At 72.1% G+C, this 57,671-nt stretch carries 43 protein-coding genes and 1 pseudogene (1 of these 44 cut by a window edge); 27 read left to right on the forward strand and 17 right to left on the reverse strand.

Annotation, left to right across the window (positions count from 1 at the left end):
• The first annotated feature begins 93 nt into the window (after nucleotides 1-93).
• Nucleotides 94-1,038 carry a LysR family transcriptional regulator gene (locus AB0L45_RS22875; protein WP_365842685.1) on the forward strand — a complete coding sequence of 315 codons (945 nt, stop codon included), beginning with the start codon at nucleotides 94-96 and terminating at the stop codon, nucleotides 1,036-1,038.
• Between the two features lie 101 nt (nucleotides 1,039-1,139).
• Here the strand turns inward: AB0L45_RS22875 and AB0L45_RS22880 are convergent, their stop codons facing one another.
• Nucleotides 1,140-1,847, reverse strand: coding sequence for a nuclease-related domain-containing protein (locus AB0L45_RS22880; RefSeq protein ID WP_365842687.1), 708 nt, complete (start codon nucleotides 1,845-1,847; stop codon nucleotides 1,140-1,142).
• 128 nt (nucleotides 1,848-1,975) lie between these two features.
• On the opposite strand from AB0L45_RS22880, the gene AB0L45_RS22885 reads away from it, so the two are divergent.
• The 6 genes from AB0L45_RS22885 to AB0L45_RS22910 all read left to right on the forward strand — a co-directional run bounded on the left by AB0L45_RS22885 (nucleotide 1,976) and on the right by AB0L45_RS22910 (nucleotide 9,372).
• Nucleotides 1,976-2,683, forward strand: coding sequence for a LysE family translocator (locus tag AB0L45_RS22885; protein WP_365842689.1), 708 nt, complete (start codon nucleotides 1,976-1,978; stop codon nucleotides 2,681-2,683).
• Nucleotides 2,684-2,833: 150 nt separating this feature from the next.
• A complete protein-coding gene (locus AB0L45_RS22890; RefSeq protein WP_365842691.1) occupies nucleotides 2,834-4,219 on the forward strand; it encodes a DUF692 domain-containing protein in 1,386 nt (461 codons plus the stop codon).
• 5 nt (nucleotides 4,220-4,224) lie between these two features.
• Nucleotides 4,225-5,259, forward strand: coding sequence for a TIGR04222 domain-containing membrane protein (locus tag AB0L45_RS22895; protein WP_365842693.1), 1,035 nt, complete (start codon nucleotides 4,225-4,227; stop codon nucleotides 5,257-5,259).
• Between the two features lie 141 nt (nucleotides 5,260-5,400).
• On the forward strand, nucleotides 5,401-6,189 hold the full coding sequence (locus AB0L45_RS22900; RefSeq protein ID WP_365842695.1) for a DUF4142 domain-containing protein: 789 nt from the start codon (nucleotides 5,401-5,403) through the stop codon (nucleotides 6,187-6,189).
• 24 nt (nucleotides 6,190-6,213) lie between these two features.
• Nucleotides 6,214-7,521, forward strand: coding sequence for a DUF1996 domain-containing protein (locus AB0L45_RS22905; RefSeq protein WP_365842697.1), 1,308 nt, complete (start codon nucleotides 6,214-6,216; stop codon nucleotides 7,519-7,521).
• A gap of 213 nt (nucleotides 7,522-7,734) precedes the next feature.
• Nucleotides 7,735-9,372: an alpha/beta hydrolase gene (locus AB0L45_RS22910; protein ID WP_365842700.1), complete on the forward strand. Its 1,638-nt coding sequence runs from the start codon at nucleotides 7,735-7,737 to the stop codon at nucleotides 9,370-9,372.
• A gap of 81 nt (nucleotides 9,373-9,453) precedes the next feature.
• Here the strand turns inward: AB0L45_RS22910 and hemQ are convergent, their stop codons facing one another.
• Together hemQ and hemG are read right to left on the reverse strand one after the other, a co-directional pair.
• The gene (hemQ, locus tag AB0L45_RS22915) at nucleotides 9,454-10,200 is read right to left on the reverse strand and encodes a hydrogen peroxide-dependent heme synthase (RefSeq protein ID WP_365842702.1); all 747 of its coding nucleotides are present in this window, start codon (nucleotides 10,198-10,200) and stop codon (nucleotides 9,454-9,456) included.
• Nucleotides 10,193-11,677: a protoporphyrinogen oxidase gene (hemG, locus tag AB0L45_RS22920; RefSeq protein ID WP_365842704.1), complete on the reverse strand. Its 1,485-nt coding sequence runs from the start codon at nucleotides 11,675-11,677 to the stop codon at nucleotides 10,193-10,195. Before hemG ends, hemQ begins: the two co-directional genes overlap by 8 nt.
• 128 nt (nucleotides 11,678-11,805) lie before the next feature.
• Here hemG and AB0L45_RS22925 point away from each other — a divergent pair, with 128 nt between their 5' ends.
• The 4 genes from AB0L45_RS22925 (at nucleotide 11,806) to AB0L45_RS22940 (ending at nucleotide 17,125) form a co-directional block, all read left to right on the forward strand.
• Complete coding sequence (locus AB0L45_RS22925; protein WP_365842706.1) at nucleotides 11,806-12,792, forward strand: DUF4349 domain-containing protein; 987 nt, start codon at nucleotides 11,806-11,808, stop codon at nucleotides 12,790-12,792.
• A gap of 84 nt (nucleotides 12,793-12,876) precedes the next feature.
• Nucleotides 12,877-14,094 (forward strand): thiolase family protein, encoded by a 1,218-nt coding sequence (locus AB0L45_RS22930; protein ID WP_365842708.1) that lies wholly within the window; start codon nucleotides 12,877-12,879, stop codon nucleotides 14,092-14,094.
• A 121-nt stretch (nucleotides 14,095-14,215) separates the two neighbouring features.
• The gene (locus tag AB0L45_RS22935; protein WP_365842710.1) at nucleotides 14,216-15,646 is read left to right on the forward strand and encodes an aldehyde dehydrogenase family protein; all 1,431 of its coding nucleotides are present in this window, start codon (nucleotides 14,216-14,218) and stop codon (nucleotides 15,644-15,646) included.
• Nucleotides 15,647-15,742: 96 nt separating this feature from the next.
• Complete coding sequence (locus AB0L45_RS22940; protein WP_365842712.1) at nucleotides 15,743-17,125, forward strand: FAD-dependent oxidoreductase; 1,383 nt, start codon at nucleotides 15,743-15,745, stop codon at nucleotides 17,123-17,125.
• A 43-nt stretch (nucleotides 17,126-17,168) separates the two neighbouring features.
• Here AB0L45_RS22940 and hemE read toward each other — a convergent pair whose 3' ends face one another.
• Nucleotides 17,169-18,236, reverse strand: a complete 1,068-nt coding sequence (hemE, locus tag AB0L45_RS22945) for a uroporphyrinogen decarboxylase (protein ID WP_365842714.1) — start codon at nucleotides 18,234-18,236, stop codon at nucleotides 17,169-17,171.
• A gap of 102 nt (nucleotides 18,237-18,338) precedes the next feature.
• On the opposite strand from hemE, the gene AB0L45_RS22950 reads away from it, so the two are divergent.
• From AB0L45_RS22950 to AB0L45_RS22960, 3 genes are all read left to right on the forward strand, one after another.
• Nucleotides 18,339-18,995 carry a DUF3000 domain-containing protein gene (locus tag AB0L45_RS22950; protein WP_365842716.1) on the forward strand — a complete coding sequence of 219 codons (657 nt, stop codon included), beginning with the start codon at nucleotides 18,339-18,341 and terminating at the stop codon, nucleotides 18,993-18,995.
• A gap of 416 nt (nucleotides 18,996-19,411) precedes the next feature.
• Nucleotides 19,412-20,074, forward strand: a complete 663-nt coding sequence (locus AB0L45_RS22955; protein WP_003985651.1) for a response regulator transcription factor — start codon at nucleotides 19,412-19,414, stop codon at nucleotides 20,072-20,074.
• Between the two features lie 83 nt (nucleotides 20,075-20,157).
• On the forward strand, nucleotides 20,158-21,435 hold the full coding sequence (locus AB0L45_RS22960) for a ribonuclease D (protein WP_365842719.1): 1,278 nt from the start codon (nucleotides 20,158-20,160) through the stop codon (nucleotides 21,433-21,435).
• A gap of 43 nt (nucleotides 21,436-21,478) precedes the next feature.
• On the opposite strand, the gene AB0L45_RS22965 is transcribed toward AB0L45_RS22960, so the two are convergent.
• The gene (locus AB0L45_RS22965) at nucleotides 21,479-22,144 is read right to left on the reverse strand and encodes a PepSY domain-containing protein (protein WP_365842721.1); all 666 of its coding nucleotides are present in this window, start codon (nucleotides 22,142-22,144) and stop codon (nucleotides 21,479-21,481) included.
• Between the two features lie 315 nt (nucleotides 22,145-22,459).
• Here AB0L45_RS22965 and AB0L45_RS22970 point away from each other — a divergent pair, with 315 nt between their 5' ends.
• Nucleotides 22,460-23,680, forward strand: coding sequence for an acetyl-CoA C-acyltransferase (locus AB0L45_RS22970; RefSeq protein WP_365842723.1), 1,221 nt, complete (start codon nucleotides 22,460-22,462; stop codon nucleotides 23,678-23,680).
• Complete coding sequence (locus tag AB0L45_RS22975; RefSeq protein WP_365842725.1) at nucleotides 23,677-25,803, forward strand: 3-hydroxyacyl-CoA dehydrogenase NAD-binding domain-containing protein; 2,127 nt, start codon at nucleotides 23,677-23,679, stop codon at nucleotides 25,801-25,803. Before AB0L45_RS22970 ends, AB0L45_RS22975 begins: the two co-directional genes overlap by 4 nt.
• An 88-nt stretch (nucleotides 25,804-25,891) precedes the next feature.
• Here the strand turns inward: AB0L45_RS22975 and AB0L45_RS22980 are convergent, their stop codons facing one another.
• The 3 genes from AB0L45_RS22980 to dxs all read right to left on the reverse strand — a co-directional run bounded on the left by AB0L45_RS22980 (nucleotide 25,892) and on the right by dxs (nucleotide 30,375).
• The gene (locus AB0L45_RS22980) at nucleotides 25,892-26,407 is read right to left on the reverse strand and encodes an NUDIX domain-containing protein (RefSeq protein ID WP_365842727.1); all 516 of its coding nucleotides are present in this window, start codon (nucleotides 26,405-26,407) and stop codon (nucleotides 25,892-25,894) included.
• Nucleotides 26,408-26,451: 44 nt separating this feature from the next.
• Entirely contained in the window at nucleotides 26,452-28,020 is a 1,569-nt protein-coding gene (locus AB0L45_RS22985; RefSeq protein ID WP_365842729.1) for an amino acid permease, read from the reverse strand.
• Between the two features lie 369 nt (nucleotides 28,021-28,389).
• A complete protein-coding gene (gene dxs, locus AB0L45_RS22990; protein ID WP_365842731.1) occupies nucleotides 28,390-30,375 on the reverse strand; it encodes a 1-deoxy-D-xylulose-5-phosphate synthase in 1,986 nt (661 codons plus the stop codon).
• A gap of 371 nt (nucleotides 30,376-30,746) precedes the next feature.
• Between dxs and AB0L45_RS22995 the strand changes: the two genes are divergently transcribed.
• The 4 genes from AB0L45_RS22995 to AB0L45_RS23010 all read left to right on the forward strand — a co-directional run bounded on the left by AB0L45_RS22995 (nucleotide 30,747) and on the right by AB0L45_RS23010 (nucleotide 36,154).
• On the forward strand, nucleotides 30,747-31,529 hold the full coding sequence (locus AB0L45_RS22995) for an ABC transporter ATP-binding protein (RefSeq protein WP_365842733.1): 783 nt from the start codon (nucleotides 30,747-30,749) through the stop codon (nucleotides 31,527-31,529).
• Between the two features lie 3 nt (nucleotides 31,530-31,532).
• Nucleotides 31,533-34,154, forward strand: a complete 2,622-nt coding sequence (locus AB0L45_RS23000) for an FtsX-like permease family protein (protein WP_365842735.1) — start codon at nucleotides 31,533-31,535, stop codon at nucleotides 34,152-34,154.
• Nucleotides 34,155-34,226: 72 nt separating this feature from the next.
• Entirely contained in the window at nucleotides 34,227-35,600 is a 1,374-nt protein-coding gene (locus AB0L45_RS23005) for a sensor histidine kinase (RefSeq protein ID WP_365842737.1), read from the forward strand.
• A complete protein-coding gene (locus AB0L45_RS23010; RefSeq protein WP_365842914.1) occupies nucleotides 35,495-36,154 on the forward strand; it encodes a response regulator transcription factor in 660 nt (219 codons plus the stop codon). The genes AB0L45_RS23005 and AB0L45_RS23010 overlap by 106 nt, the downstream gene beginning before the upstream one ends.
• Nucleotides 36,155-36,216: 62 nt before the next feature.
• Here the strand turns inward: AB0L45_RS23010 and AB0L45_RS23015 are convergent, their stop codons facing one another.
• From AB0L45_RS23015 to ngcE, 7 genes are all read right to left on the reverse strand, one after another.
• On the reverse strand, nucleotides 36,217-37,503 hold the full coding sequence (locus AB0L45_RS23015) for a sugar ABC transporter permease (RefSeq protein WP_365842738.1): 1,287 nt from the start codon (nucleotides 37,501-37,503) through the stop codon (nucleotides 36,217-36,219).
• Entirely contained in the window at nucleotides 37,500-38,288 is a 789-nt protein-coding gene (locus AB0L45_RS23020; protein WP_365842740.1) for an ATP-binding cassette domain-containing protein, read from the reverse strand. Before AB0L45_RS23020 ends, AB0L45_RS23015 begins: the two co-directional genes overlap by 4 nt.
• Nucleotides 38,289-38,395: 107 nt before the next feature.
• A complete protein-coding gene (locus AB0L45_RS23025; protein ID WP_365842742.1) occupies nucleotides 38,396-39,505 on the reverse strand; it encodes a substrate-binding domain-containing protein in 1,110 nt (369 codons plus the stop codon).
• A gap of 169 nt (nucleotides 39,506-39,674) precedes the next feature.
• A complete protein-coding gene (locus AB0L45_RS23030) occupies nucleotides 39,675-40,955 on the reverse strand; it encodes an ROK family transcriptional regulator (protein ID WP_365842744.1) in 1,281 nt (426 codons plus the stop codon).
• 264 nt (nucleotides 40,956-41,219) lie between these two features.
• Nucleotides 41,220-42,128 (reverse strand): carbohydrate ABC transporter permease, encoded by a 909-nt coding sequence (locus AB0L45_RS23035; RefSeq protein WP_365842745.1) that lies wholly within the window; start codon nucleotides 42,126-42,128, stop codon nucleotides 41,220-41,222.
• Nucleotides 42,128-43,051 (reverse strand): sugar ABC transporter permease, encoded by a 924-nt coding sequence (locus tag AB0L45_RS23040; RefSeq protein WP_365842747.1) that lies wholly within the window; start codon nucleotides 43,049-43,051, stop codon nucleotides 42,128-42,130. The genes AB0L45_RS23035 and AB0L45_RS23040 overlap by 1 nt, the downstream gene beginning before the upstream one ends.
• A gap of 70 nt (nucleotides 43,052-43,121) precedes the next feature.
• Nucleotides 43,122-44,564 (reverse strand): N-acetylglucosamine/diacetylchitobiose ABC transporter substrate-binding protein, encoded by a 1,443-nt coding sequence (gene ngcE / locus AB0L45_RS23045; RefSeq protein WP_365842749.1) that lies wholly within the window; start codon nucleotides 44,562-44,564, stop codon nucleotides 43,122-43,124.
• Between the two features lie 522 nt (nucleotides 44,565-45,086).
• Between ngcE and AB0L45_RS23050 the strand changes: the two genes are divergently transcribed.
• On the forward strand, nucleotides 45,087-48,410 hold the full coding sequence (locus tag AB0L45_RS23050; protein ID WP_365842751.1) for a GH92 family glycosyl hydrolase: 3,324 nt from the start codon (nucleotides 45,087-45,089) through the stop codon (nucleotides 48,408-48,410).
• Nucleotides 48,411-48,525: 115 nt separating this feature from the next.
• Entirely contained in the window at nucleotides 48,526-49,482 is a 957-nt protein-coding gene (locus AB0L45_RS23055) for a VCBS repeat-containing protein (RefSeq protein WP_365842753.1), read from the forward strand.
• 204 nt (nucleotides 49,483-49,686) lie between these two features.
• Here AB0L45_RS23055 and acnA read toward each other — a convergent pair whose 3' ends face one another.
• Nucleotides 49,687-52,404, reverse strand: a complete 2,718-nt coding sequence (gene acnA / locus AB0L45_RS23060; protein WP_365842755.1) for an aconitate hydratase AcnA — start codon at nucleotides 52,402-52,404, stop codon at nucleotides 49,687-49,689.
• Nucleotides 52,405-53,045: 641 nt separating this feature from the next.
• Here acnA and AB0L45_RS23065 point away from each other — a divergent pair.
• Both AB0L45_RS23065 and AB0L45_RS23070 read left to right on the forward strand, forming a co-directional pair.
• Nucleotides 53,046-53,303 (forward strand): annotated as a pseudogene (locus AB0L45_RS23065) (TniB family NTP-binding protein); the annotation flags it as partial.
• Between the two features lie 269 nt (nucleotides 53,304-53,572).
• Complete coding sequence (locus tag AB0L45_RS23070) at nucleotides 53,573-54,496, forward strand: GNAT family N-acetyltransferase (protein ID WP_365842916.1); 924 nt, start codon at nucleotides 53,573-53,575, stop codon at nucleotides 54,494-54,496.
• Between the two features lie 13 nt (nucleotides 54,497-54,509).
• Here AB0L45_RS23070 and AB0L45_RS23075 read toward each other — a convergent pair whose 3' ends face one another.
• Entirely contained in the window at nucleotides 54,510-55,256 is a 747-nt protein-coding gene (locus AB0L45_RS23075) for an SDR family oxidoreductase (protein ID WP_365842757.1), read from the reverse strand.
• A gap of 92 nt (nucleotides 55,257-55,348) precedes the next feature.
• Between AB0L45_RS23075 and AB0L45_RS23080 the strand changes: the two genes are divergently transcribed.
• The 3 genes from AB0L45_RS23080 to AB0L45_RS23090 form a co-directional block, all read left to right on the forward strand.
• A complete protein-coding gene (locus AB0L45_RS23080; protein ID WP_365842759.1) occupies nucleotides 55,349-55,957 on the forward strand; it encodes a TetR/AcrR family transcriptional regulator in 609 nt (202 codons plus the stop codon).
• A gap of 189 nt (nucleotides 55,958-56,146) precedes the next feature.
• Nucleotides 56,147-57,100: an ABC transporter ATP-binding protein gene (locus AB0L45_RS23085; RefSeq protein ID WP_365842761.1), complete on the forward strand. Its 954-nt coding sequence runs from the start codon at nucleotides 56,147-56,149 to the stop codon at nucleotides 57,098-57,100.
• Nucleotides 57,097-57,671, forward strand: the 5' portion of a protein-coding gene (locus tag AB0L45_RS23090; protein WP_365842763.1) for an iron-siderophore ABC transporter substrate-binding protein. 403 nt of this gene lie beyond the right edge of the window; 575 of the gene's 978 nt are visible here — the first part of the coding sequence; the start codon lies at nucleotides 57,097-57,099; its stop codon lies off the right edge, out of view. The genes AB0L45_RS23085 and AB0L45_RS23090 overlap by 4 nt, the downstream gene beginning before the upstream one ends.

Below are 57,671 nucleotides of genomic sequence, written 5' to 3' on the forward strand. Positions count from 1 at the left end.
ACCGGACCGGTACGTCCTCATCCTGGACACGCGCAGGCGTTGCCACAATGGGAAGGTCAGCAAGGGATCATTGCCTGAAATGGAACAACGCTGGTGAACAGTCCGGACCCGGCCATCGACGCCAACCTCGCCGTCGCGCTGAACGCCCTGCTGGCCGAGCAGAGCGTCACCCGCGCCGCCGCGCGCCTGCACACCTCACCCGCCGCCATGAGCCGCACCCTCGCCCGGCTGCGCCGCATCCTCCAGGACCCGCTGCTGGTCCGGGCCGGACAGGCCATGGTCCCCACGCCCCGCGCCCAGGCCCTGCGCGACGAGGCCGCCTCCGTGGTGCGCAGCCTCGGCGCGCTGCTCACCCCCGGCACCGGCGTCGACCCCGCCACCCTGCGCACCACCTTCACCCTCCAGTCCGCCGACCTGGTGGCCGCGGCACTGGCCCCCGGGCTGCTGCGGCTGGCCCGGCAGGAGGCGCCGGAGGTCTCGCTGCGGTTCCGGGCCGAGGAGCTGGAGGCCGGGCCGGCCCTCCGCGACGGCCGCATCGACCTGGAGATCGGGGTCATCGACCACATCGATCCCGAGACCCAGGTCGAGGAGCTGGTCACGCTGCGGATGCTGGCCGCCGTCCGGCCCGGCCACCCCCTCACCGAGGGGGAGCTGACTCCGGCGCGGCTCGCTGCCGCCGAACACGTCACGGTCAGCCGCCGCGGCCGGTTCACCGGCCCCCTGGACACCGCGCTGGCCGAACGGAACCTGCACCGGCGGGTCGCCGCCGTGCTGCCCAGCCATGTGGCCGCGATGGCGCTCACCGCCCGCAGCGACGTGGTCTGCCTCGTCCCCAGCGCGCCGCCCGGCGCCGCCCCCTCGCCCTTCACCGACGCCGCCGTCGCCCTCGGCCTGCGCCTCCTGGACATCCCCCTGCCGCTGCCGCCGGTGACCATCGGCATGGCCTGGCACCCGCGCCACGCCGCGGACGGGGCCCACCACTGGCTCCGGAGCGCCGTGCGCCGGGCCGTGCAAGCACCCGGGGGCTCGGCGGGCTGACGCGGCCGATGTGGCCGGAGCGGCCTCGGGTACGGCGGCGGGTGGCGCGGAGGCCGGGGCTGAGGGCTGAGGGCTGTGGGCTGTGGGCTGTGGGCCGCCCGTCAGGCCCGTAGCCAGGTGCGGCGGTTGCGGGCGACCGTGTAGACGCGTTCGACGCGTTCCGGGGCGAGCACCCCGCCGAGCCGTCCGAGCAGGGGTACGTCCCGCTCGTCGCGGATCACCCGTACGTCCCGCAGGGCCGGGTCCAGCTCCACGTGCGCCGCGCCGACGAACGCCAGCACCGGCCGGGTCTCGACACGGAACCGGCAGCCGCGGGTCAGCACGTACGCGGCGCGCCGGGCGTGCTGCCGGCTCTCGCGGACGTACGGCCGCGACTCGTGCCCGCGGCCGACGTGCACGACGTCCGCCCCCACCCGCACCCGGTCCCCGCGTACGGAGTGGGTGGCGACGCACAGCACCCCGCCGGGCCCGATGAGCAGATGCCCGATGACGGCCGCGGGCGGCAGCGGAACGGAGTGGATCACATACCAGCCGCCCGCCGTCAGCTGGTCCAGGGCCGTGCCGACGGCCTGTTCGCCGAGCAGCTGCCGGTGCCAGGCGTCCTGGGGCGGGCGCCGGCCGAGCAGGCGGGCGCACCACAGGGCCGCCCTGGCGCGCGGCTGCTCGGCGAGGCGCACCCGCAGGGCCTCGCCCGGGCGGTTCGGGGCGAGGTCGTCGTCCGGCGGCAGGAACAGCCGGTCCGGGTCGCTCGCGTAGCGCGTCTCCTGCTTTCCCTCGTCCGCTCCGGGCCCGGGACGCATGTCGCTCATACCCATCACCCCCCGATGGCCATGGGAGCAGGCGCCCGGCCCCCGGGCAAGAGGTACGCAGCAGTGCGCGGGCGGAAGAAGGGATGCCGGAGAAACGTTGGCCGGAGCACGACGTACGGTTACCTCCTGTGTTCTCCTCACTTCTCGGTTTCACCGCGGTGGCCGTCCTGCTGACCGTCTCGCCGGGGCCCGACTTCGCCGTGGTCCTGCGTACGTCCCTCGGTTCCGGGCGGCGCGCGGCCCTGTGCTCCGCGCTCGGCATCGCCGCGGGCTGTTTCGTGTGGGGCCTGGCCGGCGCGGCCGGGCTGACCGCCATGCTGTCGGCGTCCCGGACGGCGTACGACGCGCTGCGCATCGCCGGTGCGCTGTACCTGGTGTGGCTGGGCTTCCAGGCGCTCCGCAGCGCCCGCCGCCGCGCGACAGCCGCACGCGAAGTCCGGGATCCGGCCACGGCGGGCGGCTCCGCCGGCCACGGGCATGACCACCTCGCCGGAGACGGTGCGGCCGGCGCGGCCGATCCGGCCGGCCGGCAGTCGCCGCTCCAGGCGTTCCGCACCGGGCTGCTGACGAATGTCCTGAACCCCAAGGTCGGGGTCGTCTACATGTCCCTGCTGCCGCAGTTCATCCCGCACGACGCGCCGGTCGTGGCCACCACGCTGCTGCTGGTCGCCGTGCACGCCGCGCTGGGTGTCGTCTGGCTGAGCGGGATCGCCCTGGCGGTGCACCGGGCGCGCGCCTTCTTCCAGCGCCCCGGCGTCCGCCGGCGCATGGACCAGGCCACCGGCGGAGTCCTGTTCGCGCTGGGTGCCGCGGTCGGCGTGGAGACCGCCCGCTGAGCCGCCGGGCCCGCGCGGGCCGCCGCCGGGCCCGGCACGCCGCAAGCTCAAATCATGCTCTGAACCCGTGCCTTCCGGGGTTGGCCCGGCACCACGGTGGCGATGAGTAGCGAACACCACGGGGGTGCACGAGTGGGAGGGGGAACCACCATGGAACAGCTCGGTACGGGCATCGGCTGGCGGCCCGAGATCGCGGACGGGATCGCGGAGCTGCCCGGTGTGGACTGGGTGGAGGTCGTCGCCGAGAACATCTGTCCAGGTCATCTCCCACCCGCCTTGCAGGCACTGCGTGAACGCGGCACGACCGTGGTGCCGCACGGGGTGTCCCTCGGGCTCGGCGGCGCCGAGCGCCCGGACCCCGGCCGGCTGGCCGCGCTCGCCGAACGCGCCGAGGCGCTGGGCGCGCCGCTGGTCACCGAGCACATCGCGTTCGTACGGGCCGGGGGCCCGCTGACCGCGTCGCCCGCGATGGAGGCGGGGCACCTGCTGCCCGTGCCGCGCACCCGCGACGCGCTGGACGTGCTCTGCGAAAACGTCCGGATCGCGCAGGACGCGCTGCCCGTGCCGCTCGCCGTCGAGAACATCGCGGCGCTGGTCAACTGGCCCGGCGAGGAGATGACCGAGGGGCAGTTCCTCGCCGAACTGGTCGAGCGCACCGGCGTACGGCTGCTCATCGACGTCGCCAACCTCCACACCAATCACGTGAACCGGAACGAGGACCCGGCCACGGCACTGGACGAGCTGCCGGTCGAGGCCATCGCGTATGTGCATGTGGCGGGCGGGACCGAGCGGGACGGGGTCTGGCACGACACCCACGCCCACCCCGTGACCCGGCCCGTCCTGGACGTGCTGGCCGCCCTCTGCGCCCGCGTCACCCCGCCCGGCGTCCTGCTGGAGCGCGACGAGGACTTCCCGGAGACCGGCGAACTCGCCGCCGAACTCGACGCGATCCGCACCGTCCTGAAGGAGGCCCAGGCCCCGCCCGCCCCGGCCCCGGCCGCGCCGACTCCGGCCGCCCCGGCTCCGCCCGCACCCGCTCCGGCCCCGTCGGCACCGCGCCGGGCGCCCACGGCGACCGTGCCGCGCGGCGCGGCCGTCACCACCGCGCCCGCGGCCACCACCGACCCCGCCCGCCGGCGGCTGGCCGTCGCGCAGGCCGCGCTGCTCTCCGCGCTGGTCGCCGGGACGCCGGCGCCGGAGGGCTTCGACCGGCGGCGGCTGCTCGTGCAGAGCCGGGCCCTGGCCGCCAAGCGGGCCGCCGTCGTCGCCAAGGTCGCGCCGGAGCTGCCCGCGATCCTCGGCGCGGACTACCGGCCCGGCTTCCTCGGATACGCACGCCACCGGCCCCTACGCCACGGCTACCGCCAGGACGCCATGGACTTCGCCGTCCACCTGCTGGCCGAAGGCCGGCCCGCCGACCCGGACGCGCGCCGCCTGCTGACGCAGTGGTGGCGGGACCGGGCCCGGCCCGAACCGCCGGGCGGTCCACTGCACCGCCTGGCCCGTTCCGTACGACGCGCTCTGCACCGGAGGTGAGAGACATGCCCGCTCTTCTCGTGACCCTGGCCGTGGCCGCCTCCTCGCTGCTGCTGGTCGTGCGGACCGTCCGCATCGTCCGGGCGACGCCCCGGCCCAAGCCCCGCAGGGCGTCCACGTACCAGCTCTGGGAGATCGCCTTCCTCGCCGGCGGCCCGGCCCGAGTGGCGGACGCCGCGATAGCCGGTATGCACCAGGACGGCCGCATCGCCGTGGGCGGCCCCGGTGTGGTGTCCGTGCGGCAGGCGGTGGCGTACGACCCGGTCGAGACGGCCGTACTGGACTCCCTGGCGCGGATCCCGGACGGCGCGCTGGACACCCTGCGCCGCCACGTCATGCGGTCCCCGGCCGTGCAGGCCGTCGGCGACCGGCTGGCCGGGCTCGGTCTCCTGCGGAACCCCCGCACCAGCCGCCCCTGGCGTCGCTTCGCCGCCTGGCAGACCGGTGTCTGTGCGGCGGGCCTGCTGCTCGTCCTCCTCCTCACCCTCGCGGGAGCCCTCGACAACGGGCAAGGGGGAGTCCTCTTCGTCCTCCAGATCCTGCCCGCGGCCCTCCTCGGCACCGTGACCGGCCTGGTGTGCGGGAAGGCGCTGCGCCGGCGGATCACCAAGGCCGGCGTCTCGGCCGTACGGACGTACCGCACGGTGCACAAGAAGGACCTGGCCGACGCCCCGGACCGGTCCGCCGCACTGCTCGTGGCGCTCGGCAGCAGCGCGCTGCTGGCGGACGAGGCACTGCGCGACCACCTCGTCGAGGCACAGCGCTCGATGGCGGGCGCCTCCGCCGGAACGTACTCCGGGTCCTCCGGCACCTCGTCGACCGCTTCGTCGAACGCGGCCTGCGGCTGGAACGTGCCGGACGACAGCCCGGACACGTCCTGGTGCGGGTCGTCGTGCGGTGGCGGATCGCACTCGGGCTGCGGCGGTTCGTCCAGCGGCGGCTCCGGATCGAGCTGTGGCGGCGGATCGTCGTGCGGCAGCTCCGGGTCGAGCTGCAGCAGCAGTTCCTCCTCCTGCGGTGGCGGCGGCTGCGGCAGCTGACCTCCGGCGTCCCGTACACCTGATGCCCCTGGGCAACCGGTCAACGTACCAGCGGCCCGGGGCCGTTGACGGGGCTTCCCCGAACGGGGGACGGGATCAGCACAGGGCGCACTAGCGTGCGGTGCCGCACCAGGAGGCACCATGCGATCCGTAACCGGCACCGGCCTCGTCGTCGCCGCGCTCGCCGCGACACTCGCCGCGCTGCTCTTCCCGATCTGGTCGTTCGCGGGCCGGCCGGGCTCGGGCGGGGACGTCGACACCCAGACCGTCGCCACCTCGTTCGGCCCGCTGTCCGCGCTCGACCGGGACTTCGTCAACCGCGTCCGGCTGGCGGGCCTGTGGGAGCTGCCCGCGGGCCAGCAGGCCCAGCAGCGCGGGACCGTTCCGGCCGTACGCGAGGCCGGTGACCATCTCGTCGACGGCCACGCCGCGCTCGACCGGCACGTACGCGAGGTGGCCGCACAGCTCGGTCTCGCGCTGCCCGGCCGGCCCAACGCCCAGCAGCGGCAGTGGCTGACGGAGCTGAGCGCCGCGCGCGGGGCGGCGTACGACCGCAGGTTCGCGAACATCCTGCGGCTGGCGCACGGCAAGGTCTTCACCCTCGTCGCGCAGGTCCGCGCGACCACCCGCAACTCGCTCGTCCGCGGTCTGGCCGACGACGCCAACCGCACCGTCCTGGACCACATCTCCATGCTGGAGCGCACCGGGTTCGTCGACTTCGACGCGATCGCCGAGGACGCGGCCACCTCCTCCCCACCGCCGAGCCCTTCGGCCCCGCCGCCGTCCCTCGACGCGGCGCCCGCCACCTCACCGGCGCCGGTCACACCGTCACCGACGTATTCGCTGCCTCCGCCCGCGACGCCACCCGCCACCGCCACCGGGGCCCCGGAACCTGCCGAGTCCTCCGGCGACCGGCGTCAACACCCCTGAGAGAACGGGAAGAAGTGATCGCCCATGCCCGACCACCGTCGCACCGGACAGCCCGAGCCTCCGCAGCCACCCCGCCCCGCTCCGCCACCGCGGCCCTCGCCGCCCGTCCCGCAGCCCCCGCGGCACCGGCGCCGGCTCGGCACCAAGCACCTCGTGCTGATCGCCCTGCTCGCCGTGCTCGGCTCGGCCGGCACCTTCGTCTCCGTGACCGGAAATGCCTCGGCTCACAACGTCACTCCCCCGTCCGGGCCGCCACCCGCCGACTCGTCATCCGCACCATCGTCACCCAGCGTGACACAGCCCACTGACAACGCCTCCGCGAACACCCCCGCCGCAGGCTCCGCCGGGCCGTCGGGCACCCCCGCCGACGCCCCCGACGGACCCGACGGGCGCACCGGATCCAGCGCGCCCGCCGGCTCCGGCACCTCCCCCGGCACCGGCCAAAGCGTCCCCGCCGCCGGTGACTTCGCCGACATCCGCTCCGTACGCCCCGGCCCACAGCCCCCACGCGCCGGACGCGACGCCTCCACCGGCACCTTCACCAGCAACTGCGGCCGCAACGAGGAGCGGCACAACAACCCGGACAACTTCATCGTCACCCCGGGTGTCGCCAACGGCGCCCACCACCTCCACGACTACGTGGGCAACCGCTCCACCGACGCCTTCTCCACCGACGACTCCCTGCGCGCGGCCGGCACCACCTGCGACCGCGGCGACAAGTCGGCGTACTTCTGGCCCGTACTGCGCCGCCTGAGCGGGCAGGACGGCCCGAGCAGCGGCAACGGGCAGGATCCGGCGGACGGCAACGTCGGCCAGGTGCTGACGCCCCGCTCGGTCTCGCTGGCCTTCCGCGGCAGCCCGGCGGGCAAGGTCACCGCCATGCCGGAGGGCCTGCGCGCCATCACCGGCGACGCCAAGGCGTTCACCAACGGCACCGCCAACGCGCGGGCCCAGTGGACCTGCACCGGGTTCGAGAACCGGCGCCTGACCGACAAGTACCCGCTGTGCCCCGGCGGCAGCCAGGCCGTACGGCTGCTGGACTTCCCGAGCTGCTGGGACGGGACGAACAAGGACAGCGCCGACCACCGCACCCACCTCGTCTTCCCGGACCGGGCCACCGGCCGCTGCCCCACCGGCACGAAAGCCGTGCCGCAGCTCCAGATGCGGCTGACCTACGCCGTGCAGCCCCGGCCGCGCGCCTTCGCCCTCGACAGCTTCCCCGAACAGCTGCGCAAGCCGGTGACCGACCACGCCGACTTCGCCAACTTCATGCCGCGCGACCTGATGGCGCGCGCGGTGCAGTGCATCAACTCCGGCCGCCGCTGCCGGTGAGCACGGGGCGCCGGTGAGGAACACGGGGCCGCACGCACGCAAGGCTGTACGAGCCGAACGGCCGTGACGCCCGCACCGCGCTCCACTCGATGGGGGCATAGCTCCCGACACCGGAGCGCGGTGCTTTACAAGCCCAACCCTCGCCTCAACTATCCCTTTTGTATGCGCACCGGCGGTCCGCGCACCGGGCGCCTCCATACGAAGGGACGGCTTGTGAAAGCAGTAGCGCTGTACGGCACCCTCGGGTCGCTGGTCCTGACCGCACTCGTCGCCGTCCCCGCGGGCGGGGCGGCCCGGCCGGCCACGGCCGGTGCCCCGGCGCCCGCGCCGCCCCGGATCGTCTTCGGCTCCTGCGCCCCCGAGGAGCACCTGCCGGCGGGTGTGGAGTGCGGCCGGCTCGCCGTCCCGCTGGACTACGCCCACCCCGGCGGCAAGAAGATCACCCTCACCGTGAGCCGGGCCCGCGCCACCGGCTCCCCCGAGGAGCGCCAGGGCGCGCTCGTCTTCAACCCGGGCGGCCCCGGGGCGTCCAGCATGAACTTCCCGCTGTACGCCAAGGTGGAGCGCTGGCGGAAGACGGCCCGGGCGTACGACTTCGTCGGGTACGCGCCGCGCGGTGTGGGCCGCTCGGCGCCGCTGTCCTGCCAGGACCCGGCCGAGTTCGCCAAGATCCCGAGCGCGAGCCCGCGGCAGCCCTCGGAGGCCTTCAAGCGCAAGAAGTTCGCCGAGGCGAAGGCGTACGCGCAGGGCTGCGCCCGCGGCGCCGGGCCCGCGCTGCGCCACTACACCTCCGCCAACAACGCCCGTGACCTGGACATGCTGCGCGCCGGGCTGGGCGAGAAGAAGCTCACGTACATGGGCGCCTCGTACGGCACCTACTTCGGGGCGGTGTACGCGACGCTCTTCCCCGGCCACGTCCGCCGGATGGTCTTCGACAGCGTCGTCAACCCCGACCCGCGGCAGATCTGGTACCGCAACAACCTCGACCAGAACATCGGCTTCGAGCGCCGCTGGCAGGACTGGGGCCGCTGGGTGGCCAAGCACCACAAGGTGTACCGCCTGGGCACGACACCGCAGGCGGTGCTGCGCACGTACGACACCGTACGGGCGCGGCTGAGCCGCAAGCCCCTGGGCGGCAAGGTCGGGTCGGCGCAGTTGCAGGCGGCGTTCCTCAAGACGGGCTACAACGACGCGTACTGGCCGGTGCGGGCCGCGGCACTCGCCACGTACGTCAAGGGCGACCCCCGGCTGCTGCTCAAGCAGGCCGCACCGCAGCCGGGCGGCGAGAAGGCGGACGAGAACGGCAACGCGGTCTATACGGCCGTGGAGTGCAACGACGGGCTGTGGCCGCGTGACCTGCGGGTCTGGAACCGGGACAACACCGCGAGCGCACGCGTCGCGCCGTTCGAGACGTGGGACAACGCCTGGATGAACCTGCCGTGCGCCTTCTGGCCCCGCTACGCGCCGCGGGGCGCCGTCCAGGACCCGGTGCGTTATTCGCACGACGTGACCGATGTGGTCCTCCCGCAGGCGGGGACGCCGCACCGCCCGGTCGACGTGCGGACCGCGCCGGGCGCGCTGCCTCCGGTACTGCTGCTGGCCGCCGAGCGGGACGGCGCGACGCCGTACTCCGGCGCGGTCGAGCTGCGGCGCCGGCTGCCCGGCTCGGCGCTGGTCACCGAGCGCGGCGCGGGCACGCACGGCGTCTCGTTCGGGACGAACACCTGCGCCAACCAGCACGTGGAACGGTATCTGCTGACCGGGCGGACCCCGGCCCGGGACACGTTCTGCGGGCCGCGTGCGGAGCCGAAGCCGGTGCTGCCCGCCGCCAGGAAGCGCCCGGCGAAGTAGGACGGGCGCGCGGCACGGCGGGCCGCCTCATGACAGGCCGGGTGTCGCACCCGGCCTGTCACGCTGCCTGGGGCCGGCCTCTCAGGCCAGCCCGGCCACCAGCTCGGCGACCGGCTTGCGCCGCCCGGTGTAGAACGGCACCTCCTCGCGGACGTGCAGCCGCGCCTCGGAGCCGCGCAGGTGGCGCATGAGGTCGACGATGCGGTACAGCTCGTCGGCCTCGAAGGCGAGGATCCATTCGTAGTCGCCCAGCGAGAAGGACGGCACGGTGTTGGCGCGCACGTCCGGGAAGCCGCGGGCCATCTTGCCGTGGTCGGCGAGCATCCGGCGGCGGTCCTCGTCGGGGAGGAGGTACCAGTCGTAGGAGCGCACGAACGGGTAGACGCTCACGTAGTCGCGGGCGACCTCGTCGGCCAGGAAGGCCGGGATGTGCGACTTGTTGAACTCGGCCGGGCGGTGCAGCGCCATGTTCGACCAGACCGGCTCCAGCGCGCGCCCCAGCTTGGTGCGGCGGAAGAGGTTGTAGGCCTCCTGGAGCGCGTCCGAGCTCTCCGAGTGCCACCAGATCATCACGTCGGCGTCGGCGCGCAGACCGGAGACGTCGTAGGTGCCGCGTACCACGACGTCCTTGGCGGCGAGCTGCGCGAACAGCGTCTCGACCTCGTCGGCGTACCCGGCGCGGTCCTCGGGCAGCGCGTCGCGCAGCTTGAACACCGACCAGAGCGTGTAGCGGATGACCTCGTTCAGGTCCTTCGCCTTCTTGCCGGCGTTCGGGGTCTTCTCGGGAGCGGCCCCGGTGGGGGTGGCGGGGGCGGAAGCGTCAGTCATGGGTCCATTCTCGCGCGCCCGCCGTGGCGGCTTGCGGCAGGGTGTCCAGGATGTCGTCCGCGGCGGTGCGCGCGGACGCGATGCAGGCCGGGATGCCCACCCCGTCGTACAGCGCGCCGCAGACCCGCAGGCCGGGCAGCTTGCCGGCCTCGGCCCGGATGCGGGCCACCCGCTCCAGGTGGCCGACCGGGTACTGCGGCAGCCCGTCGTTCCAGCGCGTGACCCGCTGCGCGACGGGCCGGGCGGCCAGCCCGACCGCCTCGCCGAGGTCGCGCAGCGACAGCTCCACCAGGTCGGCGTCGTCGCGCGCCAGGTCGGCCTCGTCGTGGTACCGCCCGACGGAGGTGCGCAGCACGAACAGGTCCGGGTCGGCGTCCGCGATCCAGCCCCACTTGTTGCTCGCGAAGGTGGACGCCTTGATGCCGCGGCCGTCGACCGGGGGGACGAGGAAGCCGCTGCCGGACAGCGCCGCTTCCACCTCCGCGCGGCGGAAGGCCATGGTCATCAGGGCCATGGAGGCGTACTCGACGGCGGACAGCTCGGTGGCGGCGGCCGGCGCCTCGGCGGCCAGCAGCCGGGCGGCCGCGGACGCCGGCGTCGCCAGGACCACGGCGTCCGCGTCCAGCGCCGCCGGTCCTTCGCCGCCGTCCAGGACGACGCGCCAGCCGCCGGCGGTGCGGCGCAGCTCCCGGACCGGCGTGTGCGTGCGGATCTCGCCGCCGGCGGCCCGTACCGCGTCGGCGACGGCGACGGGCAGCGTGCCCACGCCGCCGGCGATGCCCATGAAGACCGGCGCCTGCGCCCGGCCGGGCTCGGCGGCCCGCGCCGCGGTGCGCGCCTGGATGCCCCGTACGCCTTCGATCAGCGAGCGTTCGGCGCGTGCGGCCTCGAAGAGCTGGGGGACGGCGGCGCGCATCGAGATGCGGTACGCGTCGCCCGCGTACACGCCGCCGAGCAGCGGCTCGACGAGCCGGTCGACGACCTCGCGGCCCAGCCGGGCGGCGACGTACTCGCCGACCGCCACGTCCGCGCCGACCTCCGTGCGCTCCAGCGCCTCGTCCTCGGCGATCCGCGCCATGCCCTCGGGGGAGATCACCCCGGAGGAGGCCAGCAGGTCCAGGTCGCCCGGTACGCCCATCACGTGCCCCTTGGGCATCGGCCGCAGCGCGCCGCGCGTCCACAGGGCGGCGGTGGCCGTGGTGGGCGGCTGCAGCCGGTCGCCGAGACCCGTCGCGCGCGCCAGCTCCACCGCCTCCGGCCGCCTGGCCAGCATCGACTCGGCTCCGAGATCGACCGGTACGCCCGCGATCTCCCCGGCGAGCAGCTTGCCGCCGAGCCGGCCGGACGCCTCCAGCACGGTCACCCGGGCCCCGCCGTCCAGCAGCCGGTGGGCCGCGGCCAGCCCCGAGATGCCCCCACCGATGACGACGACGTGACTTCCGGGCGCGCGGCCCGTACTGGTGTGCGCTGTGCTCATGCCCCCACTCTCTCAGAGTCCGCACGGAAGCCGGACCGTGACCGCATCGCGACGCACGGACGGCAACCCACGGCTCCTCCGCCACGTCGAACTGACACCAACGGCACACCACTTCGGGGGTACGGGACATGGGCACAGCGGGCAGGTCGTACGGGGCGCGGCGGGCGGCCGCCGCAGCGCTGCTCGCGGCGTCCCTCGCGGTCGCGGGGTGCGGGGCGGCCGGGGAGGGCGGCGGGAAGCCGGCGAGCGCGCCGCGGGCCGACCAGGGCGCCGCGCGGGGCGAGCAGGGCATGGCCGGGCCCAAGGCACCCGGTGGCGCGGCGTCGGCCGGCGGGCAGGCCGGGACAGGCAGCGGGACCGGGAAGCCCGCGCCGGTCTCGACGGCGCAGATCGTCCGTACGGCGACGCTCACCGTCGAGGCCGCGGACGTGCCCGGAGCACTGGCCGAGGCCCGTACGGCGGCCAAGGGCGCCGGCGGCTACGTCGGGGACGAGAGCACCGACCGGGACAGCGAGGGCCGCGAGCGCTCCCGGGTCACGCTGCGCGTGCCGCCCGAGGCGTACGACGGCCTGCTGGACCGGCTCTCCCGGCTGGGCACGCTCAAAAAGCGGCAGGTCTCGGCGAAGGACGTCACCGACCAGGTGGTGGACACCGGCAGCCGCATCAGGTCCCAGCAGGCCAGTGTGGCGCGGGTGCGGGCGCTGATGGACAAGGCCACCTCGATCGGCGACATCGTCACGCTGGAGTCCGAACTCAGCCGCCGCCAGACGGAACTGGAGTCCCTCCAGGCGCGGTTGAAGTCGCTCCAGGAGCAGACCGGCACGGCCACGGTGACGCTGGTGCTGCACGAGCCGGACGCGGCGGACGACGAGGAGACCTCCTTCGGGGACGCGCTCAGCGGCGGTTGGAACGCCTTTACGGAGGGCGTGCGGAGGCTGCTGGTCGCGGTCGGCGCGTCACTGCCCTTCCTCGCGGCGGGGGCGCTGCTGTACGTGCTGTGGCGGGTGCTGCGGGGCCGGCTGCCACGGCGTACGCGGCCGTCGCAAGCCGCCGCCGTGCCCCGGCAGTCCCCCACCGAGGCCGCACGGGAGGGTGACGGTCCGGGAGACCGTTGACAGCCGCGCGCGGCGGGCAAAGACTCGGGGCGGCAGCGCCGATCTTCGGGCGGACGGCTTCGAGCGGGCAGGGCGGACAGGCTGATGACCGAGCAGGGTGCACGAGGCGCGTGGGGCGCCCGGGACGTCTACATCGTCGACGCCGTACGGACCCCCGTCGGCAGGTACGGCGGCGCCCTCGCGGGCACCCGCCCCGACGACCTCGCCGCCCACGTCGTCAAGGCCCTGGTGGAGCGCACCCCGGACCTCGACCCGGCCCGTATCGACGACGTCGTCCTCGGCGACGCCAACGGGGCGGGTGAGGACAACCGCAACGTGGCGCGGATGGCCGTCCTGCTGGCCGGGCTGCCCGTCTCCGTACCCGGGGTGACCGTCAACCGCCTGTGCGGTTCCGGCCTGGAGGCCGTCATCCAGGCCGCCCGCTCCATCGCCCTCGGGGACGCGCATGTCGTGCTCGCGGGCGGCGTGGAGTCGATGAGCCGCGCGCCGTACGTCTTCCAGAAACCCGAACGGGCCTTCCCTGCCGGGCACCAGGAGATGTTCTCCTCGACGCTCGGCTGGCGGATGGTCAACCCGCGGATGGCGCCCGAGTGGACCGTCGCGCTGGGCGAGGGCGCGGAGCTGATCGCCGACAAGTACGGCATCGGGCGCGAGCAGCAGGACGCCTTCGCGCTCGCCAGTCACCGCAAGGCGGCGCGCGCCTGGGAGCAGGGCGCGTACGACGCCGAAGTCGTCCCGCTGCCGGACGTGGACCTCACGCAGGACGAATCGATCCGTGCCACGACCTCCGCGGAAGCGCTGGCCAAGCTCCGCCCGGCCTTCCGCAAGGAGAACGGCACGGTCACGGCGGGCAACTCCTCCCCGCTCAACGACGGCGCCGCGGCCCTCCTGCTCGTCGACGAGGAGGGGCTGCGGGCCACCGGCCGGGAGCCGCTGGCCCGGATCGGCGCGAGCGCGGTGACCGGCGTCGAGCCGCAGCTCTTCGGGCTGGGTCCGGTGGAGGCCGTACGGCGGGCCCTGGACAAGGCGGGGCGCGGCCTCACCGACCTGGCCGCCTTCGAACTGAACGAGGCGTTCGCCGCCCAGGCGCTGGGCTGCCTCGCCCAGTGGCCCGGTCTGGACCCGGACGTGGTCAACCCGCGCGGCGGCGCCATCGCCGTCGGGCACCCGCTGGGCGCGTCCGGCGCCCGGCTGGCGGGCGCGGTCGCCCACCAGCTCGCCGCCCGCGGCTCCGGTACGGGCCTGGCGGCGCTGTGCATCGGCGTGGGGCAGGGGCTGGCGCTCGTACTGGAACGCGAGTAGCGGTGCCGGGACGGCCGGGTCGCGCGGCCCGGGCCGGGCCCCGGCGTCCCCGTTGATCACCGGTGCGAGAGGATGAACCGAACTGGTTCACTCCTCAACCGTTCCGACCGGAGGCCGCCCGATGCCCCTGCTCGACCTGGACGACGCGCCCCTGCTGCACGGCGGCGGGACCACCGCGGTCGAACCGGCCACCGGCGCCGCCCTCGCCGCCTTCACCCTCGCCGCCCCCGCCGACGTGGAGAGCGCGGCCGCCGAGGCCGCGGCCGCCCAGCGCGCCTGGGCGCGCACGCCGTACACGGAGCGCGCCGCGGTGCTGCGCCGGGCCGGCGACCTGATCACCCGGCACGCCGACGAGCTGTCCGAGTGGCTCGTCCGGGAGGCCGGCAGCGTGCCCGGCAAGGCCGGCTTCGAGATACGGACCGCCGCGGAGGAGTGCTACGAGGCCGCCGCGCTCGCCCACCACCCGCTGGGCCAGGTGCTGCCCTCCGCCGCGCCCCGTCACTCGTACACGACCCGGGTGCCCGCCGGTGTCGTGGGCGTCATCGCGCCGTTCAACGTCCCGCTCGTGCTCGCGATGCGCTCCGTCGCCCCGGCCCTGGCGCTCGGCAACGCGGTCGTCCTCAAGCCCGACCCGCGCACCGCGGTGTGCGGCGGCCATGCCGTGGCGGCGGTCTTCGCGGCGGCCGGGCTGCCCGAAGGGCTGCTGCACGTGCTGCCGGGCGGCAGCGAGACCGGACAGGCCCTGGTCGGCGACCGGCACGTCCGGGTGATCTCCTTCACCGGCTCGACGGCCGCGGGCCGCAGCGTCGGCGCGCTCGCCGCCCGGCACCTCAAGCGGGCCCACCTGGAGCTGGGCGGCAACAGCGCCTTCCTCGTCCTGGAGGACGCGGACCTGGACGCCGCCATGTCCGCCGCGGCCTGGGCCTCCTTCTTCCACCAGGGCCAGATCTGCATGTCCACGGGGCGCCACCTGGTGCACGCCTCCCTGTACGACGAGTACGTGGAGCGGCTGGCGGCCACGGCCGACGCGCTCACCGTGGGCGATCCGTACCGCGAGGACGTCCAGCTCGGCCCGGTCATCGACGCCGGGCAGCGGGACCGCGTCCACGGCCTGGTGGGGGCGAGCACGGCGGCGGGCGCGCGGCTCGCGGCCGGCGGCACCCACCGGGACCTGTTCTACCGGCCCACCGTCCTGGCCGACGTGGACGACCGCTCCCCGGCGTACGCCGAGGAGGTCTTCGGGCCGGTCGCCCCCGTACGCGCGTTCCGCACCGTCGACGAGGCCGTGGCCCTGGCGAACGACACGCCGTACGGGCTGGCGCTCGGCGTCGTCACCCGCGACACCGCGCGCGCCCTGGAGCTGGCCGACCGCATCCCCACCGGTCTGCTGCACATCAACGACCAGACGGTCAACGACGAACCGGTCGCGCCGATGGGCGGCCTCGCCGACTCCGGCACCGGCGCGCACTTCGGCGGGACGGCCAACCTCGACGCCTTCACCGAGACCCGCTGGACCACGGTCCGCGCCACCCCGGCCGGCCATCCGTTCTGACCCGTAATCTGCCCGTACGGCCCACGGGACGTACCGGCGCCCGTCACGGGCGACCGTGACGCACGAGACCGGCACACGACGAAGGGAGCATCCGCGATGGCGGAGCGACTGGTGGTCATCGGCGGCGACGCGACAGGCATGTCCGCCGCCTCACAGGCCCGGCGGCTGAAGAAGCCCGGCGAACTGGAGATCGTCGCCTTCGAGCGCGGCCACTTCTCCTCGTACTCCGCCTGCGGCATCCCCTACTGGGTCGGCGGCACGGTCGACGGACCGGACGACCTGATCGCCCGGTCACCCGAGCAGCACCGCGAGCGCGACATCGACCTGCGGATGCGGACCGAGGTCACCGAACTGGACCTGGAGCGCGGCCGGGTCCGCACCCGCGACCTGGACGGCGGCGGCTCCGAGACCTGGACCGGCTACGACAAGCTGGTGATCGCCACCGGCGCGCGGCCGCTGCGCCCGCCGCTGCCGGGCATCGACGCGCCCGGCGTGCACGGTGTGCAGACCCTGGACGACGGGCAGGCGCTGCTGGACACCCTGAAGGCCACCGAGGGCACCAAGGCGGTCGTCGTCGGCGCGGGCTACATCGGCGTCGAGATGGCCGAGGCGCTGGTCACCCGCGGCTACGACGTCACCGTCCTGGACCGCGGCGAGCAGCCGATGTCCACGCTCGACCCCGACATGGGCGAACTGGTCCACGAGGCGATGTGCGGGCTGGGCATCGAGACGGTGCGCGGCGCGGCCGTCACCGGCATCCGCACCGACGGCTCCGGGCGGGCCTGCGCGGTGACCACCGAGGACGACGGCGAGTTCCCGGCCGACGTGGTCGTGCTGGGCCTGGGCGTACGGCCCGAGACCACCCTCGCCGAGCAGGCCGGGCTGCCGCTCGGCGACACCGGCGGGCTGCTCACCGACCTGTCGATGCGGGTGCGCGGCCACGACAACGTCTGGGCCGGCGGGGACTGTGTGGAGGTGCTGGACCTGGTCCTCGGCCGGACCCGGCACATCGCGCTGGGCACCCACGCCAACAAGCACGGCCAGATCATCGGCTCGAACGTGGCCGGTGACTACGCGACCTTCCCCGGCGTCGTCGGCACCGCCGTCTCCAAGGTCTGCGACCTGGAGATCGCCCGGACCGGGCTGCTGGAGGAACAGGCGCGGTCCGTGGGCCTGCAGTACGTGACGGTCACCATCGAGTCGACCAGCCGCGCCGGCTACTACCCGGGCGCCCGCCCGATGCGGGTGAAGATGATGGCCGAGCGGCGCACCGGCCGCCTCCTCGGCGTCCAGATCGTCGGCCGGGAGGGCGCGGGCAAGCGGGTGGACGTGGCGGCGGTGGCGCTCACGGCGCGGCTGACGGTCGAGGAGATGACCGCGCTCGACCTCGGCTACGCGCCGCCGTTCTCACCCGTCTGGGATCCGGTCCTGGTCGCAGCCCGCAAGGCGGCCGCCGCGGTACGGGCCGCGGGCGACTGAGGCGCGGTCGGGCCGCCGGGCGTCCGGCGGCCCGACCACCGGGTCAGCGCGCCGTCTGCTCGTGGACGTACTCGACGAGGCGGGTCAGCGCGGCCGGGTCGGTGTTCGGCAGCACGCCGTGGCCCAGGTTGAAGATGTGGCCCTCCAGGCCGGCGGCCGCGTCCAGCACCTCGCGCGCCTTGGTCTCGACCGCCTCGCGCGGCGCGAACAGCACGGCCGGGTCGATGTTGCCCTGGAGCGCCTTGCCGGGCCCGACGCGGCGGACCGCCTCGTCGAGCGGCACCCGCCAGTCGACGCCCACGACGTCCGCGCCCGCCTCGCCCATCAGGCCCAGCAGCTCACCGGTGCCGACGCCGAAGTGGATGCGCGGGACGCCGTACCCGGACACCGCCTCGAAGACCTTGGCGGAGGCCGGCATGACGGAGCGGCGGTAATCGGCGGGGGCCAGCGCGCCCACCCAGGAGTCGAACAGCTGCACGGCGCTCGCGCCCGCTTCGATCTGCACCTTCAGGAAGGCGGAGGTGATGCCGGCCAGGCGGTCGAGCAGGTCGGCCCACAGCTGCGGGTCGCCGTACATCATCGCCTTGGTGTGCTCGTGGTTGCGCGACGGGCCGCCCTCGACGAGGTAGCTGGCGAGGGTGAACGGCGCACCGGCGAAGCCGATCAGCGGCGTGCCGCCCAGCTCGCCGACGAGCATCCGCACGGCCTCGGCCACGTACGGGACGTCGTCCGGCTCCAGCGGGCGCAGCTGCTCCAGGTCGGCGCGCGTCCGGATGGGCTTCTCGACGACCGGGCCGACGCCCGGCTTGATGTCCAGGTCGATGCCGATCGCCTTCAGGGGCACGACGATGTCGCTGAAGTAGATCGCCGCGTCGACGCCGTGCCGGCGGACCGGCTGCAGGGTGATCTCGGTGACCAGCTCCGGCATCATGCAGGATTCCAGCATCGCGGTGCCCTCGCGGACCTTGCGGTACTCGGGCAGCGACCGTCCGGCCTGGCGCATGAACCACACCGGCGTGTGCGGCACCGGCTCCCGCCGGCAGGCCTTGAGGAAGGCCGAGTCGTACGTAGCGGTCTGCTGCTGGCCCGTCGGGCGGTCGTTGGCGCTCACGCACCAAATCTTCGCACGCGCGCGAGGGCGCCTCCGAATGGGCGACGCGCGCACCGGGTGTCCTCCCTCACCGAGCGGCTCCTTCCGCCTAACCTTCCGGGCATGGCTGCGGCTCACGAACACCTCGCGGACAGCGCGGACAACGTCCCCATCCCCTTCCGTCAGGCGATCGAGGCGCTCCGCACAGCACGGGTGCGTCCCGAGATCGAGATCGAGCCGACGCCCGCGCCCAAGCGCCTCGCGCCCTACGCGTACGCGCTGGAGGCGGCGGTCGTCGAGCCGGGCACCGGGCCCGACGGCGAGGACACGGACCTGGCCGACGGGAGACTGGTGCTGCTGCACGACCCGGCCGGGCACGAGGCCTGGCAGGGCACCTTCCGCGTGGTGACGCTGGCGCGCGCCGAGCTGGAGCCGGAGATGGGCTCCGACCCGCTGCTCCCCGAGGTCTCCTGGTCCTGGCTCACCGGGGCGCTGGACGCGCGCGGTGTGCGGTACGGGGAGCCCAGCGGCACGGTGACCCGGGCCAGTTCCCACTACTTCGGCGGGCTCGCGGAGCGGGCCCCGGCGACCCAGATCGAGATGCGCGCCTCGTGGACCCCGGAGGAGGGGCAGGGCGGGGTGCCGGATCTCGCGTCCCACCTCTGCGCGTGGTGCGACCTGCTGTGCCAGGTGGCGGGGCTGCCGCCGGTGGCTCCCGAGCCGTCGCCGCGCGGCGGGGTCGTCCCGCTGCCGCAGCGCCGGGGGCCGCAGGCGCGCTGACGCGCTGACGCGCCGGGCGTGTGGATGTTTCAGGGGGCGCGTGCGTCCGTCCGCCCTCCGGCGTGCGGGTGCGCCCGCCCGCGTACGGCTGCGCCGGGTGACGTACCGGAGCGCTACCCCGCGCGGCCGCGCGCCCGCAGGCGTATGCCCGCGCCCCCCGCCGCGCCACCTGACAGGACGACAGGTTCCGGCCTGCCCCACGACGCTCGAACGGGTTCTCGGCAACCTTCCGCCGCCGCATCACTCCAAAGTCGATCAAGCGACCGATTTGACCGAAATGAACCAACTAAGTTGAGATCAAACTCTAAAGTCGGGCCGGTTTGGTGCCGAAGAGGTCAGTGACCCTTCAAAGACGGAGCATTCCGACTCGCCCCCTTATGTCGGCACCCGTCCCGCCACTCCCCCCAGGAGGCCCGGTGTCAGTTCTCCTCGAGCAACCTTCGAGCCTGGTCGCCTACCGCCCGAACAAGCCGACGGCCATGGTCGTCGTGGCCGACCCTCGCGTCCGCTCCACCGTCACCCGCCACCTGTGGGCCCTCGGAGTACGTGACGTGATCGAGGCGTCGTCCATCGCGGAGGCCCGTCCCCGCGTCGGCAGCCCGCGCGACATCTGCGTTGCCGACGTCCACCTGCCCGACGGCTCCGGCCTGACCCTGCTGTCCGAGACCCGGGCCGCGGGGTGGCCCAACGGCCTCGCCCTGTCCGCCGCCGACGACATCGGCGCCGTACGCAACGCCCTGGCCGGCGGCGTCAAGGGCTACGTCGTCACCGGCACCCGTACCAACCTCGGCCTCCCCGGCCGCCCCGGCGCCGCGCCCATCGGCGCCAACGCCGCCCGCATGCACCGCCGCCCCCCGGGCGCCCCCGGCCACCCGGGCGGCTACCGCGAACTGTCCGGACGCGAGGTCGAGGTGCTGCGGCTGGTTGCGGAGGGCCAGTCCAACAAGGCCATCGGCGTCTCGATGGGCCTGTCGGCCCTGACCGTCAAGAGCCACCTCGCCCGCATCGCCCGCAAGCTGGGCACCGGAGACCGGGCCGGCATGGTCGCCGTCGCCCTGCGTACCGGCATCATCCACTGACTTCCGCCGCCGAATCCGCCGTCACGCCCGTCGAGGGAACGTTCCCTCGGCGGGCGCCGTGCATACACAGATACTCTTGACTGGTGACCGACGCCCAAAAGACCGCAGAAGACTCGACACTGCGAACATCCGGAGACTCCCCTCCGGACACCCGCCCGGCGCCGGTCCCCCTACTGGAACCGCGCGAGGGCACCCCCGCCGTGACGGCGACGGCCGACGGACTTGCCGAAGTCGTGTCGGCCTTCGCGGCCGGTACCGGCCCGGTGGCGGTGGACGCCGAGCGGGCCTCCGGCTACCGCTACGGCCAGCGCGCCTACCTCGTACAGCTGCGCCGCGAAGGTGCCGGCAGCGTCCTGATCGACCCCGTCGGCTGCCCCGACCTGTCCGCGCTGGGCGAGGCGATCTCCGACGCCGAGTGGGTGCTGCACGCCGCCACCCAGGACCTGCCGTGCCTGCGTGACATAGGCATGATCCCGTCCCGCCTCTTCGACACCGAGCTGGCCGGCCGCCTCGCCGGCTTCGCCCGGGTCGGCCTCGGCGCGATGGTGGAGAACGTCCTCGGCTACGCCCTGGAGAAGGGCCACTCGGCGGTCGACTGGTCCACCCGCCCCCTGCCGGAGCCCTGGCTGCGCTACGCCGCGCTCGACGTCGAGCTGCTGGTGGACCTGCGCGACGCCCTGGAGGAGGAGCTGGACCGGCAGGGCAAGCTCGAATGGGCCCGCCAGGAGTTCGCGGCCATCGCCGCCGCTCCCCCCGCGCCGCCCCGCAAGGACCCCTGGCGCCGCACGTCCGGCATGCACAAGGTGCGCCGCCGCCGGCAGATGGCCGTCGTACGGGAACTGTGGACCGCCCGGGACCAGGTCGCCCAGCGGCGCGACGTCTCACCGGGCAAGGTGCTCGGTGACGCCGCCATCATCGAAGCGGCACTGAACCTGCCCCCCAACGCGCACGCGCTCGCCGCCCTCACCGGCTTCGGCCACCGCATGGGCCGCCGCCAGCTCGAACAGTGGCAGGCCGCCGTCGACCGCGCCCGCGCCCTGCCGGACAGCGAGCTGCCGCAGCCCGGCCAGCCGCTGAACGGTCCGCCGCCGCCCCGCTCCTGGGCCGACAAGGACCCGGCGGCAGCAGCCCGGCTGTCCGCGGCCCGCGCCGCGGTGACCGCCCTGGCCGAGCACCTCAACCTGCCCCAGGAGAACCTGATCACGCCCGACACCGTGCGGCGCCTGTGCTGGGAGCCGCCCGCCGAGCCCACCGAGGAGACGGTCGCCGCCGTCCTGGCCGGTCACGGCGCCCGCCCCTGGCAGGTCGAACAGGTCGCCCCGATCCTCACCGAGGCCCTGACCACCACCACCGGAGCCTGACCCTCCGGGGGCGGACCGGAGATCCCGGCCCGCCCCCGCCGGTTCAGTCCCGGTCCACGTGTTCGCGCAGGATCTTCCGGTTCATCGCGTCCACGTCGAACGTGGTCTTGTTCCAGTCGTTCGTGGTCACCACGTCCACCGACCAGATCTCCTTCTTCTGGTCGTTGGTGTCCAGCTCCACGGCGGTGACCGTGCCGCTCTTGCGGGCGGTCGCCGTGGCCGCCGCCTGCTGCGGCGTCACACTGGCCCGGCTGAGCCGCTCGGCCAGTTCCTTCTTGTCGTCGCCGTCCTCGTTCTCGGTCTGCGGCTTGTCCGCCTTCCCGGACGCCGCGTCGACCCGTACGGTGCTCTCCGTACCGTCCGAGGCAGCCACCTTCGCGTGCCACTCGGCCTTCCCGCCGGCCCCGCGCTTCAGCTCCACCGCAACCGGCTTGGAGCCTTCCACGGCCCCCGTGGCCGCCTTGAGCGCCTGGTCGTAGGAGACCTTGGCCTCGGGGACGAGGGCCTTGCGGGAGCGCTGGTCCTCGGTCATCGCGCCCGACGACCCGCCGCTGCCGGGCGACTGCGACGGAGCCGCCGAGGAGGCGGGCGCCGAGGGCGAGGCCGACGAGCCGCCCCCGCCGCCGTCGTCGTCACCGCAGCCGGCCAGCAGACCGCCGGCCAGCGCGACAGCGCACACCGCCCCGGCAGCTCGAACACGCTTGGTCATACGCTCACTCCCATCCGTATCCATATCCGCACCATAAGGCCGCAATACGCTGCAAACCTCCCGGGTCGCGCAACCGGCCGACGCCCCGCGAGTGCCCTGCCCCCGCCCCTCCACACGACGAACCCCGGCCACGTCGGCGGCGGAACCGCCCACCGGCCCCACCCGCCGGGCGACACGGAACGCCCACCTCTGTGACCTTCACCGCTTACCCCGGAGGGACTGGGCAGCATGGTTACCCGCAAGTAGCATGAGGAGCGTGACGCGCCCGAGGGCGCGCCCGCAGCAGTGCCACCCCGCACCTGGAGGAGAGCCAACGTGCCTCGTACCGCTAGGGACGTCGTCTTCGTCGACGGCGTCCGCACCCCGTTCGGCAAGGCGGGCCCGAAGGGCATCTACCACGAGACCCGCGCCGACGACCTGGTCGTCAAGTGCATCCGGGAGCTGCTGCGCCGCAACCCGGACCTCGACCCGGCCCGTATCGACGAGGTCGCCCTCGCCGCCACGACCCAGATCGGCGACCAGGGCCTGACCCTCGGCCGTACCGCCGGCATCCTGGCCGGCCTCCCGCAGTCCGTCCCCGGCTTCTCCGTCGACCGGATGTGTGCCGGCGCCATGACCGCCGTGACGAGCATCGCCGGCGGCGTCTCCTTCGGTGCGTACGACATCGCCGTGGCCGGTGGCGTCGAGCACATGGGCCGCCACCCCATGGGTGAGGGCGTCGACCCCAACCCGCGCTTCGTCAGCGAGAAGCTGGTCGACCAGTCCGCCCTCTTCATGGGCATGACGGCGGAGAACCTGCACGACCGCCTCCCCCACCTCACCAAGCAGCGCGCCGACGCGTACGCGGTCCGCAGCCAGGAGAAGGCCGCCAAGGCGTACGCCGACGGCAAGATCCAGGCCGACCTGGTACCGATCTCGGTCCGCCGCACCAACGCCGAGGCGGGCGAGACCGGCTGGGGCCTGGCCACCGCCGACGAGCCGATGCGGCCCGGCACCACGCTGGAGAACCTGGCGAACCTCAAGACCCCGTTCCGCCCGCACGGCCGGGTGACGGCGGGCAACGCGGCGGGCCTGAACGACGGCGCCACCGCCTCGCTGATCGCCGCCGAGGACGTGGCCCGCGAGCTGGGCCTGCCGGTCAAGATGCGCCTGGTGGACTTCGCGTTCGCGGGCGTGGAGCCGGAGGTCATGGGCATCGGCCCGGTCCCGGCGACCGAGAAGGCGCTGGCCAAGGCCGGTCTGACGATCGACGACATCGGCCTCTTCGAGATCAATGAGGCGTTCGCCGTCCAGGTCCTGTCGCTGCTGGACCACTACGGCATCGCGGACGACGACCCGCGCGTCAACCAGTACGGCGGCGCGATCGCCTTCGGCCACCCGCTCGCCTCCTCCGGCGTGCGTCTGATGACGCAGCTGGCGCGGCAGTTCGAGGAGCAGCCGCAGGTGCGTTACGGCATCACGACCATGTGCGTCGGCTTCGGCATGGGCGGCACGGTCATCTGGGAGAACCCGCACTTCGAGGGAGCAGGCAAGTGAGCACCACTACCGAACTGCTGAAGGGCGCGGCCGAGCTGTTCCCGGACGAGGTCGTCACCCAGGCGCACGTACGCCACCTGGAGCTGCCCGGCGCCGGCACCTTCGCGCTGATCACGCTGGACAACGGCCTGGACCACACCAAGCCGACCACCTTCGGCCCGCAGTCGCTGGCGAACCTGGACACCGCGCTCGACCAGGTCGAGGCGGAGGCCAAGGACGGCAAGATCGTCGGCGTCGGCGTCACCGGCAAGCCGTTCATCTTCGCCGTCGGCGCCGACCTCAAGGGCGTCGAGCTGCTCAAGCGGCACGAGGACGCGCTGGCCATCGGCAAGGGCGGCCACGACGTCTTCAAGCGCCTGTCCGGCCTGGCCGTGCCGACCTTCGCGTACTACAACGGTGCCGCGATGGGCGGCGGCGTCGAGGTCGGTCTGCACTGCACGTACCGCACCGTCTCCAAGGCGCTGCCCGCCTTCTCGCTGCCCGAGGTCTTCCTCGGCCTGGTGCCCGGCTGGGGCGGCTGCGTCCTGCTGCCGAACCTGATCGGCGCCGACCGCGCGGTCTCGGTGATCATCGAGAACTCGCTCAACCAGAACAAGCAGCTCAAGGGGCAGCAGGTCTACGACCTGGGCATCGCCGACGCGATCTTCGAGGGCGCGGACTTCCTGGAGCAGTCGCTGCTGTGGACCGCCTCGGTCCTCAAGGGCGACACCGAGGTCGTACGGGCCGACGTCGACCGCGGCGAGGCGTGGGACCAGGCCGTGCAGCGCGGCAAGGCCATCGCGGACAGCAAGGTCCACGGCGCCGCCCCGGCCGCCTACCGCGCGCTGGACATCATCGCCGCCGCCAAGAACGGCGATCTGCGCCAGGGCTTCGACGCGGAGGACCAGGCCCTCGCGGACCTGATCATGGGCGGCGAGCTGCGCAGCGGCATCTACTCGTTCAACCTGGTGCAGAAGCGCGCCAAGCGCCCGGCCGGCGCCCCGGACAAGTCGCTCGCGCGCCCGGTGACCAAGGTCGGCGTGGTCGGCGCGGGCCTGATGGCCTCGCAGCTGGCGTTGCTGTTCGCCCGCCGTCTGGAGGTGCCGGTCGTGCTGACCGACATCGACCAGGCCCGGATCGACAAGGGCGTGGAGTACGTCCACGGCGAGATCGACAAGCTGCTCCTGAAGGGCCGCGTCAACCAGGACAAGGCCAACCGCCTGAAGGGCCTGGTCAGCGGCCACCTCGACAAGGCCGCCGCCTTCGGCGACGCGGACTTCGTCATCGAGGCCGTCTTCGAGGAGATGGGCGTCAAGCAGCAGGTGTTCGCCGAGGTCGAGGCGGTCGTGCCGGAGCACGCCATCCTGGCCACGAACACCTCGTCCCTCTCGGTCACCGAGATGGCGTCCAAGCTCAAGCACCCCGAGCGGGTCGTGGGCTTCCACTTCTTCAACCCGGTCGCGATCCTGCCGCTGCTGGAGATCGTGCGCGCCGAGAAGACCGACGACGCGTCGCTGGCCACCGCCTTCTCCGTCGCCAAGTCGCTGAAGAAGACGGCCGTGCTGGTCAAGGACGCCCCGGCGTTCGTGGTCAACCGCATCCTGACCCGCTTCATGGGCGAGATCCAGAACGTCATCGACGAGGGCACCCCCGTCGAGGTCGCCGAGAAGGCCGTCGAGCCGCTCGGCCTGCCGATGTCGCCGCTGGTACTGCTGGAGCTGGTCGGCCCGGCGATCGGCCTGCACGTCTCCGAGACGCTGCACGGCGCCTTCCCGGAGCGCTTCACCGTCTCGCCGAACCTGGCCGCCGTGGTCAAGGCCGGCAAGCGCGGCTTCTACGTGTACGACTCCGGCAAGCCGGAGCTGGACCCGGAGGTCAAGGCGCTCCTCAAGCAGGGCGACACCGTCCTGACCGAGGAGCAGGTCCGCGACCGCGTCCTGGACGCCGTCGCGCAGGAGATCGGCCTGATGCTGGACGAGGGCGTGGTCGCCGAGGCGCAGGACATCGACCTGTGCCTGATCACCGGCGCCGGCTGGCCCTTCCACCTGGGCGGCATCACGCCGTACCTGGACCGTGAGGGCGTCTCCGAGCGCGTCAACGGCAAGAAGTTCCTGGCCCAGGGCGTGGCGAGCGTGCCCGCCTGAGCCGGTACGGCAGCTGCGCCGCCTGCCCCGGTACCGCCGCACCCGGCGGTACCGGGGCAGGCGTGTGCTCAGCGCGGGCCGGCCGCCCTCAGTGGTGCCACGGCAGCCGTACGGGCTCGGCCGGCACCCGGCCGCCGCACAGGTCCGCGAGCAGCGGCGGCAGCCCGTACGGGAAGACCGTCTCCGCCGTCGTCGCCAGCTCGTCCGCGGCCCACCACCGGTGTTCCACCATCGCGGTGCGCTCGTGCGCCTCGAAGCCCGTGGTGTCCACCGTGTGGCGGGCGACGCGGTGCAGGAAGAACACGTCCTCGAACACGCCGTGGGCCCAGGTCAGCTCCGCGTACCCGGAGGCACGGGCGACCAGCGGCCCCAGCGCACCGGGCGCCACCCGCAGCCCGGTCTCCTCCGCCAGTTCCCGCGCCGCGGCGGCATCGAGCGCCTCCCCCTCGCGCACGCCGCCGCCGGGGGTGACCCAGCAGTGTCCGGCGTCCGGGCGGGCGGGGTCCAGGAGGCTGCGGAAGAGCAGCAGGCGGTCGTCCGCGTCGAGCAGCAGTACGCGGGCGGAGCGGCGTACCGGGGTGGAGGTGGTCTCGGTCTGTGACATCCGCGCAGCGTACGGCCGCGGCGACGGCGTACGACAGCGGCTTTTCACCGGCCGCCCGGCTCGCTCCCCCGGCCCGCGGGCCGGTTCATCCGGCTGTGCCGGCGCCCGTAGGCGAAGTACACGACGAACCCGAGCAGCATCCACACCGCGAACCGCAGCCACGTCTCCGCGGGCAGGTTGAGCATCAGCCAGAGCGAGGCGAGCACCGACAGGGCCGGGACGAACGGCACCAGCGGGGTGCGGAAGGAGCGGGGCAGGTCCGGGCGGGAGCGGCGCAGGATGACGACGCCGAGGGCGACCACGACGAAGGCGAACAGGGTGCCGATGTTGACCAGTTCGGCGAGCTCGTCGATCGAGGTGAAGCCGGCGACGACGGCGACCACGGCGCCCAGCACGACGGTCGAGCGGTACGGCGTGCCGAAGCGCGGGTGGACCTGCGAGAAGACCTTCGGCAGCAGGCCGTCGCGGCTCATCGCGAAGAAGACGCGGCTCTGGCCGAGCAGCAGGATCATGCAGACCGAGGTCAGGCCGACGGCCGCGCCGAAGCTGATCAGGCCGGCCCAGAAGGGGTGCCCGACGGCCTTGAAGGCGTCGGCGAGCGGGGCGTCGGTGGACAGTTCGCTGTACTTCTGCATGCCGGTGACGACGATCGACACGGCGACGTACAGCACCGTGCAGATGGCGAGCGACCCGAGGATGCCGCGCGGTACGTCGCGCTGCGGAAGGCGGGTCTCCTCGGCGGCGGTGGCGACGATGTCGAAGCCGATGAAGGCGAAGAAGACGACCGCGGCGGCCGCGAAGATGCCCATCACCCCGAAGTCGGCCGGGGTGAAGCCGAAGACGAGCTGGGACAGGGGTGCGGCGAGGCCGTCGCTGCCCTCGGTGGCCCGGCTCGGCGGGATGAACGGCTCGTAGTTGGCGCCGGTGATGAAGAAGGCGCCCGCGATGATGACGAGCAGCACGACGGTGACCTTGATACCGACGATCACCGAGGTCACCCGGGACGACAGCTTCATGCCGACGACGAGGATGGCGGTCAGGACCAGCACCAGGACACAGGCGAGCAGGTCGAACCCGAAGGCGCCCTCGTGCGTGCCGGACAGGCTCTGCGGCAGGTGGACCCCTCCGGTGTCCAGCAGCGAGCGGACGTAGCCGGACCAGCCCACGGCGACCACCGCGCAGCCCAGCGCCAGCTCCAGCACCAGGTCCCAGCCGATGATCCAGGCGGGCAGCTCACCGAGGGAGGCGTACGAGAAGGTGTACGCGGAGCCGGCCACCGGCACGGTCGAGGCGAACTCCGCGTAGCAGAGCGCGGCCAGTGCGCAGACCAGGCCGGCGGCGACGAAGGAGAGGGCCACGGCCGGGCCCGCCGTCTCCTTGGCGATCTTTCCGGTGAGGACGAAGATGCCGGTACCGATGACGACGCCGACGCCGAAGACCGTCAGGTCGAGGGCGGAGAGGGACTTCTTGAGCGCGTGTTCGGGCTCTTCGGTGTCGCGGATCGACTCCTCGACCGTCTTGGTCCGGAACAGGCCGCTGCGGCGTACCCCGGTGGGATCCGCGCCGCTGCCGCTCTCCGGTCCGTTTCCCCTGCCCCGATGTGTGCTGCTCATGGGCCAACCTCCGCCTGGACGACCGTCGCGACTCGTGAACTGACCGAGTCTGCGCAATGGTCGGGACGAGTACGGTGCGGCGGGCCTGCACACGGCGGGGATTCACCCGATGGTACGGACGGGTGGATATGCCGACGGGCCGGTGGTTGCACCCGTTCGGGTGGCCCACCAGCCCATCGTATGACCGTTCAGCGATGTTTGTGCAGATGTTGCGCGTCGGTTTTGTGCCGTCTTGGGCGGCGGGTGCGCGTCCGGTGAACGGCCGGTGCGTGCGGTCAGCTCTTCGTGCGGATGGCAGCCACGTGACGCACGCATCTTCTCCACAGGAGGAACCGGCCGGGCCGGTTCCTCCTGCCGTTCCCGTCGCCGTCAGTCGCGGGCGGCCTCGGCCCGCTCGGCGCCGTCCGCGGCACCGACGGACTCCGCGCCCACGGACTGCGCGGCGTCCACGGAGCGGTCCGTGCCCTCGTACCGGCCGTCGATCTTGGAGACGAGACCGGTCACCTGCCGGGCGATGTCCGGCGCGGTCAGCCCGATCTCGGCCAGGATCTCCTTGCGGGAGGCGTGGTCGAGGAAGCGCTCCGGAATGCCGAAGTCACGCAGCGGTACGTCCACGCCCGCGTCCCGCAGCGCCTGCGCGACGGCGGAGCCGACACCGCCCGAGCGGCTGTTGTCCTCGACGGTGACCACGACGCGGTGCCCGTCGGCCAGGCCCGGCAGCGCCGGATCGACCGGCTTGACCCAGCGCGGGTCCACCACCGTCGTGGAGATGCCCTGCTTGTCGAGCAGGCCGGCGATCTCCAGGCACATCGGTGCCAGCGCGCCCACCGACACCAGCAGGACGTCGGGCCGCTCGACGCCCGCGCCGGGCTCGCGCAGCACGTCCATGCCGCCGATCCGGCCCACGGCCTCGACCGCCGGGCCGACCGCGCCCTTGGAGTAGCGCACGACGGTCGGCGCGTCGTCGACCTCGACGGCCTCGCGCAGCTGGGCGCGGACCTGGTCGGCATCGCGCGGGGCGGCGATCCGCAGGCCGGGCACGACCTGGAGGATCGACATGTCCCACATGCCGTTGTGCGAGGCACCGTCGGTGCCGGTCACCCCGGCCCGGTCCAGGACGAAGGTGACACCGCACCTGTGCAGCGCCACGTCCATCAGCACCTGGTCGAAGGCCCGGTTGAGGAAGGTCGCGTACACCGCGAAGACCGGGTGCAGGCCGCCGGTGGCCAGGCCCGCGGCGGAGACGGCGCCGTGCTGCTCGGCGATCCCGACGTCGTACACCCGGTCGGGGAACTCCTTGGCGAACTTGTCCAGGCCGACCGGCTGCAGCATGGCGGCCGTGATCGCGACGATGTCCTCGCGCTCGTGACCGAGCTTGACCATCTCCTCGCCGAAGACGGAGGTCCAGTCGGCGCCGGAGGAGGCGATCGGCAGGCCGGTGTCGGGGTGGATCTTGCCGACGGCGTGGAAGCGGTCCGCCTCGTCCTGGAGGGCGGGCTGGTAGCCGCGGCCCTTCTCGGTGAGGCAGTGCACGATGACCGGGCCGCCGAAGCGCTTGGCGCGCTGGAGCGCCGACTCCAGGGCCTCGATGTCGTGGCCGTCGATCGGGCCGACGTACTTCAGGCCCAGGTCCTCGAACATGCCCTGCGGCGCGATGAAGTCCTTCAGGCCCTTCTTCGCGCCGTGCAGCGTCTCGTACAGCGGCCTGCCGACGACCGGGGTGCGCTCCAGGAGGTCCTTGCCGCGCGCCAGGAAGCGCTCGTAGCCGTCCGTCGTGCGCAGGGTGGCCAGGTGGTTCGCCAGCCCGCCGATGGTCGGCGCGTAGGAGCGCTCGTTGTCGTTGACGACGATGACCAGCGGGCGGTCCTTGGCGGCGGCGATGTTGTTCAGCGCCTCCCAGGCCATGCCGCCGGTCAGCGCGCCGTCCCCGATGACCGCGACGACATGATCGTTTTTGCGCAGCACCTCGTTGGCCTTGGCCAGGCCGTCGGCCCAGCCCAGCACGGTGGAGGCGTGGCTGTTCTCGATGACGTCGTGCTCGGACTCGGCCTGCGAGGGGTAGCCGGACAGGCCGCCCTTCATCTTCAGCTTCGAGAAGTCCTGCCGGCCGGTGAGCAGCTTGTGGACGTAGGACTGGTGCCCGGTGTCCCACAGGACCTTGTCCTTCGGGGACTCGAACACCCGGTGCAGGGCGATGGTCAGCTCGACCACACCGAGGTTGGGGCCGAGGTGTCCGCCGGTCTTGGAGACGGCGTCGACGAGGAAGGTACGGATCTCCCCCGCCAGCTGCTCCAGCTGCTGCGGTCCTAGTCGGTCCAGATCGCGCGGTCCCTTGATGCGGGTCAGCAGCGCCACCCGTGCCTCCTTGCTGTCGAGCTGGTTCGAGCGATTCGTGCTGCTTCGTGCAGATTCGCCTGGTTGTAGCTGGCTCTGGCTGGTCGAGCTTGCCGATCTGCCGAGTCTAATGTTCCGCTTGCGGCGGCGGAGAACGGGCTGTGCGATGTATGTCACGCGGATGGCGGTTTCGCGGCTCCTGTCCCCCGAGGGCTCCGGCCTTCGTCCGAAAACCCGCCCCTGGGCTCATATACGACGCCCCGCACCGGCGGCACGGTTCCGCCCCACCGGGCGCACGGCCGTCAGGTGGAGTCTTCTCCACCCGGAAAACGGGATCTGGCACCCGTGCCCGGCCCGGCCCCGCCCCGCTTGACTGGCGCCACGCCGTGGACATGACGTGCACGGATTCCCCAGGTCGAGGAGGAACGGTGCCCGTCACCGGAGTCGGCGTCGAGCAGGCCGTGACGCTCAGCGCGGTGGTCAGGCTGTACGGCCGCGGCAACAACAAGGTCCCCGCCCTGCGCGGTGTGCACTGCGCCTTCGGCCGCGGATCGTTCACCGCGGTGATGGGCCCCTCGGGGTCGGGCAAGAGCACCCTGCTCCAGTGCGCGGCGGGCCTGGACCGCCCCACCTCCGGGCGGGTGCTCCTCGGCACCACCGACCTCGGCACCCTGACCGAGACACAGCTGACCAGGCTGCGCCGGGAGCGGATCGGTTTCGTCTTCCAGTCCTTCAACCTCATGCCGTCGCTGACCGCGCGCAAGAACGTGGCGCTGCCGCTGCGGCTGGCCGGGCAGCGCCCCGGCCGCGCCCAGGTGGACGCCGCGCTCCAGCAGGTGGGACTGGGCGACCGGGGCGGCCACCGGCCGGCGGAGCTGTCCGGCGGCCAGCAACAGCGGGTGGCCGTCGCCCGCGCCCTGATCAGCCGGCCCGACGTGCTGTTCGCCGACGAGCCGACCGGTGCGCTGGACACCGGCACCAGCCGTGAGGTGCTGGGCCTGCTGCGGTCCGTGGTGGACCAGGCGGGGCAGACGGTGGTCATGGTGACCCACGATCCGGTCGCCGCCGCCTGGGCCGACCGGGTGCTCTTCCTGTCCGACGGTGCGGTGCACGGCGAACTGGCGGCCCCGACGGTGGCCACGGTGAGCGAGCACCTGGCACGGCTGGGCGGCTGACCCGTGCTGACCCTCGCCCTCTCCACCCTGCGCGCCAGATGGGCGCTCTTCGCCGGCACCTTCGTCGCGCTGGCGCTCGGCGTCGCGCTGCTCGCCAGTACGGGTCAGGTCCTCGATGCCACCCGGGGCACGCCCGAGTCCGGCAGTCCCGGGCGTTACGACGCCGCGGCCGTCGTGGTGCGGGCCGGCCAGACCTTCACCGTCGGCTTCGGCTCCGGGGACGGTGCGTACGACCAGCGTCAGACCGCCACCACGCCGCACCGCATCGAGGACGCGCGGCGGACCGCCGAGACCGTACGCAGGGTGCCCGGCGTACGGCAGGCCGTCATCGACCGCTCGCTGCCCGCCCAGGTGGTGGCCGGTGACGCCGGTGCCGCGGCCGGCCGCCCGGTCGGCCACGGCTGGTCCAGCGCCCGGCTCACCCCCTTCCGTCTCACCGCGGGCCGCGCGCCCGCCGGCGACGGCCAGGTGGTGCTCGCCGCCGCGCTGGCCGAGCGCGCCGGCGTGACCGTCGGCGACCAGGTCCCCGTGGTGACCCCGCAGGGCCGGCGGGAGATGACCGTCACCGGCATCGCGGCGCCTCCCGGCAGGGGCGGGGTGCCCGGCGAGGCCACCGTCTTCTTCTCGGACGCCACCGCCCAGCGGCTGTCGGCCGACCCGGACCGCGCCGACGCGGTGGCCGTGCTCGCCGAGCCGGGCACCCCGGCCGCGGCCCTCGCCCGCCGGATCACGGCCGTGCTGCCGGATTCCCTCACGGCCGGGACCGGGGCCGCCAAGGGCGGTGACCCGAGCGCCGCCCCGCGCGCCGCGGCGCTCGGCGACGTGGCCACGCTGCTCGCCGTGACGGCGGTGATCGCCGGCTTCGTGTCGGTCTTCGTGGTGTCGGGCACCTTCGCCTTCGCCGTCACCCAGCGGCGCCGGGAACTGGCCCTGCTGCGCACCGTCGGCGCCACCCCGCCCCAGGTACGCCGCATGATCATGACGGAGTCGGCGGTGCTGGGCGCCGTCGCCTCGGCCGTGGGCTGCGGCCTCGGGGCCGCCGGCGGCCGGCTGGTCGCCGCCGCGCTGTCCGCCGTCGGCCTGGCGCCCGCGGACTTCGCCGTCCCCGTCTCCCCGCCGGTCCTGCTGATCAGCTTCCTGGCCGGGCTCGGCGTGGCGCTGCTCGGTGTGTTCGCCGCCTCCCGCCGGGCCGCGAAGGACAGCCCGGCCGAGACCCTGCGGGACTCCGCGGTGGAGACCCGGGTGATGACGACGGGCCGCTGGATCACCGGCTCGCTGTTCCTGGCCGGGGCACTGCTGCTGTTGATCATGCTGCCCCAGGCAGGCGGCGACGGGGCCGTGGTGATCTCGCTGGTGCTGACCGAGGTCCTGGTCGTCACGATGGTGGCCTTCGCACCGCTGCTCGTGCCGCCGCTGGTACGGCTGGCGGCCATCCCGCCGGCCGCGCTCACCCGCGTCAGCGGCTCGCTGGCCGCTGACCACGCCCGCGCAGCGGTGCGCCGCACCGCCTCGGCCGCCGCCCCCGTCCTCGTCACGGTGGCCGTCGCCGGATCCGTCATCGGCATCACCGGCGCGAGCGCGGCGACCGCCGTGGCCGATGCCCGCAGGCACCTGAAGGCCGACGTGGTGGTCGCCTCCGACGGTGTGGGCCTGCCCTCCGCCGCGCTGCGCGAACTGGCCTCGGTGCCCGGCGTGCGGGCCGCCGCGCCGGTCTCCGGGACCAGCGGTTTCCTCGTCGGCTCCCGTTACGTCATGGCGAGCGGCATCGGCGCGGTGGAACCGCGGAACCTGTCCGGCGCCCTCCGGCTGGAAACGGTCGCGGGGTCGCTGGGCGATCTGCGGGGCGACGCCGTGGCCGTGACGCGGCCGGTGGCCGGGCAGCTGGGCTGGCGGACGGGCGACACGGTCGGCCTCCGGCTCGCCGACGCCACGCAGGTCCGGGTCAAGGTGGCCGCGGTGCTCGGCTCGTCGGCGGGGCTGCCGCCGGTGCTGCTGCCGTGGGACACCCTGGCCCGGTACGCGCCCGGCACGATGGCGGACTCGGTCTACCTGTCGCTGGCGCCGGGCGCCGACCGCTCCGCCGCGACAGCCGCCGCCCGAAAGACCGCGGAGGCGTACGGCGCGACCGCGCACGACCGCGACCACTGGCTGGCCCGCCGCGCCGCCGCCACAGAGGAGGAGGGCCGCGTCCTGGTCCTGGTGCTGCTCGGCACGGCGCTGCTCTACACCGGGATCGCCATCGCCAACACCCTGGTCATGGCGGCCGGGGAACGGGCCGAGGGCATCGCGCTGCTGCGCAGGATCGGCGCGACCCGCGGGCAGGTGCTGCGTACCGTCGTGTGGGAGACGCTGACCGTGGTGGCCGTCGGCGGGACACTGGGCGTGCTCGCGGACGGGGTGACGATGCTCGGCATGGCCCGGGCGCCGGCCGAGTCCGGTGAGGGGGCCGCGTTCCCGGTGCCGTGGCGGGAGATGGGCGCGGTGCTGGCCGGCTGTCTGGCCGTCGCCCTGGCCGCCACGCTCGTACCCACCCTGCTCCAGCTGCGCTCCGCGGGCCGCCCCGCGGAGGCCGGCGAGGACGGGGCGGCCGGTACGCAGGGGCCGGTGCCGGCGAGCGCGGGGTGACGTGGGAGGGCGTGAGACGAAGGCGACCGGCCGCGGGCCCGACGCCCCCGGCAGAGCCTTACCGTGATCCGCATGAGCTCCCCTCCCTTCCGGCAGGCTCTGACCCGGAGTCCGGTCAGCTACCTCACCTCCTCCGCGCCGTGGCGTTCGCTGGTCTACCTCGCCTCGTCGGGCCTTCTCGGGCTGCTCTGCCTGATCGTGCTGGGAGGTGTGGTGGTGTGCGGGCTGCTGCTGTCGGTGGTGGGGATCGGGCTGGTCCTCCTGGCCGGCTCCGTCCTCCTCGGCATCCCGCTGGCCGCGCTGGAGCGGCGGAAACTGCGGTTGCTGGAGGGGCGGCACGCGGACCGGCCGGCCGGCCCGCACCGCGCCGTCGCCCGGCCGGGGCTGTGGCCGTGGCTGCACACCCGGTTGCAGGAGAGCGCGACGTGGCGGGAGTTCGGCTTCGCGATGGTGTCCGCGGTGCTGTTCTCCGTCGTGGACCTGGCGCTGCTGGCCCTGGCCGGCCTGCTGGTCGTACTGATCGTCTTCCCGGTGCACGTGACCCTCACCACCGGGCAGCCGGAGGCGCTGCTGTTCACCGGCCTCGGCATCGCCGTACTGCCGGTGGCCGCGTACGTCCTGGGGGCGGCGGCCGCGGCGCAGTCCTGGTTCGTGCGGCTGATGCTGTCCCCCAGGGAAGGCGAACAGACCGACCAGGTCGTGGAGCTGACCCGCTCGCGGGCCCGGATGGCCGACGCCTTCCAGGCCGAGCGGCGCCGGATCGAGCGGGACCTGCACGACGGGGCGCAGCAGCGCCTGGTGGCGCTGGTGATGACCCTGGGCCTGGCCGAGCTGGAGTGCGGCGCCGCGGACCCGGCGGCCGGCCGGGCCGGCGAACTCGTCGCCCGCGCCCGGCGCGAGGCGAAGCAGGCGCTGGACGAACTGCGCGACCTCGTACGTGGCATCCACCCGCAGGTCCTCACCGATCACGGCATCGCCGCGGCGGTGTCCGAGGTCGCGGTACGGTGCCGGTTGCCGGTGACCGTCGACGTGGAGCTGGCCGGTCGGCTGCCCGCGCAGATCGAGTCGACCGCGTACTTCTTCATCAGTGAGGCGCTCACCAACGTCGTCCGGCACAGCGGTGCCACGGCCGCCACGGTGCACGGCCGGCTGACGGCGGGCCGGCTGACCGTCACGGTCACCGACGACGGCTCCGGCGGCGCCGCACTGCGTGAGGGCGGCGGGCTCCAGGGCCTGTCCGACCGGGTCGCGGTGGTCGATGGGAGACTGGTGCTGTCCAGCCCCCCTGGCGGCCCGACCGCCCTCAGCCTGGAGATTCCGTGCCGGCACCGTCCCTCCGTATCGTCCTGGCCGAGGACTCGGCGCTCGTCCGTGAAGGAATCGCCGAGCTGCTGCACAAGTTCGGCCACCGGGTCGTCCGCGCGGTCGGGGACGCCGACTCCCTGATCACCGCGGTGCGGGAGTGCGCCCCTGACCTCGTCGTCACGGACGTACGGATGCCTCCGGGGCACGGTGCCGACGGGCTGCGCGCCACGATCCGGCTGCGCAGGAGCGACCCGGGGCTCCCCGTCCTGGTGCTGTCCCAGTACCTCGCGAACGCGTACGCCGAGGAGCTGTTCACCCCCGGCGGACCGCCGCGCCGCCAGAGCCAGGGCGGGCTGGGCTATCTGCTCAAGGACCGGATCGGTGACATCGAGGAGTTCGCCCAGGCCGTCGAACGGGTCGCCGCCGGGGCCATGGTGATCGACCCTCAGGTGGTGCAGCATCTGCTGACGGAGCGCGGCCGGCGCCACCAGTACCAGCTGCTGTCCGCCCGCGAACGGGAGGTGCTCGGCCTGATGGCCCAGGGCTGCTCCAACGCGATGGTGCGGGACGCCCTGCACCTCAGCGAAGGCGCGGTGGCCAAGCACATCGGCAACATCTTCGCCAAGCTGGGGCTCTCCCCCGACGACGGCAACCGCCGGGTGCTCGCGGTCCTGGAGTACCTGCGCGGCGAGTGACGCCGAAGCCCCGGGGCGAGGTCTGTGCCTCGGCCCGGGGCTGCTGCGGGTGCGCCGCGCGGTTACGCCCGGCCGGCCGTCTTCTGGGTCTTGCGGGAGACCGAGTCGATGACCACGGCGGCCAGCAGCACGGCACCGGTGATCATGAACTGGACGGCCGAGGCGATGCCCAGGAGGGCCATGCCGGAGGCGATGGACTGGATGACCAGCACGCCCAGCAGGGCCGACCAGGTCTTGCCGCGGCCGCCGAACAGGCTCGTACCGCCGATGACGGCGGCGGCGATCGCGTTCATCAGGAGGCTGCCGGCGCCGGAGGACTGGTTGGCGGCGTTGATCTGGGAGGCCAGGAACATGCCGCCGACGGCGGCCATCGTGCCGGCGAGGGAGAACACCGAGATACGGATCAGCGCGACGTTGATGCCCGCGCGGCGGGCCGCCTCGACGCTGCCGCCCAGGGCGAAGATCTGGCGTCCGTACGTGGTGCGCCGCAGCACGAAGTCGAGCGCCACGACGACGCCGAGGAAGATGACGACCGCCAGCGGCAGGCCCTTGTACTGGTTCAGCAGCCAGGCCACCAGGTAGGCCGGGACGGCGAGGACCACCGTACGCAGGATGATCTCGCTCAGCGGCCTGCTCGGGACGCCCGCGGCCTCCCGGCGGCGCGCGTCGAGCAGGGAGAGGCCGAGGAAGGCGAGGACGGCGACCGTCGCCAGCCCGTACGCGGCGGCCACGTCGGTGAAGTAGTGGTTGGTGAGCTGGGCGACCAGGCCGCTGTCGTCGAGGTTGATGGTGCCGTTCGAGCCGAGGACCTGGAGCATCAGGCCGTTCCAGCCGAGCAGCCCGGCGAGGGTGACGACGAAGGCGGGCACGCCGATACGGGCGAAGAAGAAGCCGTGCAGGGCCCCGGCCACGGTGCCGGTGAGGACCGCCAGGATCAGGGCGGGCCACTCCGGCATGCCGTGGTTGACGTTGAGGACGGCGAAGACCGCGGCGGCCAGGCCACTGACCGAGCCGACCGACAGGTCGATCTCGCCGAGGATCAGCACGAAGACGATGCCGACGGCGATCAGGCCGGTGCCGGCGGCCGTCACGAACAGGTTCGAGAGGTTCTCCGCGCCCAGGAACGCGGAGTCCTGGAGCTGGAAGACGATGCCGATGACGATGAGGCCGACGACGACGGGCAGCGAGCCCAGTTCGCCGCTGCGCGTCTTGCGGCGGAACTCGTCGAGGTAGCCCCGGAAGCCCTGCTGCCGTACGAGCAGCCGCGGGTCCACGGCGGTGACGGCGCCTTCGGCCGCCGGCGCGGCGTCGACCGGCTCGTCGCCGGCCTTGGAGAGGTTGGTGGTCACTTCTTGGCCTCCGCGGTGCGGGCCTTGCGCCGGGTCACGGCATTGTCCGTGGCGCCGGTGATGGCGGAGATGATCTCTTCCTGGGTGGTGCTGCGCACCTCGAAGGTGCCGTTGTTGCGGCCCAGGCGCAGCACCGCGACCCGGTCGGCGACGGCCTTGACGTCGGCCATGTTGTGGCTGATGAGGATGACACCGAGGCCGCGCTCGCGCAGCCGTTCCACCAGGTCGAGGACCTGGGCGGTCTGCTCGACGCCGAGCGCCGCGGTGGGCTCGTCGAGGATGACGACCTTGGGCTCGCCCAGCAGGGAGCGGGCGATGGCGACGGTCTGCCGCTGGCCGCCGGAGAGCGAGGCGATGGGGATGCGCACGCTCGGGATGCGGATGGCGAGCGTGGCGAGCAGTTCGCGGGCGCGGCGCTCCATCTCGACCTCGTCCAGCACCCCGGCGCGCACGATCTCGCGGCCGAGGAAGAGGTTCCCCACGACGTCGAGGTTGTCGCAGAGCGCGAGGTCCTGGTAGACGGTCGCGATGCCCAGTTCCTGGGCGGTGTGCGGCCGGTCGACGGTGACCGGCCGGCCCTCCCACTCGATGACGCCGTCGTCGGCGGGGCCGACGCCGGCGATCGCCTTGACGAGGGTGGACTTGCCGGCGCCGTTGTCGCCGACCAGGGCGACGACCTCGCCGGGGTGGATCTCCAGTTCGACATCGGTGAGCGCCTGGACGGCACCGAACCGCTTGGAGATCCCGCGCAACGCCAGCACGGGCGTAGCGGACACGTGAATCATCTCCTTCGCCGCCTGACCGGCGGGGATGCGCCGTCCGGCCCCCGGCTCGCGGCCTCCGGCCGGCAGGCGGCGGGAGGCGGGCGGTGGGGCCGGGCGGACGGCAGGGCTTACTTCAGGCCGGCCTGGGCGCAGGCGGACTGGAACTTGGCGGTGCAGATCTCGGCCTTGGTGAAGAAGCCTTCTTGGCCGACATACTTGGAAATATCGGCCTTGGTGAGGGCGAAGGGCGTCACGATGACGGACGGCACCTTCTTCTCGGTGGCGCTGTCGACGGTGGACTTGGCGATGCCGTCGAGCTTCTTGCCCTGGGCGAGCGCGACGGCCATCGACGCGGCGGCGTCGGCCTCCGGCTTGTAGGGCTTGTAGACGCTCATGAACTGCTCACCGCTGAGGATGCGCTGTACGGCGGAGAGTTCCGCGTCCTGGCCGGTGACCGGCGGCAGCTTGGTGAACCCGGCGCTCTTGAGGGCGGTGATGATGCCGCCCGCCATGCCGTCGTTGGCGGAGTAGACGCCGATGATCCTGTCCTTGCCGAGCGAGGAGATGGCGCCCTTCATGTTCTCGTTGGCGTTCTCCGGCTTCCACTCCTTGGTGTCGTACTCCTTGCCGATCTTGACCTTGCCGTCGAGCACGGAGTGCGCGCCGTCCTTGTACATCTTGGCGTTCGGGTCGGTGACCGACCCGTTCATCATGACGATCTCGCCCTGGTCGGTCTTGTCGCCGAGCTCCTTGAGCAGCGACTCGCCCTGGATCCGGCCGACCCGCTCGTTGTCCACGGAGGTGTACGCCTTGATCGGGCCCTCGGCCAGCCGGTCGTAGGCGACCACGGGTATGCCCTTGTCGTTCGCCTTCTTGACCGAGGCGGCGATGGACTTGGCGTCCACCGCGTCCACGATCAGCGCGTCGACCTTCTTGGTGATCATCGTGTCGACCTGCTGCTGCTGGACGGAGGGGTCCTGCTTGGCGTTGTCGTAGAGGATCTCGGTGTCCTTGCCCGCCAGCTCGCGGATCTTCTTCTCGATCAGCGGCTTGTCGAACCGCTCGTAGCGCGCGGTCTGGTTCTCGGGGAGCAGGAGGCCGATCGTCAGCGGCCCCTTCTTGTCCTTCTTGGCGTCCGAGTCGCCGCCGGCCTCCTTGGCGGAGCCGCAGGCGGCGAGACCGGCGGCCATCGAGACGGCGGCCGCGGCCACGGCAGCACGACGCAGATGCGTGTTCACGGATGAAACCTCCCTGACGAGGCCGCGTCGTTGCGGCCGAGGTGGCTGGAAGTCAACTCGGCCGCTCGCAGACCGTCAAGGAGTAAATACTTAACGAGATGACAACGGTGCCATGCGTTAGCTGTGTGAACTCAGCGTGCCGCGTATACGGCAGCATGCCCCGTGTACGTCAGGCAATGGCAGAGGCACCGGTGCCGTCGGCGGCGGCATGCCCGCTCGCGACCGCGGGCACACCGGGGACCGCCCGCCCGCCCGGCTGCGGGCCGCCCTCGGCGGGCAGCGTGCCGTCCAGCAGCGTCGAGTCGCCCATCTCGCTCAGTACGAGCGCGAGCGCGCCCAGCACCTCGGCGCGCCCCCCGAGCGTCCCCGGCACGATCCCCAACTGCCGCGCGGCGCTGGGGATCGCGTACCGCGACACCGACTCCCTTATCGGCCCCAGCACCAGCTCCCCGGCCTCCGCCAGATCACCGCCGAGCACCACCCGGCTCGGGTTGAGCAGGTTGCACAGATTGGCCACGCCGCTGCCGATGTGCCGCCCCACGTCGGCGATCACCCGGCGGCAGCCCGGATCGCCCTCCCGGGCCAGCCGGACCACCTCCGCCATGGTCAGGTCGGGCCCGTGGCTGGGCTGGAGCAGCGGGAGCACGTACCGGGCGGCGGTGAAGGTCTCCAGGCATCCGCGGTTGCCGCAGCGGCAGACCGGCCCGGACTCGTCCAGGGTGATGTGCCCGATCTCGCCGGCCGTGCCGCCGGGCCCCCGGTAGATCTGGCCGCTGATGACCAGGCCCGCGCCGACGCCGCTGGCGACCTTGATGTACGCCAGGTCGGCGGCGCCGCGTCCGCTGCCCCAGACCAGCTCGCCCAGCGCGCCGAGGTTGGCGTCGTTGTCGACGTACACACCGACACCGAGCCGGCCGGACAGCTCCTCGCTCGGATTCGTACCGCTCCAGCCCGGCAGGATGGCGGTCGAGCCGAGCGTGCCGGACTCCACGTCGATGGGGCCCGGGACGCCGAGGCCGACGCCGATGACCTTGCCGGCGTCCACGCCGGTCGCCTCGACCAGCCGGTTGACCAGGCGCTCGGCCCGGTCGAAGCCCTCCGCCGCGGAGGCGTCCACGTCGATCGGCTCGGTCTCCTCGGCGAGCACCTGGTGGGCGAGGTTGCCGACCGCGACCCGCAGGTGCGAATGGCCGAAGTCGACGCCCACCACGATCCCGGCGTCGCCGGAGAGCGAGACGCTGCGGGCCCGGCGGCCGCCGGCCGAGGTCGGCGTGACATCGACGGTCCCGGCGTCCTTCAGTTCCCGAACGATGTTGGAGACCGTGGCCGCCGACAGACCGGTACTCCGGGCGATCTCCGCCTGGGTGAGCGAACCCGCCATGCGCACCGCGCGTACGACCCGCTCAAGATTGGCCCGGTGCAGCGAGGACTGCGAACCCGGAGTCTCCATCGACTCATCCACTCCCGCCTGTAGCGCCCGGCACGACGACCGGTCGCCGGCCGGGCCACACCGACGGGCCCGGCTTGTCTCCAACATGTGAATCTAAGCTGACGTGCCCGGGTCCGGTTACGTCAAGTCCTCGACCGGGTGCACCGGGCCTGTGGCCAAAACCCGGCCGTCCGGCGCGCCACTGCGGCCCCCGCGGGACGGCGGGGGCCGCAGGGCCGTTCGGTGTACGGCGTGCCGGTACGGGCGCGCACGCCGGCGCACGGGCTACTTCAGGGCGCCCGCCGTCAGGCCCGCCACCACCTGCCGCTGGAAGATGATGTACGCGCCGAGCACCGGCAGCATGGCGATGGTCAGGCCCGCGAACAGCCCCGACCAGTCGCCCTTGTACCCCTGGCTGACCGCCAGCGCGACCAGGCCCTGGGTCAGCACCTTCTTGTCCGGATCACCGACGTTGAGCACCGTCGGCAGCAGGTACTGGTTCCACTGCCCCAGGAAGTTGAAGATGCCGACGCTGATCAGGCCCGGCTTCGCCATCGGCAGCATGACCTGGAAGAACGTGCGCGTGTGGGACGCGCCGTCGATGAGCGCGGCCTCCGCCACCGACGTCGGCAGCGTCTTGAAGAACCCGCTGAGGAAGAAGACGGTGAACGGCAGCGAGTAGGCGATGTAGACCAGGATCAGGCCGTGGTAGGTGTCCAGCAGGGCCATGTTCTTCATGACGAAGAACAGCGGGACCAGCGCCAGGATGATCGGGAACCCCATCCCGCCCACGAACAGGAAGTAGATGAACCGGTTGCCCGGGAAGTCGAACCGGGCCAGCACGTACGCCGCCATCGCCCCCAGCAGCATGGTGCCGATCAGCGACCCGCCGACCACGATCAGCGAGTTGAAGAAGTACTGGCCCATGTTGGCCTTGTCCCAGGCGCGCGCCCAGTTGTCGAAGTGCAGCGCCGACGGCAGGCCCCAGGGCGAGCCGAAGATCTCCCCGTCGTCCTTGAAGGAGCTGACCACCGCCCACAGCAGCGGCATGGTGACCAGCAGGCCCCAGATGACCAGGACGCCGTGCGAGAAGACGTTCAGGACCCGGCCTTCACCGCTCCCGCTGTCCTTCGTCCCCTTGCCGTCCGCGCTGCCCGGCCCCGTCACGGCCGGAGGCTCGGTCTGCACGCTCATCAGAACTCCAGTCGCTCACGCCGGCCCAGCCGCATGACGACGGCCGAGAAGATCAGGGTCACTATCAGCAGCGAGACGCCGATCGAGGTGGCGTAACCGGCCTGACCGTCGCGGAAGGTCTTCTGATAGACGTACAGCGGCAGCACCTCGGTGGAGTAGTCGGGGCCGCCGGGACCGACGCTCATGATCTGCACGAACGCGAAGGCCGACACGTCCAGGGCCAGAATGCCCATGTAGATCCAGCCGGTCTGCACCGTGTCCCAGAGCAGCGGCAGGGTGATCCGGAAGAACGTGTTGAAGCGGTTGGCGCCGTCCAGCAGCGCGGCCTCGTAGAAGTCCTTCGGTATGGAACTCATGCCGGCCGAGAAGAGCACGACGTAGAAGCCGACATTGGCCCAGATCATCGCGCCCATGATGCACCACAGGGCGAGCTGCGGATCCCCCAGCCAGTCGGGCTGCACGCTGTCCAGTCCGATCGCCTGGAAGAACGCGTTCAGCGCGCCGCTCTCCGGGTTGTACGCGAACTGGAAGAGCAGGGCGACGATCGGGATCGACAGCACCTGCGGGAAGAAATAGAGGATCTTGTACGTGCCCGAGCCGCGCACACCGCCGATGACCGCCTTCCTCCTGCGGCGGCCACCGACGTTGAGCATGAAGGCGAAGAAGAGCCCGAGCGAGAGCGTCACCACCGGCAGCAGCAGCAACAGCGTCACACTGTTTCCCACCGAGGCCCAGAAGACGCTGTCCTTGAAGAGGCGCGTGTAGTTGTCGAACCCGACCATTTTCATGTCCGAGCTCAGGCCGGTCCAGTCCGTGAAGGAGTAGTAGATCGCCTGCACGAACGGCGATATCACGAAGATCGCGTATATCGCCAGCGGGAGGACCAAGAACCCTGCTATGAAGCGGTACTTACCGTGCTGCATGACTACCGATCCCGTTCTTTCCCCGCGACTGCCGTAAAGGCCACCGCTGGTGACGCGTGAGGTGCACCGGTCAGCGCTGGTACTTCTTGACACTGCTGTCGTCGCGCGTCTCGTCCGCGTACTTCTGGATCTTGTTGATCGCCTCGTCGGGAGTCATCCGGCCCGCCATCATCTCGCCCAGCGCGCCGACGCCGATCTTCTCCTTCTGCAGCGCCACGTACCAGTCCTGGATCCGCGGGTTGACGATGTTCTTGCCGGCCTGCTCCAGCGCCTGCTGCGCCGAGGCCAGACCCGGGGGCAGCTTCAGGCCCTCCGTACCGCCGTTGAGCGAGGTGAGCGAGGAGACCTGCTTGATGAAGTTCTGCGAGGACTTCTTGCTGAGCATGATGCGCAGCATCTCCATGCCGCCGGGCACGTTCTTGGCCTGCTTGGGCACGATGTACGGCTCGCCGCCGGAGGCCCAGATGGTGCCGAACGGCATCTTGTCCGAGCCGGAGAGGCTGGACGGCGCGCCGACCGAGAGCTGGAAGTCCGGGTTCTTCTCGATCTGCTGGGCCGACTCGTTCTCCACCCACGACCCGTTGGGTATGAACAGCGCCTTGCCCTCGGCCCACGCCTTCTGCGACTGGAGGTGGTCCAGGCCCGGCGATCCCTTGAGGACGTAGCCCTTCTTGTACAGCTCGTAGTACGCGTCGAAGGCGGCCTTGACGGCCGGGTCCTTCCAGGCGTTCGGCTCCAGGTTGTCGATCTTCCGGAGCACCTCTTCGCCGCCGATCTTGGCGATGAAGGGGTAGAGGCTGAAGGGCAGGTAGTACGGGTACTTGCCGGGGTAGGTCCACCCGGCGACGCCCTTCTTCTTCGCCTTCTCGCACACGGCGAGCATTTCGTCCCAGGTCTTCGGGTATTCCGCGTCGGCGACCTTCTGGAGGTTGGTCTTGGAGTACCAGACGCCGTAGACCGTGTACGCGTAGTACATGATCCAGGTTTCCTTGCCGCCGAACTGGCCCATCTCCACGACGCCGGGGCGCAGCGTGTCGCGCACCTTCTTGTCCGGGTCGTCGATCGACGGGGCGTCGAGCAGCGGGGTGAGGTCGGCGAGCTGGTTCTTGGACACGAGCGTGCCGAAGTCCATCTGCTCGGCACCGGAGTTGTCCACCAGGTCCGGCGGGTTGCCGCCGTTGAACCGCGGCTGGAGGGTGGACTGGATCTTCTGGGTGGAGGCGAGTTTGACCTTGCCCTTGGTCTTCGGGAAGGCGGCGATGTATTCGGCCCGGGCGTCCTTGGCGTATTTGTCGCCGAATCCGCCGTCGAAGATGACGACGTCGAGGGCGGCGCTGTCATTGACCGCCAGCGGATTCTTGGCGGACTTCTGCCCCTTCTCGGCCTTCTCGCCGCCGTCACCGCCACTGCTCGCACACGCCGACAGCGCGCTCATGGCCGGTACGGTGACGATTCCGAGCGCCGCGGCCCGCTTGATCAGGTCGCGACGGCTGAAATCTGAGGTGGATCCCATGCGCAAGTCCTCGCCTTCTTCAGGACTCAGGCGGTGTACCGGAGCCACCCCGGCACCGCGGGTCAGATGAAGCTGAGTTGTACGGGATGTGCACCGGGCACGCCAGAGAAGTGCGGGGCCGATTTCTTGTGCTGCCCCGCAGGTCCCCCCGGGTCCGCGACGGCGTTCGCACAGTCGCTCGGACGCCGACAGGTATAGTCCACTTCACGTCAACTCGGCAAGATCGTAAGCAAGTTCGGCCCGCCATCTTTCCCGAGTTGAGACCTCGCCGGTATGCGTCGCCGCCACCGGAAACTTCTGGCCGCCGCACCCGGGCGCACCCTTGACAACAAAGGCCTCACGCACCTTACTTATCTCTGCATTACGCAGCTGACAACGATGTCAGCATCGTGTGAATGTCGCCTTCGTTGAGAGGTACGCGTGCGGCTCAGACACCGGCACAGACCCCTGCCCGGCACGGCCCGCCCCGTCGCACTCGCGGCCGCGGCCCTGCTCGTCCTGACGGCCTACTCCCCTGCCGCCATGGCTGCACCGCAAAAGCCCCCGGCGGACCGGCAGTTCAGCTCCTCCTTCGAAGCCGGTGATCCGCTGCCGGACTGGCGGGACACCGTCGAGACCGGCCCCGACGGCACCGGTAGGACCTCCGGGGTGGGCCCGGAGAGCGGCCCGGGTACCGGCATGAGCAGCCACCCCGACTCCGGCCCCACCGCCTCCCCCACCGCCAGGACGAACGCCGGCTTCAGCGGGCTGCGCGCGCTGCGGTACGCGGGCACGCACACCGCGGCCGGCCGCGGCTACTCGTACAACAAGGTCTTCGACGTCGACGTGCCCGTCACGCCCGCGACCTCGCTGTCGTACAAGGTCTTCCCCGAGATGGCCGCCACCGACCTGGGCTACCCCGCCACCCATGTCGCGCTGGACCTGGCCTTCACCGACGGCACCTACCTCAGCGAGCTGCGCGCCACCGACCAGAACGGCGCCCCGCTGACCCCGCGCGGCCAGGCCGCCGCCAAGACGCTGTACGTCAACCAGTGGAACCACCGTCAGTCGCGCATCGGCGCGGTGGCCGCGGGCAAGACCGTCGACCGGATCCTGGTCGCGTACGACGCCCCCGCCGCGCCGAAGGCGAGCCCGGTCTTCCGCGGCTGGGTGGACGACATCACCCTGGGCCCCGAGGCCCGGCAGCGGCCGCCCGCCCACCTGTCCGACCACGTGGCGACCACCCGCGGCACGAACTCCAGCGGCAGCTTCTCGCGCGGCAACACCTTCCCCGCCACCGCCGTGCCGCACGGCTTCACCTTCTGGACGCCGGTGACCGACGCGGGCTCCACCGACTGGCTGTACGAGTACGCGCGGAAGAACAACGCCGCCAACCTGCCCACCCTCCAGGCGTTCGCCGCCAGCCACGAACCGAGCCCCTGGATGGGCGACCGGCAGACCTTCCAGGTCATGCCCTCCACCGCCGCCGGCACCCCGGACGCCGGCCGCGCCGCCCGCGCCCTGCCCTTCCACCACGCCGCCGAGACGGCGAAGCCGCACCACTACGGTGTCACCTTCGACAACGGCCTCAAGGCGGACATCGCCCCGACGGACCACGCGGCGCTGATGCGCTTCACCTTCCCCGGCGACGACGCGAACCTGATCTTCGACAACGTCAACAACAACGGCGGTCTCACCCTGGACGCCGCACGGGGCGTCGTCACCGGCTTCTCCGACGTCCGGAGCAATCTGTCCGTCGGCGCCACCCGGCTGTTCGTGTACGGCGTGCTCGACGCGCCGGTGACCGCGGGCGGCAAGCTCAGCGGCGGCGGGGGCCCGGACGTCACGGGTTACCTGAAGCTGCGGCCCGGCGCCGACCGTACGGTCACGCTGCGCCTCGCCACCTCCCTGATCGGCGTCGACCAGGCGCGCGCGAACCTGGAGCGGGAGATTCCGGCGGGCGACTCCTTCGAGCGGGTCAGGGACCGCGCGCGTGCCCAGTGGGACGGGATTCTCGGCCGTATCGAGGTCGAGGGCGCGAGCCGGGACCGCTTGGTCACCCTCTACTCCAACCTCTACCGGCTCTACCTCTACCCCAACTCCGGGTACGAGCAGGTGGGCGCGCGCACCCGGTACGCGAGCCCGTTCTCGCCGCGCACCGGTCCGGACACCCCGACGCGCACCGGCGCGAAGATCGTCGACGGCGAGGTGTACGTCAACAACGGTTTCTGGGACACCTATCGGACCACATGGCCCGCCTATTCCCTGCTCACTCCGGGACAGGCGGGGAAAATGGCCGACGGCTTCGTCCAGCAGTACAAGGACGGCGGCTGGATCTCCCGCTGGTCCTCCCCCGGCTACGCCGACCTGATGACCGGCACCAGTTCGGACGTGGCCTTCGCCGACGCGTACGCGAAAGGCGTGCGGTTCGATGCCGCCGCTGCCTATGACGCGGCGGTCAAGAACGCCACCGCCGCCCCGCCCAGCCCCGGTGTCGGCCGTAAGGGCATGACCACCTCGCCCTTCCGCGGCTACACGAGCACGGACACCAAGGAAGGCATGTCCTGGGCGCTGGAGGGTTACCTCAACGATTACGGCATCGCCCGCATGGGACAGGCGCTGTACGAGAAGACGAAGAAGCCGCGCTACAAGGAGGAGTCCGCGTACTTCCTCAACCGCGCCCGCAACTACGTCAAGCACTTCGACAGCACGGTCGGTTTCTTCCAGGGCAAGGACGCGTCCGGCAACTGGCGGCTTCCTCCCGACCGGTTCGACCCGCGCGTCTGGGGCCACGACTACACCGAGACCAATGCCTGGACCTTCGCCTTCACCGCGCCGCAGGACACCCGCGGCCTGGCCAACCTGTACGGCGGCCGGGCGGGCCTGGCGAAGAAGCTGGACGCGTACTTCGCCACCCCGGAAACCGCGGCGAAGGAATTCGCCGGCTCGTACAACAACGTCATCCACGAGATGACCGAGGCCCGGGACACCCGGATGGGCATGTACGGGCACAGCAACCAGCCGTCGCACCACATCGCGTACGTCTATGACGCCGCCGGGCAGCCGTGGAAGACGCAGGAGAAGGTCCGCGAGGTCCTCTCCCGCCTGTATCTGGGCAGCGAGCTCGGCCAGGGGTATCCGGGCGACGAGGACAACGGCGAGATGTCCGCGTGGTACGTCTTCAGCGCGCTCGGGTTCTATCCGCTGGTGATGGGATCGCCCGAATACGCGGTCGGCTCGCCGCTGTTCACCAAGGCCACCGTCCATCTGGAGAACGGCCGCGATCTCGTCGTCGAGGCGCCGCGCAACAGCGCCCGCAATGTCTACGTGCAGGGCCTGCGGGTCAACGGAAAGCCCTGGAATTCCACCGCGCTGCCGCACTCCCTGATCGCCCGCGGCGGCACCCTGGAATTCGCGATGGGGCCGCGCCCCTCCGCCTGGGGCACCGGCAAGAACGCGGCACCATCGTCCCTCACCCGTGACGACCGGGTGCCCACGCCGGACGGCGACCTGACCACGCCGGGCAGCGGCCCCCTCCTGGACGACACTTCGGACACCACGGCGTCCTTCACGTCGGTCCCGGTCACCCTGCCATCAGCGGCGCGGCCGACCTCGTACACCCTCACCTCGGCGGCGAAGGCCGACGCTCCCGCCTCCTGGGTGCTGGAGGGCCGGGACCGCCGTGGGAAGTGGCGGACGCTCGACCGGCGGAGCGGCGAATCCTTCGCCTGGGACCGGCAGACCCGGGTCTTCAGCATCAGAACGCCCGGTACGTACACCCATTACCGCCTGACGCCGTCACGCCGGGCCGACTTGGCAGAGGTTGAACTGATCGGCCCGACAAAACGCGCTTACCGGGCCAACTGATCAGACCACCCGCAAATCAGTTGACATGTGAAGGGCTTGTGCAAAGATCCTGAGGATCCCGCGACGCACTCATGTGGGTGCGTCGCGCCTCATCACCTGTCAAATGGAGAATTACGTGGCCAAACTTCCCGGCCGTAAGCGTGGGCGCGCCCTGTCGCGTCTGGCTGTCGCGGCGGTCGCCGCCGCCCTGGTCGGCACCAGTGCCTCAGCCGCGGTGGCGGACGCGCCGGCTCCCGCCCCCATGAAGAACCTGCACAGCAAGCTGGCGCAGGCGGCGCCGAAGGCCGGTGCCGGTGCGCACGCCAAGACGCGCGCCACGGCCGGTGCCAGGGCGCAGACCGCCACCCCCGTGTTCGGCCTCTTCGGTGTCGAGCGCTCCTCCGGCTTCCTCTACCAGTACACCCTGGACGGCCGCGGCGGGCTCGACGAGCGCATGTTCGTCACGGCGAACTGGGACCTGTTCAAGGCCGCTTCCCCGGTCGACAACAACGACGACGGCGACCGCGACGGCATGTGGGCGTGGGACAACGCCGGCAACCTGTACTTCAACTCGGCCACCGAGAACCGTACGGTCGGCGGCGGCTGGAACATCTACAACAAGATCCTGTCGCCGGGCAACCTGGGCGGCGGCACCGCGTACGACGTGCTCGCCCGCGACAAGTCGGGCGTGCTGTGGCTCTACCTCGGCTACGACAACGGCAAGGTCGACCCGCGCGTCAAGATCGGCGCCGGGTGGGGTGCCTACACCGAGATATCCGGCAAGGGCGACCTGACCGGTGACGGCAAGGCCGACATCGTGGCCCGGGACTCCTCCGGCGTGCTGTGGCTCTACGAGGGCACCGGCAACTACAAGGCGCCCTTCGCCCCGCGTGTCAAGATCGGTGCGGGCTGGAACGCGTACAACGCCCTGGTCTCCACGGGTGACGTGGACCTGGACGGCCGCGCGGACATGATCGCCCGTGGCACGGACGGCACGCTGTGGCTCTACAAGGGCACCGGCAACGCCTCGGCCCCGTTCGCGCCGCGCGAGCAGATCGGCTTCGGCTACAACACCTACAGCTGGATGTTCTAGTCCGCAGGCCACCGGCAGCCGGGAGACTCCGGTCGGCCGTAGGCCGGTGAGGTGATGGTGCGACGCGTCCTTCGGGGCGCGTCGCACTGCTTTGCCCGGCGGACCGGCCGGGCCACGCGCCGTCCGTACGCGACGAGGGCCGCACCCCCGGCTGGGGGTGCGGCCCTCGTGCTGCACCCGCTCACACGGAGCGGGCCGGGTGCGTCACTTGCGGATCAGCGAGCGCAGCACGTACTGCATGATGCCGCCGTTGCGGTAGTAGTCCGCCTCGCCGGGGGTGTCGATGCGCACCTTGGCGTCGAACTCCACGTCGCCGGCCTTGACCTTGACGGTCTCCGGGATGCCGCCGTCGTTCAGGGCGGTGACACCGGTGATGTCGAAGGTCTCCTCGCCGGTCAGGCCCAGCGACTGCGCCGAGGCGCCCTCGGGGAACTGGAGCGGCAGGACGCCCATGCCGATCAGGTTCGAGCGGTGGATGCGCTCGTAGGACTCGGCGATGACGGCCTTGACGCCGAGCAGCGCGGTGCCCTTGGCCGCCCAGTCGCGGGACGAGCCGGAGCCGTACTCCTTGCCGGCCAGGATGACCAGCGGGATGCCGGCCGCCTGGTAGTTCTGCGACGCGTCGTAGATGAAGGAGACCGGGCCGCCGTCCTGCGTGAAGTCACGCGTGAAGCCGCCCTCGGTGCCCGGCGCGATCTGGTTGCGCAGGCGGATGTTGGCGAACGTACCGCGGATCATGACCTCGTGGTTGCCGCGGCGCGAGCCGTAGCTGTTGAAGTCGCGGCGCTCGACGCCGTGCTCCGTGAGGTACTGACCGGCCGGGGTGTCGGCCTTGATCGCACCGGCCGGGGAGATGTGGTCGGTGGTGACCGAGTCGCCCAGCTTGGCCAGCACGCGGGCGCCCTGGACGTCGGTGACCGGGCTGGTCTCCATCGTCATGCCCTCGAAGTACGGGGGCTTGCGGACGTAGGTGGACTCGCTGTCCCACTCGAAGGTGTTGCCGGTCGGGATCGGCAGCGCCTGCCACTGGGCGTCGCCCGCGAAGACGTCCTCGTACGACTTGGAGAACATGTCCTCGCCGATGGCGTTGGCCACGACGTCGTTGACCTCGGCCTCGGAGGGCCAGATGTCCTTCAGGTAGACCGGGTTGCCGTCCTGGTCGGTGCCCAGCGCCTCGGTGGTGATGTCCACCTTCATGGAGCCGGCGATGGCGTACGCGACGACCAGCGGCGGGGACGCCAGGTAGTTCATCTTGACGTCGGGGTTGATCCGGCCCTCGAAGTTGCGGTTGCCGGAGAGCACCGAGGTGACCGCGAGGTCGGCCTCGTTGATCGCCTTCGAGATCTCCTCGTCCAGCGGACCGGAGTTGCCGATGCAGGTGGTGCAGCCGTAGCCGACCAGGTTGAAGCCCAGCTTGTCCAGGTAGGGCGTCAGGTTCGCCTTGTCGAAGTAGTCCGTGACGACCTTCGAGCCGGGGGCGAGGGTGGTCTTGACCCAGGGCTTGCGGGACAGGCCCTTCTCGACCGCCTTCTTGGCCACCAGCGCGGCGGCGACCATGACGTAGGGGTTCGAGGTGTTGGTGCAGGAGGTGATCGCGGCGACCGTGACGGCGCCGTGGTCGATCTCGAACACCGAACCGTCGGCCGCGACGACCTGGGTCGGCTTGCTGGGCGTGCCGTTGGAGACCGCCGGGGCGTCGGAGGCCGGGAAGGACTCCTTGCCCGCCTCGTCGAGGTCGGCCTCGCTGACGTAGTTGCGCACGTCCTGCGCGAACTGCTGGGCGGCCTCGGCCAGGACGATGCGGTCCTGCGGGCGCTTGGGGCCGGCGATCGACGGGACGACCGTCGACAGGTCCAGCTCCAGCTTCTCGGAGAAGTCCGGCTCGGCGGCCGGGTCCAGCCACAGGCCCTGCTCCTTGGCGTACGCCTCCACGAGCGCGACCTGCTGCTCGGAGCGGCCGGTGAGCTTGAGGTAGTTCAGCGTCTCGTCGTCGATCGGGAAGATCGCGGCGGTGGAGCCGAACTCCGGCGACATGTTGCCGATGGTGGCGCGGTTGGCGAGCGAGGTGGCGGCGACGCCCTCGCCGTAGAACTCGACGAACTTGCCGACGACGCCGTGCTTGCGCAGCATCTCGGTGATGGTGAGCACCAGGTCGGTGGCGGTGGTGCCGGGCTTGAGCTCACCGGTCAGCTTGAAGCCGACGACGCGCGGGATGAGCATGGAGACCGGCTGGCCCAGCATCGCGGCCTCGGCCTCGATGCCGCCGACGCCCCAGCCCAGCACACCGAGGCCGTTGACCATGGTGGTGTGCGAGTCGGTGCCGACGAGGGTGTCGGGGTAGGCCTGACCGTTGCGGGTCATGACCGTACGGGCCAGGTGCTCGATGTTGACCTGGTGGACGATGCCGGTGCCGGGCGGGACGACCTTGAACTCGTCGAAGGCGGTCTGGCCCCAGCGCAGGAACTGGTAGCGCTCCTTGTTGCGGCCGTACTCCAGCTCCACGTTCTGCTGGAAGGCGTTGGCGGTGCCGAACTTGTCGGCGATGACGGAGTGGTCGATGACCAGCTCGGCCGGGGCCAGCGGGTTGATCTTCGCCGGGTCGCCGCCCAGCTCCTTGACGGCCTCACGCATGGTGGCCAGGTCCACGACACAGGGCACACCGGTGAAGTCCTGCATGATCACGCGGGCCGGCGTGAACTGGATCTCCTGGCTGGGCTGCGCCTGGGAGTCCCAGCCGCCCAGCGCACGGATGTGGTCGGCGGTGATGTTCGCGCCGTCCTCGGTGCGGAGCAGGTTCTCCAGCAGCACCTTCAGGCTGTAGGGAAGGCGGGCGGAGCCCTCGACCTTGTCCAGCCTGAAGATCTCGTACGACTCGTCGCCCACCTGCAGCGTGCTGCGGGCGTCGAAGCTGTTCGCCGACACGACAGTCTCCTTCAATGCATGATTCGCGCGTACCACCGCAATCCTGCCGTCACAGATCCTTGCCGATCAGCTAAGGTAAGGCTAAGTTAGGCAAGCCTTACTAGCGCGGCAGCGGTACGCCTCCCGGCAGATATCTCGATGTCGAGATAACTCTAGTACATCCCTGCCCTGCGGTCATGCGCGCCCGGCCCGTCCTGTCTCAGTGGAGCTGGGGCAGTCCCGGTCTTTCTGGTGCATCGGTGGCCGCGTCCCAGTCTTTCTGAGGTGCCGCTGACGTGCCCTGCCTACGGTCGCCGTACCGCGTCGGTACTTGGCCATGGGGCCGGGTGGATGCAGCGGACTTCCGGGTGCGGCTGGTCGGACCGGATGGTGTCCGGCGCAAGGGACCGCTGTCTGTGAGGTGGCCGGTGCGGTTCGAGTCCGGGATGCCGCTACGGCCCTTTCCGTCGTATCGCGGGCAGCAGGGTTTCACGGGCTGGTACTGGTCGGCGACGGCTGGAGAGCATGCTCCATATGAGTCCTGGCTGGAGCGTGATCACCTCATGCGGCTGGATTTCGATCCCGAGGCACTCGGCCTGGCTGCTCAGCCGTTCGGGTTGCCCTGGCGGGACGAGGACACCGCGACGACTCCGCGGAGGGTGCACCCCGGCGTGGCCGACCGCATTCCGGCGATCCACGTGACAGTGCCGCCTGCCGGGACCGTCCGGATGGTCGCGGCTGAGTTCACCCGATTTCTCGGCCTGCCCGTCCGTGCCCGGCTGAGCATGACGGACATCTTCGAGGCCGTGGTCGGCGTACTCATCGACGCCCGCTGCAGCCTGGTCCTGGTCGACGAGGTGCACAACATCTCGTCGACCACCCGCAACGGCGCCGAAGTCTCCGACACGCTCAAGTACTTCCGGACCTGTCCCCTGACGTCCCCCGCTGCTGGCACGGCCACACGCGGGGTGATCGAAAACGGTTTGTGCACAGGGGCCGCAGTTGGATAGACGTTGCGACCGGGCCCCTGCCACGAGGGTGAGGGCACGACACCGAGAGGAGGGATAAGCCGATGATCCCCATGATCACCGCGCTTGCGTCCTTCCGGGGCGCGGACCGCGTCTGACCCCGGAGCGGACGGGCGCCTTCACCGGAGCGTGCCTGAACCGTGAAACAGAACGACCTGACCATGCGTCCCATCAACGGACCCGAAGAACTCGGCCTCTTCTCCCAACTGCCCTACATCCTCAACGAGGAACTGGCAGACGACCTGGCCGTCGGCCGCCGACGCCCGGAATGGATGTGGGTCGCCCTGCGCGGTGACCGCCTACTGGCCAGAGCTGCCTGGTGGAGTCGGGCCGGCGGCGACACACCCCTCCTCCTCGATGTCCTCGACATCGAGGACAACGTGGCGAATTCCGATCACAGGGACACCGGGGTGCGACTCCTGCACACCGCGATGGCCGCCACCCTTTCGAACGGATCGCGTCCCCCTGAGTACAGCCGTCTCGTCCCGCCGGACTGGCGCGAGAACACGGTGACCGGACAAGCCGTCGAGGACCGGATGACAGTACTGGAGAGGACCGGTGCCCGGCTCTTCGTCGAACGACTGCGGCTGGAATGGCGCCCGGAATCACCAGTCCCCATGCCCACCGAGCGCCTTGCGTTCCGGCCGATCCGCGATACCGATGAACTCGTGGCGCTGATGGCCTCGGTTTTGGACGGGACACTGGACGCACATGGCCGGGACGACCTGACCCGGATGTCCGCCCAGGAGTCGGCCGCCAAGCACTACGAGGACGAACTCGCGCGCTACACGAGCCCGCGGGACTGGTGGCGGATCGCAACGTTGCCCGACGGAGAACCAGTGGGGTTCGTTCTCCCGGCCCACAACGGCTACAACCCGATCATCGCCTACATCGCGGTCCTCCCCTCGCACCGCGGCAATGGCTACATCGACGACCTTCTCGCCGAGGGCACCCGCATCCTTGCCGAACAGGACGTCCCCCGCATCCGCGCGTCCACAGACCTGGGCAACGTCCCGATGGCGAACGCCTTCCAACGCGCTGGATACGTCAATTTCGGGCGGGAGATCAATATGACCTGGAACTGATTGAGGCGGGACATCAGAACTGGTTCTCGCCGCCGTTGACGTGCAGGGTGGTGCCGAGCATGAAGCTGCTGTCCGGGGAAGCGAGGAAGGCGACGGCGGCGGCGACCTCCTCCGGGCGCCCCAGCCGGCCGATCGGTACTCCCGCCGCGAGTTCCGCCTTGAGGGCGGCCGCGTTCTCCCCGCCGATGGCGATGTCGGCCCCGGGGGTGTCGATCGCGCCCGGCGCGACCGCGTTGACGCGGATGCCCCTGTCCTTCAGTTCGTTGGCCCAGGTGCGCGCGAGGGACCGGACGGCGGCCTTCGACGCCGCGTACAGGCCGAAGGCCTGCCGGCCGTCGTCGGCGCGGATGGAGTCGTTCAGGATCACCGAGGCGCCGTCGTTGAGCAGTGGCAGCGCCTTCCGCACGGTGAGCAGTGTGCCGCGGACGTTGACGCCGAAGATCTGGTCGAACTGTTCCTGGGTGGCCTGCGCCAGCGGTGCGAGCGCGGCCGTGCCCGCGTTGGCGAACAGCACGTCCAGGCCCTGACCCCGGTCACGGACCGCGTCGTACAGCCGGTCCAGGTCGGCCGGTTCCGCTATGTCGCCCGGCACCGCGGTGACCGCGGAACCGATCGACTCGACGGCCCTGTCAAGCGCGTCCTCGCGGCGGCCGGTGATGAACACATGGGCCCCCTCGGACGCCAGCCGCGTGGCGGTGGCCAGGCCGATTCCGGTGCTGCCGCCGGTGACGACAGCGGTCTTGCCGTGCAGTTGTCCCATTGCCCGAACTCCCGAGAGTTAGATACCGATCGGTGCAGAAAGAGACCGTAGCACTTCTGCACCGATCGGTATCGCAGCGGTAGGATGGGGCCGTGGAGAACACCCGGAGAGCACCGATCGGCCGGCCGCGGGGCTTCGACGCCGACCAGGCCCTGGAGCGGGCGATGACGGTGTTCTGGGAGCAGGGTTACGAGGGCGCCAGCCTGACCGACCTGACCGGCGCCATGGGCATCACCCGCAAGAGCATGTACGCGGCCTTCGGCAACAAGGAGACGCTGTTCCGCAAGGCTCTGGAGCGCTACACCGAAGGCCCCGCCTCCTACGCGGCCCGCGCGCTGGAGCTGCCGAGCGCACGGGAGGTGGCCACGGCGTTCCTCGCCGGCTCGGTCGACACGACCACCCGCCCCGGCTGCCCCGCCGGATGCCTGGGCGTGCAGGGCTCGCTGGCCGCCGGCGACTCCGGACGGGTGGCCAGGGACGCCCTGACCGCCTGGCGCGAGGACGGCGTGACCCGGCTCCGCGACCGCTTCCAGCAGGCCGTCGACGAGGGGGATCTGCCCCCGGGCGCGGATCCGGAGCTGCTCGCCCGGTACGTCATGACCGTGGCGAACGGCATCGCCGTCCAGGCCGCCGGCGGCGCCGGCCGCTCCGAACTCCAGCAGGTGGCCGACGCGGCGTTGCGCAACTGGCCCCTCGCCTGACAGTCCGCAGAGGCCCGCCACGGCCTCGGAGGCGAGGGCCGCATCGCGGTGGGAGGAGGTCGGGGCGCGGTCGGCTGAAGCGTGGGCGCATGCAGTTGTCCGGGCACCCCGTACAGGCCGCCGACCGGCGGAGACCGGCCTCGGCCACCCGGAACCGGCCAAAAATTAGGTTAGGCTAACCTTTGCCGCGTGAAGGCCGGTGAAGAACTCCCCCAGGCCGCGCGCTCCCGCGGCCACACCCTCTCCGCCACGGATGTCACCGTGGCGTACGACGGTGTCGACGTCGTGCACGAGGCGTCCCTCCAGCTCTCGCCCGGGCGGGTGACCGTCCTGGTCGGCCCGAACGGCAGTGGGAAGTCGACGCTGCTGCGGACCGTGGCGCGACTCCAGCGGGCGCGGAGCGCGGCGCTGACCCTCGGGGAGGGGACGGACGGCTTCGCGCTGTCGCCCCGCGCGTTCTCGCGGCGGGTGGCGCTGCTGCCTCAAGGCCGCCCCACGCCCAGCGGACTGACCGTGCGTGACGTCGTGGAGTTCGGGCGGTACCCGTACCGGGGCCGCTGGGGCCGGGCCGACCCGGACGGGCCGGCGGCGGTGGAGCGGGCGCTCCGTATGACCGGGGTCGCCGACCTCGCCGAGCGGGGCGCCGAACACCTCTCCGGCGGCCAGCTGCAACGGGTGTGGCTCGCGGGGTGCCTCGCGCAGGACACCGGCGTACTGCTGCTGGACGAGCCGACGACCTACCTCGATCTGCGGTACCAGGTGGAACTCCTGGACCTGGTACGGGACCTGGCGGACGACCACGGGATCGCCGTCGGGGTGGTGCTGCACGACCTGGACCAGGCGGCGGCCGTCGCCGACCGGATCGTGCTGCTCCGGGAGGGGCGGGTGGTCGCCGACGGGCAGCCCGAGGACGTCCTGACCCCGGAGCGGCTGACGGACACGTACGGCATCCGCATCGAGGTCTCCACCGATCCGTCGACCGGGCGGCTGCGCACCCGCGCGATCGGCCGCCACCACACCCGGCGGACGCCGGACGACGACACCCCGCGGGACGGCACACGGGTGCCGGACGGCGACACCCCGCACGACAACCAGCACAGCGCGCGCGGCGCGCACGGCGAAAGGCTCGGTGCCACCTCATGAGACGACTCCTGCTCACCGTCGCGGCGGCCACCGCCGCCGCCCTCACCCTGGGCGCGTGCGGCACCACCGAGCCCGCCGCCGACCGGACGGAGAAGTCCGCCGGGCACCTCACCCTCACCGGCGCGTCCGGTACGAAGGTGGAGCTGGACGGGCCCGCCAAGAAGGTCGTCGGCACCGAGTGGAACGTCGTCGAGCACCTGGTCGCACTGGGCGTCGCGCCGGCCGGCGTCGCCGACGTCAAGGGCTACAGGACCTGGGACCGGGCCGCACCGCTGAAGAACGAGCCGAAGGACATCGGCACCCGCGGCGAGCCGAGCATGGACACCGTCGCCGCGATCGCGCCCGACCTCATCGTCGCCACCAGCGACCTGCCCAAGGCCGCCCTGGCCCAGCTGCGGAAGATCGCCCCGGTGCTGGACCTGAAGGCCGCCGACGCCACCGATCCGATCGGGCAGATGACCGCGGACCTGGACCTGATCGCCAAGGCCACCGGCACCACCCAGCGGGCCGGCGAGCTCAAGAAGGGCTTCGAGGCGAAGCTCGCGGAGGGCCGGCGGAAGCTGGAGCAGGC

The organism is Streptomyces sp. NPDC052496, from assembly GCF_040679095.1.
In the GTDB taxonomy this organism is placed as follows: Bacteria; Actinomycetota; Actinomycetes; order Streptomycetales; family Streptomycetaceae; genus Streptomyces.

Bases quoted from the DNA above. Each gene is read 5' to 3' on its own strand.
- AB0L45_RS22905 (WP_365842697.1), top strand. From the start codon at position 6,214: ATGCCCGACCACCGTCGCACCGGACAGCCCGAGCCTCCGCAGCCACCC.
- AB0L45_RS22890 (WP_365842691.1), top strand. From the start codon at position 2,834: ATGGAACAGCTCGGTACGGGCATCGGCTGGCGGCCCGAGATCGCGGAC.
- AB0L45_RS22880 (WP_365842687.1), bottom strand. From the start codon at position 1,847: ATGAGCGACATGCGTCCCGGGCCCGGAGCGGACGAGGGAAAGCAGGAG.
- hemQ (WP_365842702.1), bottom strand. From the start codon at position 10,200: ATGACTGACGCTTCCGCCCCCGCCACCCCCACCGGGGCCGCTCCCGAG.
- AB0L45_RS22950 (WP_365842716.1), top strand. From the start codon at position 18,339: ATGGCTGCGGCTCACGAACACCTCGCGGACAGCGCGGACAACGTCCCC.
- AB0L45_RS22935 (WP_365842710.1), top strand. From the start codon at position 14,216: ATGCCCCTGCTCGACCTGGACGACGCGCCCCTGCTGCACGGCGGCGGG.
- AB0L45_RS23050 (WP_365842751.1), top strand. From the start codon at position 45,087: ATGGCTGCACCGCAAAAGCCCCCGGCGGACCGGCAGTTCAGCTCCTCC.
- ngcE (WP_365842749.1), bottom strand. From the start codon at position 44,564: ATGGGATCCACCTCAGATTTCAGCCGTCGCGACCTGATCAAGCGGGCC.
- AB0L45_RS22985 (WP_365842729.1), bottom strand. From the start codon at position 28,020: ATGAGCAGCACACATCGGGGCAGGGGAAACGGACCGGAGAGCGGCAGC.
- AB0L45_RS22940 (WP_365842712.1), top strand. From the start codon at position 15,743: ATGGCGGAGCGACTGGTGGTCATCGGCGGCGACGCGACAGGCATGTCC.
- AB0L45_RS23040 (WP_365842747.1), bottom strand. From the start codon at position 43,051: ATGCAGCACGGTAAGTACCGCTTCATAGCAGGGTTCTTGGTCCTCCCG.
- AB0L45_RS23030 (WP_365842744.1), bottom strand. From the start codon at position 40,955: ATGGAGACTCCGGGTTCGCAGTCCTCGCTGCACCGGGCCAATCTTGAG.
- AB0L45_RS23070 (WP_365842916.1), top strand. From the start codon at position 53,573: ATGCGTCCCATCAACGGACCCGAAGAACTCGGCCTCTTCTCCCAACTG.
- AB0L45_RS22930 (WP_365842708.1), top strand. From the start codon at position 12,877: ATGACCGAGCAGGGTGCACGAGGCGCGTGGGGCGCCCGGGACGTCTAC.
- AB0L45_RS23035 (WP_365842745.1), bottom strand. From the start codon at position 42,128: ATGAGCGTGCAGACCGAGCCTCCGGCCGTGACGGGGCCGGGCAGCGCG.
- AB0L45_RS23075 (WP_365842757.1), bottom strand. From the start codon at position 55,256: ATGGGACAACTGCACGGCAAGACCGCTGTCGTCACCGGCGGCAGCACC.
- hemG (WP_365842704.1), bottom strand. From the start codon at position 11,677: ATGAGCACAGCGCACACCAGTACGGGCCGCGCGCCCGGAAGTCACGTC.
- AB0L45_RS22980 (WP_365842727.1), bottom strand. From the start codon at position 26,407: ATGTCACAGACCGAGACCACCTCCACCCCGGTACGCCGCTCCGCCCGC.
- AB0L45_RS22900 (WP_365842695.1), top strand. From the start codon at position 5,401: ATGCGATCCGTAACCGGCACCGGCCTCGTCGTCGCCGCGCTCGCCGCG.
- AB0L45_RS22965 (WP_365842721.1), bottom strand. From the start codon at position 22,144: ATGACCAAGCGTGTTCGAGCTGCCGGGGCGGTGTGCGCTGTCGCGCTG.
- AB0L45_RS22925 (WP_365842706.1), top strand. From the start codon at position 11,806: ATGGGCACAGCGGGCAGGTCGTACGGGGCGCGGCGGGCGGCCGCCGCA.
- AB0L45_RS22995 (WP_365842733.1), top strand. From the start codon at position 30,747: ATGACGTGCACGGATTCCCCAGGTCGAGGAGGAACGGTGCCCGTCACC.
- AB0L45_RS22895 (WP_365842693.1), top strand. From the start codon at position 4,225: ATGCCCGCTCTTCTCGTGACCCTGGCCGTGGCCGCCTCCTCGCTGCTG.
- AB0L45_RS23020 (WP_365842740.1), bottom strand. From the start codon at position 38,288: ATGATTCACGTGTCCGCTACGCCCGTGCTGGCGTTGCGCGGGATCTCC.
- AB0L45_RS23005 (WP_365842737.1), top strand. From the start codon at position 34,227: ATGAGCTCCCCTCCCTTCCGGCAGGCTCTGACCCGGAGTCCGGTCAGC.